This window comes from Vibrio gelatinilyticus (assembly GCF_022836845.1).
Lineage (GTDB): Bacteria > Pseudomonadota > Gammaproteobacteria > Enterobacterales > Vibrionaceae > Vibrio > Vibrio gelatinilyticus.
On the sequence record NZ_JAJNNZ010000003.1, the window covers coordinates 57672 to 115342 of the forward strand.

The 57671-nt window shown below is 45.4% G+C and carries 57 protein-coding genes and 1 tRNA gene (2 of these 58 cut by a window edge); 39 read left to right on the forward strand and 19 right to left on the reverse strand.

Features of this window, described 5'->3' with window-relative positions:
* Positions 1–353, reverse strand: the start of a protein-coding gene (locus LNL84_RS04440) for an isovaleryl-CoA dehydrogenase (protein WP_244355471.1). 817 nt of this gene lie to the left of the window's left edge; 353 of the gene's 1170 nt are visible here — the first part of the coding sequence; it begins with the start codon at positions 351–353; its stop codon lies beyond the left edge, outside the window.
* A 92-nt stretch (positions 354–445) separates the two neighbouring features.
* Entirely contained in the window at positions 446–832 is a 387-nt protein-coding gene (locus LNL84_RS04445; protein ID WP_244355472.1) for a MerR family transcriptional regulator, read from the reverse strand.
* A 227-nt stretch (positions 833–1059) separates the two neighbouring features.
* Between LNL84_RS04445 and LNL84_RS04450 the strand changes: the two genes are divergently transcribed.
* From LNL84_RS04450 to LNL84_RS04525, 16 genes are all read left to right on the forward strand, one after another.
* A complete protein-coding gene (locus LNL84_RS04450; RefSeq protein WP_244355473.1) occupies positions 1060–2289 on the forward strand; it encodes a thiolase family protein in 1230 nt (409 codons plus the stop codon).
* A gap of 16 nt (positions 2290–2305) precedes the next feature.
* The gene (locus LNL84_RS04455; protein WP_244355474.1) at positions 2306–3796 is read left to right on the forward strand and encodes a CoA-acylating methylmalonate-semialdehyde dehydrogenase; all 1491 of its coding nucleotides are present in this window, start codon (positions 2306–2308) and stop codon (positions 3794–3796) included.
* 34 nt (positions 3797–3830) lie between these two features.
* Entirely contained in the window at positions 3831–4985 is a 1155-nt protein-coding gene (locus tag LNL84_RS04460; protein ID WP_244355475.1) for an acyl-CoA dehydrogenase family protein, read from the forward strand.
* A 27-nt stretch (positions 4986–5012) separates the two neighbouring features.
* On the forward strand, positions 5013–5801 hold the full coding sequence (locus tag LNL84_RS04465; protein ID WP_244355476.1) for an enoyl-CoA hydratase: 789 nt from the start codon (positions 5013–5015) through the stop codon (positions 5799–5801).
* 15 nt (positions 5802–5816) lie between these two features.
* The gene (locus LNL84_RS04470; protein WP_244355477.1) at positions 5817–6947 is read left to right on the forward strand and encodes an enoyl-CoA hydratase/isomerase family protein; all 1131 of its coding nucleotides are present in this window, start codon (positions 5817–5819) and stop codon (positions 6945–6947) included.
* A 54-nt stretch (positions 6948–7001) separates the two neighbouring features.
* Positions 7002–7916, forward strand: a complete 915-nt coding sequence (mmsB, locus tag LNL84_RS04475) for a 3-hydroxyisobutyrate dehydrogenase (RefSeq protein ID WP_244355478.1) — start codon at positions 7002–7004, stop codon at positions 7914–7916.
* 40 nt (positions 7917–7956) lie between these two features.
* Complete coding sequence (locus LNL84_RS04480; protein ID WP_244355479.1) at positions 7957–8715, forward strand: SDR family oxidoreductase; 759 nt, start codon at positions 7957–7959, stop codon at positions 8713–8715.
* Positions 8716–8760: 45 nt separating this feature from the next.
* Entirely contained in the window at positions 8761–9195 is a 435-nt protein-coding gene (locus LNL84_RS04485; protein WP_244355480.1) for a hemerythrin domain-containing protein, read from the forward strand.
* A gap of 17 nt (positions 9196–9212) precedes the next feature.
* On the forward strand, positions 9213–9488 hold the full coding sequence (locus LNL84_RS04490; RefSeq protein WP_244355481.1) for a DUF2249 domain-containing protein: 276 nt from the start codon (positions 9213–9215) through the stop codon (positions 9486–9488).
* On the forward strand, positions 9469–10758 hold the full coding sequence (locus LNL84_RS04495; RefSeq protein ID WP_244355482.1) for a hypothetical protein: 1290 nt from the start codon (positions 9469–9471) through the stop codon (positions 10756–10758). The genes LNL84_RS04490 and LNL84_RS04495 overlap by 20 nt, the downstream gene beginning before the upstream one ends.
* 108 nt (positions 10759–10866) lie before the next feature.
* Entirely contained in the window at positions 10867–12579 is a 1713-nt protein-coding gene (locus LNL84_RS04500; RefSeq protein ID WP_244355483.1) for an RluA family pseudouridine synthase, read from the forward strand.
* 21 nt (positions 12580–12600) lie between these two features.
* Positions 12601–13365: a carboxylesterase family protein gene (locus LNL84_RS04505; RefSeq protein WP_244355484.1), complete on the forward strand. Its 765-nt coding sequence runs from the start codon at positions 12601–12603 to the stop codon at positions 13363–13365.
* 221 nt (positions 13366–13586) lie between these two features.
* On the forward strand, positions 13587–14120 hold the full coding sequence (locus LNL84_RS04510; protein ID WP_244355485.1) for an acyl-CoA thioesterase: 534 nt from the start codon (positions 13587–13589) through the stop codon (positions 14118–14120).
* Between the two features lie 201 nt (positions 14121–14321).
* Entirely contained in the window at positions 14322–14579 is a 258-nt protein-coding gene (locus LNL84_RS04515) for a DNA polymerase III subunit epsilon (protein ID WP_244355486.1), read from the forward strand.
* A gap of 272 nt (positions 14580–14851) precedes the next feature.
* Entirely contained in the window at positions 14852–15421 is a 570-nt protein-coding gene (locus tag LNL84_RS04520; protein ID WP_244355487.1) for an NnrU family protein, read from the forward strand.
* Between the two features lie 206 nt (positions 15422–15627).
* A complete protein-coding gene (locus LNL84_RS04525; RefSeq protein ID WP_244355488.1) occupies positions 15628–16623 on the forward strand; it encodes a Gfo/Idh/MocA family protein in 996 nt (331 codons plus the stop codon).
* A gap of 1039 nt (positions 16624–17662) precedes the next feature.
* Here LNL84_RS04525 and LNL84_RS04530 read toward each other — a convergent pair.
* On the reverse strand, positions 17663–19228 hold the full coding sequence (locus LNL84_RS04530; RefSeq protein WP_244355489.1) for a trypsin-like serine protease: 1566 nt from the start codon (positions 19226–19228) through the stop codon (positions 17663–17665).
* A gap of 1026 nt (positions 19229–20254) precedes the next feature.
* Positions 20255–22066, reverse strand: coding sequence for a PLP-dependent transferase (locus LNL84_RS04535; protein ID WP_244355490.1), 1812 nt, complete (start codon positions 22064–22066; stop codon positions 20255–20257).
* A 154-nt stretch (positions 22067–22220) separates the two neighbouring features.
* On the opposite strand from LNL84_RS04535, the gene LNL84_RS04540 reads away from it, so the two are divergent.
* Complete coding sequence (locus tag LNL84_RS04540; RefSeq protein WP_244355491.1) at positions 22221–22676, forward strand: Lrp/AsnC family transcriptional regulator; 456 nt, start codon at positions 22221–22223, stop codon at positions 22674–22676.
* 89 nt (positions 22677–22765) lie between these two features.
* Here LNL84_RS04540 and nagA read toward each other — a convergent pair whose 3' ends face one another.
* A complete protein-coding gene (nagA, locus tag LNL84_RS04545; protein WP_341829449.1) occupies positions 22766–23905 on the reverse strand; it encodes an N-acetylglucosamine-6-phosphate deacetylase in 1140 nt (379 codons plus the stop codon).
* Positions 23906–24017: 112 nt separating this feature from the next.
* Between nagA and LNL84_RS04550 the strand changes: the two genes are divergently transcribed.
* The 3 genes from LNL84_RS04550 (at position 24018) to LNL84_RS04560 (ending at position 25589) form a co-directional block, all read left to right on the forward strand.
* Positions 24018–24335 (forward strand): YciI family protein, encoded by a 318-nt coding sequence (locus tag LNL84_RS04550; protein ID WP_244355492.1) that lies wholly within the window; start codon positions 24018–24020, stop codon positions 24333–24335.
* A 493-nt stretch (positions 24336–24828) separates the two neighbouring features.
* Positions 24829–24912, forward strand: a tRNA-Leu gene (locus LNL84_RS04555).
* Positions 24913–24959: 47 nt separating this feature from the next.
* Positions 24960–25589, forward strand: a complete 630-nt coding sequence (locus LNL84_RS04560) for a DUF2913 family protein (protein WP_244355493.1) — start codon at positions 24960–24962, stop codon at positions 25587–25589.
* A gap of 73 nt (positions 25590–25662) precedes the next feature.
* Here the strand turns inward: LNL84_RS04560 and glgC are convergent, their stop codons facing one another.
* On the reverse strand, positions 25663–26979 hold the full coding sequence (glgC, locus tag LNL84_RS04565) for a glucose-1-phosphate adenylyltransferase (RefSeq protein ID WP_244355494.1): 1317 nt from the start codon (positions 26977–26979) through the stop codon (positions 25663–25665).
* Between the two features lie 716 nt (positions 26980–27695).
* Here glgC and LNL84_RS04570 point away from each other — a divergent pair.
* The 3 genes from LNL84_RS04570 to LNL84_RS04580 all read left to right on the forward strand — a co-directional run bounded on the left by LNL84_RS04570 (position 27696) and on the right by LNL84_RS04580 (position 30218).
* A complete protein-coding gene (locus LNL84_RS04570; protein ID WP_244355495.1) occupies positions 27696–28601 on the forward strand; it encodes a DnaJ C-terminal domain-containing protein in 906 nt (301 codons plus the stop codon).
* A gap of 143 nt (positions 28602–28744) precedes the next feature.
* Positions 28745–29284, forward strand: a complete 540-nt coding sequence (locus LNL84_RS04575) for a glutathione peroxidase (protein WP_244355869.1) — start codon at positions 28745–28747, stop codon at positions 29282–29284.
* A 142-nt stretch (positions 29285–29426) separates the two neighbouring features.
* A complete protein-coding gene (locus tag LNL84_RS04580) occupies positions 29427–30218 on the forward strand; it encodes an alpha/beta fold hydrolase (protein WP_244355496.1) in 792 nt (263 codons plus the stop codon).
* A gap of 55 nt (positions 30219–30273) precedes the next feature.
* Here LNL84_RS04580 and LNL84_RS04585 read toward each other — a convergent pair whose 3' ends face one another.
* From LNL84_RS04585 to LNL84_RS04595, 3 genes are all read right to left on the reverse strand, one after another.
* The gene (locus LNL84_RS04585; RefSeq protein WP_244355497.1) at positions 30274–30630 is read right to left on the reverse strand and encodes a YibL family ribosome-associated protein; all 357 of its coding nucleotides are present in this window, start codon (positions 30628–30630) and stop codon (positions 30274–30276) included.
* Positions 30631–30790: 160 nt separating this feature from the next.
* Positions 30791–32479 (reverse strand): glycoside hydrolase family 13 protein, encoded by a 1689-nt coding sequence (locus LNL84_RS04590; RefSeq protein ID WP_244355498.1) that lies wholly within the window; start codon positions 32477–32479, stop codon positions 30791–30793.
* 33 nt (positions 32480–32512) lie between these two features.
* Positions 32513–33553: a LacI family DNA-binding transcriptional regulator gene (locus LNL84_RS04595; RefSeq protein ID WP_244355499.1), complete on the reverse strand. Its 1041-nt coding sequence runs from the start codon at positions 33551–33553 to the stop codon at positions 32513–32515.
* Between the two features lie 313 nt (positions 33554–33866).
* Between LNL84_RS04595 and LNL84_RS04600 the strand changes: the two genes are divergently transcribed.
* From LNL84_RS04600 to LNL84_RS04615, 4 genes are all read left to right on the forward strand, one after another.
* A complete protein-coding gene (locus tag LNL84_RS04600) occupies positions 33867–35219 on the forward strand; it encodes an ABC transporter substrate-binding protein (protein ID WP_244355500.1) in 1353 nt (450 codons plus the stop codon).
* A 107-nt stretch (positions 35220–35326) separates the two neighbouring features.
* On the forward strand, positions 35327–36337 hold the full coding sequence (locus LNL84_RS04605; RefSeq protein ID WP_244355501.1) for a carbohydrate ABC transporter permease: 1011 nt from the start codon (positions 35327–35329) through the stop codon (positions 36335–36337).
* Positions 36337–37536, forward strand: coding sequence for a carbohydrate ABC transporter permease (locus LNL84_RS04610; protein ID WP_244355502.1), 1200 nt, complete (start codon positions 36337–36339; stop codon positions 37534–37536). Before LNL84_RS04605 ends, LNL84_RS04610 begins: the two co-directional genes overlap by 1 nt.
* 33 nt (positions 37537–37569) lie before the next feature.
* Positions 37570–38661, forward strand: coding sequence for an ABC transporter ATP-binding protein (locus LNL84_RS04615; protein ID WP_244355503.1), 1092 nt, complete (start codon positions 37570–37572; stop codon positions 38659–38661).
* 104 nt (positions 38662–38765) lie between these two features.
* Here the strand turns inward: LNL84_RS04615 and LNL84_RS04620 are convergent, their stop codons facing one another.
* On the reverse strand, positions 38766–39872 hold the full coding sequence (locus LNL84_RS04620) for a DUF3541 domain-containing protein (protein WP_425244288.1): 1107 nt from the start codon (positions 39870–39872) through the stop codon (positions 38766–38768).
* A gap of 254 nt (positions 39873–40126) precedes the next feature.
* Between LNL84_RS04620 and LNL84_RS04625 the strand changes: the two genes are divergently transcribed.
* On the forward strand, positions 40127–40288 hold the full coding sequence (locus tag LNL84_RS04625) for a hypothetical protein (protein ID WP_244355506.1): 162 nt from the start codon (positions 40127–40129) through the stop codon (positions 40286–40288).
* Between the two features lie 56 nt (positions 40289–40344).
* Here LNL84_RS04625 and LNL84_RS04630 read toward each other — a convergent pair whose 3' ends face one another.
* From LNL84_RS04630 to LNL84_RS04645, 4 genes are all read right to left on the reverse strand, one after another.
* On the reverse strand, positions 40345–41079 hold the full coding sequence (locus LNL84_RS04630) for a sulfite exporter TauE/SafE family protein (protein ID WP_244355507.1): 735 nt from the start codon (positions 41077–41079) through the stop codon (positions 40345–40347).
* Between the two features lie 109 nt (positions 41080–41188).
* A complete protein-coding gene (locus LNL84_RS04635; protein ID WP_244355509.1) occupies positions 41189–42400 on the reverse strand; it encodes an MFS transporter in 1212 nt (403 codons plus the stop codon).
* Between the two features lie 423 nt (positions 42401–42823).
* Positions 42824–42964, reverse strand: a complete 141-nt coding sequence (locus LNL84_RS04640; protein WP_244355510.1) for a hypothetical protein — start codon at positions 42962–42964, stop codon at positions 42824–42826.
* A gap of 335 nt (positions 42965–43299) precedes the next feature.
* Positions 43300–44019, reverse strand: a complete 720-nt coding sequence (locus LNL84_RS04645) for an SDR family oxidoreductase (protein WP_244355511.1) — start codon at positions 44017–44019, stop codon at positions 43300–43302.
* 275 nt (positions 44020–44294) lie between these two features.
* On the opposite strand from LNL84_RS04645, the gene LNL84_RS04650 reads away from it, so the two are divergent.
* Positions 44295–44771 carry a L,D-transpeptidase family protein gene (locus LNL84_RS04650; RefSeq protein ID WP_244355871.1) on the forward strand — a complete coding sequence of 159 codons (477 nt, stop codon included), beginning with the start codon at positions 44295–44297 and terminating at the stop codon, positions 44769–44771.
* A 152-nt stretch (positions 44772–44923) separates the two neighbouring features.
* Here the strand turns inward: LNL84_RS04650 and LNL84_RS04655 are convergent, their stop codons facing one another.
* The gene (locus LNL84_RS04655) at positions 44924–45547 is read right to left on the reverse strand and encodes a hypothetical protein (protein ID WP_244355512.1); all 624 of its coding nucleotides are present in this window, start codon (positions 45545–45547) and stop codon (positions 44924–44926) included.
* A 563-nt stretch (positions 45548–46110) separates the two neighbouring features.
* Here LNL84_RS04655 and LNL84_RS04660 point away from each other — a divergent pair.
* The 5 genes from LNL84_RS04660 (at position 46111) to LNL84_RS04680 (ending at position 49537) form a co-directional block, all read left to right on the forward strand.
* Positions 46111–46647: a hypothetical protein gene (locus tag LNL84_RS04660; protein WP_244355513.1), complete on the forward strand. Its 537-nt coding sequence runs from the start codon at positions 46111–46113 to the stop codon at positions 46645–46647.
* A gap of 137 nt (positions 46648–46784) precedes the next feature.
* On the forward strand, positions 46785–47021 hold the full coding sequence (locus LNL84_RS04665; RefSeq protein WP_244355515.1) for a hypothetical protein: 237 nt from the start codon (positions 46785–46787) through the stop codon (positions 47019–47021).
* A 160-nt stretch (positions 47022–47181) separates the two neighbouring features.
* Positions 47182–48099, forward strand: a complete 918-nt coding sequence (gene mak, locus LNL84_RS04670) for a fructokinase (RefSeq protein WP_244355517.1) — start codon at positions 47182–47184, stop codon at positions 48097–48099.
* Positions 48100–48403: 304 nt separating this feature from the next.
* Complete coding sequence (locus tag LNL84_RS04675) at positions 48404–48838, forward strand: hypothetical protein (RefSeq protein WP_244355519.1); 435 nt, start codon at positions 48404–48406, stop codon at positions 48836–48838.
* A gap of 3 nt (positions 48839–48841) precedes the next feature.
* On the forward strand, positions 48842–49537 hold the full coding sequence (locus tag LNL84_RS04680) for a DNA alkylation repair protein (RefSeq protein WP_244355520.1): 696 nt from the start codon (positions 48842–48844) through the stop codon (positions 49535–49537).
* Positions 49538–49599: 62 nt separating this feature from the next.
* Here LNL84_RS04680 and LNL84_RS04685 read toward each other — a convergent pair whose 3' ends face one another.
* Together LNL84_RS04685 and LNL84_RS04690 are read right to left on the reverse strand one after the other, a co-directional pair.
* The gene (locus LNL84_RS04685) at positions 49600–49836 is read right to left on the reverse strand and encodes a YfgJ family double zinc ribbon protein (RefSeq protein ID WP_244355522.1); all 237 of its coding nucleotides are present in this window, start codon (positions 49834–49836) and stop codon (positions 49600–49602) included.
* A gap of 62 nt (positions 49837–49898) precedes the next feature.
* Positions 49899–50669 (reverse strand): SDR family NAD(P)-dependent oxidoreductase, encoded by a 771-nt coding sequence (locus tag LNL84_RS04690; protein ID WP_244355523.1) that lies wholly within the window; start codon positions 50667–50669, stop codon positions 49899–49901.
* Between the two features lie 262 nt (positions 50670–50931).
* Here LNL84_RS04690 and LNL84_RS04695 point away from each other — a divergent pair, with 262 nt between their 5' ends.
* Together LNL84_RS04695 and LNL84_RS04700 are read left to right on the forward strand one after the other, a co-directional pair.
* Positions 50932–51393: an exoribonuclease R gene (locus LNL84_RS04695; protein ID WP_244355524.1), complete on the forward strand. Its 462-nt coding sequence runs from the start codon at positions 50932–50934 to the stop codon at positions 51391–51393.
* A gap of 54 nt (positions 51394–51447) precedes the next feature.
* Positions 51448–52446 carry a succinylglutamate desuccinylase/aspartoacylase family protein gene (locus LNL84_RS04700; RefSeq protein ID WP_244355525.1) on the forward strand — a complete coding sequence of 333 codons (999 nt, stop codon included), beginning with the start codon at positions 51448–51450 and terminating at the stop codon, positions 52444–52446.
* A gap of 40 nt (positions 52447–52486) precedes the next feature.
* On the opposite strand, the gene LNL84_RS04705 is transcribed toward LNL84_RS04700, so the two are convergent.
* Positions 52487–53713 (reverse strand): M28 family peptidase, encoded by a 1227-nt coding sequence (locus tag LNL84_RS04705; protein ID WP_244355526.1) that lies wholly within the window; start codon positions 53711–53713, stop codon positions 52487–52489.
* Between the two features lie 325 nt (positions 53714–54038).
* On the opposite strand from LNL84_RS04705, the gene LNL84_RS04710 reads away from it, so the two are divergent.
* Both LNL84_RS04710 and LNL84_RS04715 read left to right on the forward strand, forming a co-directional pair.
* Positions 54039–54974 (forward strand): LysR family transcriptional regulator, encoded by a 936-nt coding sequence (locus LNL84_RS04710; protein ID WP_244355527.1) that lies wholly within the window; start codon positions 54039–54041, stop codon positions 54972–54974.
* A 300-nt stretch (positions 54975–55274) separates the two neighbouring features.
* Positions 55275–56705 (forward strand): DUF3943 domain-containing protein, encoded by a 1431-nt coding sequence (locus tag LNL84_RS04715; protein ID WP_244355528.1) that lies wholly within the window; start codon positions 55275–55277, stop codon positions 56703–56705.
* A 129-nt stretch (positions 56706–56834) separates the two neighbouring features.
* On the opposite strand, the gene LNL84_RS04720 is transcribed toward LNL84_RS04715, so the two are convergent.
* Entirely contained in the window at positions 56835–57200 is a 366-nt protein-coding gene (locus tag LNL84_RS04720; RefSeq protein WP_244355529.1) for a hypothetical protein, read from the reverse strand.
* A gap of 217 nt (positions 57201–57417) precedes the next feature.
* Here LNL84_RS04720 and LNL84_RS04725 point away from each other — a divergent pair, with 217 nt between their 5' ends.
* On the forward strand, positions 57418–57671 hold the 5' end (the start) of the coding sequence (locus LNL84_RS04725) for an efflux RND transporter periplasmic adaptor subunit (protein WP_244355530.1). Its footprint extends 835 nt past the window's final position; only the first 254 of its 1089 coding nucleotides appear in the window; it begins with the start codon at positions 57418–57420; the stop codon falls past the right edge of the window.

Sequence of the window (57671 nt, forward strand, 5' to 3'; positions counted from 1 at the left end):
AAATACTTTTCGCATTGTTTGGCGGTGCCATTACGATAAATCTGGTTAACACACAGATTGGAATGAGCGCCGTAGCTAAGGGCGACAGAGGCTGAAGCTCGGCTAATTTCTTCCATGGCAATGACGTGGGCTAAATAGCCCATTTCGGCTCCGCCATACTGTTCTGCAGCGGTAATACCCAACAAGCCCATGTCGCCGAATAAACGCCATAACGGATTCGGGAATTGATTATCGATATCGATTTGCGCCGCAATGGGTGCGATGTGCTGGCCAGCAAAGGCATTAACTTGCTCGCGCAACATGGTGATCGTTTCGTCTAAACCAAAATTGAGCGGTTTGTAATCGGTTCTCATAGCGCCTCCGCGATTGGCTAAACCCTGTTTTCGCGGTTAGCGACGCACCGAGTTTAGCATTATTCAAAGAGGGCTATGGTCGGGCTAACCGCTCACTGAATATTGTTAGGGTCAGAGCGCATTAGAGCTGTTTGACAGCGCTCTTTCGCGATATTGAGCTCGTGCATCACAACGCCAATATCGTCGAGTTGTCGTTGCAACGATGCTTGTTTTTCATCGATGATACTAAGCATTTTTTGCAGTTGGATATCACTGTGGTCAGTATCATAAAGTTCAAATAATTCACGAATTTCCGCCAATGAAAAACCAAGTCTTTTGCCTCTTAAAATCAGTCTGAGCCTGACCTTGTCCCGACGTTGATAGACACGAATTTTTCCCTTGCGGGTAGGGTGAATCAGTCCCATATCTTCATAAAATCGAATACTTCTTGTGGTGATATCGAACTCTTTCGCAAGTTCACTGATTTTGAACATTTCCACCTGATCATGTCCTCCAACGGCATAGTGATGAGGAAAGTAATGGTTAGGTTACCAACTTGTTTCTTTACGTTAACGTAAATGTTAGTGCTATGCTTACGTAAACGTCAAGAAAATGACAGCAATCAACAGTGCCTCACAGTAGTAATGCCTTTTGACTACTCAAATACATTCGAAAATCGAGGTCAGTCATTGTCGACACCGAATGGTGTCAAAAAGTGGAGTCAGATATGGAAAAGGCCATTTGGATTGTATCGGCTAAGCGTACCCCATTAGGGAGCTTTCAAGGTGAGCTGCGTGACCATTCAGCGCCCCACTTGGGTGGTTTGGCGATCAAAGGGGTTTTGGAAAAAGTGTTAGGTGCGAGCGACTTGGTCGATGAGGTCTTTATGGGCTGTGTGTTGCCAGCGGGCTGTGGACAAGCGCCTGCTCGTCAAGCTGCTTTGCACGCCGAGCTCCCATACTCTGTCGGGTGTACCACCATTAACAAAGTGTGTGGCTCTGGGATGAAGTCGATTATGCTGGCCTATGACCTTATCCGTGCAGGCTCTGTTCAATGCGTCATTGCTGGTGGGATGGAGAGTATGACGAATGCTCCTTACCTGCTGCAAGACAGTCGCAATGGTATGCGAATGGGTCATAAAACGACTCATGACCACATGTTTTTAGATGGTCTGCAAGATGCCTATGAAGGTGAACTGATGGGCGTGTATGCCCAGCGAATTGCCGATGCCTGTGCTTTTTCACGAGAAGAGATGGACCAATGGGCGATTCAGTCAGTGCAGCGCGCGCGAAAAGCGCAAGATTTAGGGCTATTTGCTGATGAAATGGTGGCCATCGAGCAAGATATGGGAGTGTTTGATCATGACGAGCACCCTCAGGATATCAATCTTGCTAAGATCCCTACGCTTCGCAGTGTCTTTGCCAAAGACGGAACGATCACCGCTGCAAATTCGAGTGCAATCTCCGACGGTGCGGCTGCTCTGTTACTTCTGGAGTCAAAGACCGCTTTACAGCACAACATGCCTCCACTTGCGATTATTAAGGGTCACACCACCCACGCCCGTAAGCCCCATGAATACCCGCTTGCTCCCGTGTACGCCATTCAATCGTTGTTGTCACAACTTGACTGGTCTATTGACGAGGTTAATTTGTGGGAGATCAACGAGGCCTTTGCTGTTGTGACTCAGATTGCGGTTAAGAAATTGGGCTTAGATCCAGACAAGGTCAATGTGAAAGGGGGAGCGTGCGCGCTTGGCCACCCGATTGGTGCGAGCGGGGCGAGAATCGTCGTGACGCTACTTCATAGTTTGCGTCAGCTGCAAGCGGCCGAACTTACTTCGATTCAGCCTTTGTCATCGACAGTTCAATCAACTAAGAAAACGATGCGCGGTATTGCTTGCTTATGCATAGGTGGTGGAGAAGCGACGGCAATAGCGATTGAAATTCCGTCAACCTGACTATGAGGACTACGTAATGAAATCTGTTCCGATATACATTGATGGTGACTTTCGTCAGTCCGCCACTCAGGAGTGGCTAGAGGTGACCAATCCGGCAAGCAACGAAGTTATTGCAGCATTACCCTGCGCCACCGAGCAGGAAATGAGTGAAGCGGTTGAAGGCGCGGCAATGGCGTTTCAAAATTGGAAAGATGTCGCGGTTCCAGAGCGTGCCCGCCTGATGTTGTGCTACCAGCACTTACTCAAAGAACATCATGATGAGCTTGCAACCTTGTTGTCTCAGGAAACCGGTAAAATTTTTGCCGATGCGAAAGGGGATGTATGGCGTGGCATCGAGGTTGTGGAGCAGGCAGCGAACATTGCAAGCAACACGATGGGGGAATGGGTTGAAAATGTGGCGAGTGAAATCGACACCTATTCGATCATTCAACCGCTTGGTGTGTGTTGTGGTATTACGCCGTTTAACTTTCCCGCCATGATCCCATTGTGGATGTTTCCTATCGCCATCGCCTGTGGCAATACGTTTGTCCTGAAACCGTCAGAGCAGGTGCCACTGACCGCGATTCGGTTAGCCGAGTTATTTGAACAAGCTGGAGCGCCTAAAGGCGTACTTCAAATCGTGCATGGTGGTAAAAAACAAGTCGATTACTTGCTGGCGCACTCAAGCATTCGTACAGTCTCTTTTGTTGGCTCGGTGCCAGTGGCTCAATATATATATCAGAAAAGCACTCAGTATTTTAAGCGAGTTCAGGCTCTAGCCGGGGCAAAAAACCATATGGTTGTGATGCCCGATGCCAATAAGGAACAGGTAGTAAATAATTTGGTTGGTGCTTCTGTGGGGGCTGCAGGGCAACGCTGCATGGCAATTTCCGTAGCGGTATTTGTGGGCGATAGCAATGAGTGGATTGGTGATGTGAAAGGTGCCATGTCGGCGATTAAACCTGGGCACTGGGATGATGACAACGCAGGTTTTGGTCCTCTTATCAGTCAACAAGCCAAGTCTCGCGTTTTGGGCTTGATTCAACAAGGTAAAGATCAGGGCGCCGTTTGTGAGTTAGATGGCAGCCAATGTGTGGTCGAAGGTTACCCTGATGGCAACTGGGTTGGACCAACGTTATTTAGTGGCGTAAAGACCAGCATGACCATCTATCAGCAGGAAATCTTTGGCCCCGTTTTGCTGTGTATCGAGGTTGATAGCCTTGAGGATGCGCTGGCGCTGGTCAATGCCAATCCTTATGGCAATGGCACCTCGATTTTTACTTCTAGCGGCGCGGCGGCGAGAAAGTATCAACACGAAATTCAGGTTGGGCAAGTGGGGATCAATGTCCCAATACCAGTGCCTTTGCCATTCTTTTCATTCACCGGCTGGAAAGGCAGTTTTTACGGTGATCTTCATGCTTATGGTAAGCAAGCCGTGCGATTTTATACGGAGACAAAAACCGTTACGGCACGCTGGTTTGAAGAAGATATAGCCGGTGCCCCTAACCTCACCATTCAATTGAAGTAGTCGACCAAAATCAAGCTTTGTAGCGGAGCGATGTATGGACTTTGAATTAAATGAACAGCAACGCGCATTTTCAGATACTGCTTGTCAGTTTGCACGTGACAAACTGAGTCCGAATGCAGCGCAATGGGATGAAGAAAAAATATTTCCTAAAGCGGTCTTAAAGGAAGCCGGTGAGCTTGGTTTTTTGAGCCTGTACGCACCGGAAAAACAGGGTGGACTAGGCTTATCTCGCCTTGATGCCTCTATTGTGTTTGAGCAGCTTGCCAGAGGGTGTACGTCTACAACGGCGTTTATGACGATACACAATATGGTGACATGGATGGTGGCGAGTTTTGCCAGTGATGCAGCCAAAGCAAGTTACTGCCCATACTTAATGTCCGGTGAATGGCTCGGCTCGTATTGCCTGACCGAACCCAATGCTGGATCCGATGCCGCATCCATCACCACCAGCGCAGAAAAAAATGGCGACTATTATTTACTTAATGGCAGTAAGACGTTTATTTCTGGTGCTGGTGAGACTGATGTGCTTTTGGTGATGGCCCGAACAAGTGATGACGGTGCCAATGGGATCTCTGCTCTTATTGTGCCAGCGCAGACCATGGGGATCTCCTTTGGGCGCAAAGAGCCGAAAATGGGCTGGAACAGCCAACCGACTCGTGCAATTACTTTTGAAAACGTCATGGTACCTTCGAATCATATCCTGGGAGAGGAGGGGCAAGGTTTTAAGTTTGCAATGAGAGGGCTTGATGGAGGACGCATTAACATTGCGTCATGCTCAATTGGCACCGCGCAGCAAGCACTTGAGCAAGCCACCTTGTACATGCAAGAGCGTACGCAGTTTGGTCGAGAGTTAGCACAGTTTCAGGGACTGCAATTTAAACTGGCAGACATGGCGACCGAATTGGTCGCGGCACGCCAATTGGTGCGTTATGCCGCTTGCAAGCTCGATAGCCAGGATCCGCAAGCCACAGCGTATTGTGCTATGGCAAAACGATTTGCCACTGACGTTGGTTTTCGAGTATGTGATCAAGCGCTTCAGCTTTATGGCGGCTATGGTTATATCAAAGAGTATCCACTGGAACGCTATTTTCGAGACGTACGAGTTCATCAAATATTGGAAGGCACCAACGAAATTATGCGCGTGATTATCGCTCGTCACTTGTTAAGCGATGCCGGTTCGATGTTGTAATCCCCTAACTATTCAGGAGGTTAACTTATGTCGCAGATAAAAAAGCAAACCATACAGACTAAGATTGACAATCACATCGCGGTCTTGACGATCAATAACCCTCCGGCCAATACCTGGACACAACAAAGCCTGACTGAGCTAAAAGAATGGGTGGAATTGCTCAATCAGGACAAGCAAGTCTATGCTTTGGTGATCACTGGTAGCGGCAGTAAATTTTTTTCTGCGGGCGCAGATTTAAGCTTATTTGCTAGCGGTAATAAGGCGGTGGCCTTTGATATGGCTAACTGTTTTGGTGAAGCATTCGAAACGCTATCGGCGTTTCGGGGAATCTCGATAGCGGCTATCAATGGCTATGCTATGGGAGGGGGACTTGAAGTGGCTCTTGCATGCGATATTCGCATTGCCGAGGAGCACTCGATTATGGCGTTACCCGAAGCCAAAGTGGGTTTACTGCCTTGCGCCGGGGGAACGCAGAACTTAACGGCATTGGTGGGTGAAGGTTGGGCTAAGCGTATTATTTTATGTGGTGAGCAGGTGAATGCTGAGCTGGCACACAGCATACGACTGGTGGAAGAAGTGGTCGCTAAAGGGGCAAGCATGGCCTGTGCAATGTCAATGGCAGAATCGGTCGCACAGCAATCACCACTATCGGTGGCGGCTTGCAAAACCTTGATTCAGGCAGCGCGAAGTACTACTCGTCAGCATGGGTTAATCAAAGAGCGAGAGCTATTTGTTCGTCTATTTGACAGTCAGGATCAAAGCGAAGGGGTCAACGCTTTTTTAGAAAAACGCCGCCCTAACTGGAAAAACCAATAGGTAAAAGGAAGCGCAATGGTACACAGAGTTCGTTTTTCAGAGCTGCCTTGTAATGACGGTCAGCATGCGATTGCCATAGCCACGTTAGACAATCCGGCATCTCTCAATGCGTTAACACTGGATATGATACAGCAGCTCTACCGCCAATTGGTCGAGTGGCAAAGCAACTCGCGAATTGCTTGTGTGGTCTTAGACAGCAAAGGTGAAAAAGCGTTTTGTGCGGGTGGAGACGTACGTGCCATGTATCATGTGATGAAACAAGAAACCGGGCAAGTCGCCCAGAAATACTTGTTAGAGTATTTCGCCTTGGAATATCAGTGTGACTACCTAATTCATACCTACCGTAAGCCTATCATCGTATGGGGAAAGGGCATCGTGATGGGAGGCGGAATGGGATTGTATATGGGAGCCAGTCATAAGGTGGTTACGCCTAAATCAAGACTCGCAATGCCTGAAGTCAGTATCGGCTTATACCCCGATGTAGGGGCAACCTGGTTTCTCAATAAAATCGATCCTAGCGTGGGGCTGTTTCTCGGGCTAACTGGCTCGCTGATTAATGCCAGCGATGCGATAGACATCGGATTTGCAGATCATATCGTACTTGAAGAAAGCCACATGGATGTCATTCAACAGTTGCAAATCAGCGATTGGTTAGAGCAAGAGGACCATGATGAGCTGGTCTCAGAGATACTCGAATCGTTTGCCGATCACAGTACTGGCGAACACCCGAAACGGCAGCTAATGGCGCATCTACCCGCGATTCAACAGGCTTGTATTGGTGACGATCTTGGCCATATTCAACAACGATTATTGGCGATAAAAACAGATGACCCTTGGTTGAAAGCGGCTAAGGCAGCCATGTCTCAAGGAAGCCCAATTTCAGCACATATCTGCTTTAGGCAACTAACCCAGTATCAGGCGTTGTCGTTGGCAGATTGTTTTCGCTTAGAGTTAAGTTTGTCGGTGCGATGTGGTGAGCTTGGTGAATTTCAAGAAGGGGTTAGAGCTCGCCTGATTGATAAAGATGGAGAGCCTAATTGGCTGTTTCGTCGTGTCAACGAGGTCGATATGGCGGTGATCGACAATCTATTTACAACACTGTGGCCGCAAAGCCAACACCCCTTAGGCCAGCTGGGTAACCGTTAGCCACAGATAGGGAACGCGACTGACGGACTTTGAATTAAATGAAGGAGGTAGCAAATGAGCACCATTGCATTTATTGGCTTAGGCAATATGGGTAGCCCCATGGCGCAAAATCTGTTGGCCGCAGGTTTCAACGTACAAGTTTTTGATGTCGATGAATCTGCAACAGCGCAGTTAGTACCGTTTGGAGCGATCGCTGCAGGCTCGTTGCAAGAAGTCGTGAAAGGTGCCGAGACGGTGATCACCATGTTGCCAGCCGGAAAGCACGTGCGGTCGGTGTATCTGGGGGATCTGCACGGTCGTGTTGGGCTGATTAATCTTGTTGAGGATAAGACCTTTATGATTGATTCTTCTACCGTTGATCCAGACTCAGCACGATTAGTTGCTAACGAAGCCGCCAACAAGGGGCTGGAGTTTGTCGACGCACCGGTCTCTGGAGGGGTTGCAGGAGCGCAGGCGGCGACATTGACTTTTATTGTCGGAGGTACAGACGCGGCGTTTTTACGTGCTAAACAGGTGCTGTCACATTTGGGGCGAAATGTTTTCCATGCCGGGCATGCTGGCGATGGGCAAATGGCTAAGATCTGCAACAACCTGATGCTGGGTATATTGATGTCTGGGACATGTGAAGCGTTAAACCTGGGTATCGAACATGGTCTGGATCCTAAGGTGCTGTCGGATATCATGTTGCAAAGCTCAGGCAGAAATTGGGCGTTAGAGCTTTATAACCCTTGCCCCGGAGTTATGCCTAATGCTCCCGCTAGTCATCACTATAGTCCCGGATTTATGAGTAAATTGATGTTAAAGGACTTAGGGTTAGGGGTGGAAACCGCATTGCAAACTCAAACGCCAGTTCCGATGGGGACACTGGCTCGTAATCTCTATGCTTTTCATAACGCCAATGGCAATGAAGCGCTCGATTTTTCAAGCATGTTTGAATTCTATCAACGACAGTCTAAGTCGTCACAATAAGCGATCATTGGATCACCTTTACTCAAGGAGGAGCCGTACTATGAATCTAAAACAAAGCGTGATAGCCATAACCGGAGCAGGGCAAGGATTGGGGCAGATGATGGCGATTACCTTAGCGCACTCAGGGGCTGAATTGGCTTTAATTGATGTCAACGAAGAGGCATTGCGCAAGACTCAAGACCAGTGTCATATGCTCAGTGTCAAGGCATTGACTTACTGTGCCGATGTCACGGATGAGCAGCAAGTCGAGCAAACTTTTTCAAATATCATTCAAGACTTTGGTCAATTAGATGGGCTCATCAACAACGCAGGAATTTTGCGCGATGGATTGTTAGTGAAACTCAAAGATGGCGAGATAAGTAAAATGTCTCTGGCGCAGTTTGATGCGGTGATGAACGTGAATGTCACAGGGACTTTTCTCTGTGCCAGGGAGGCCGCCGCTAAGATGATCGAAACTGAGCGGCAAGGCGTCATCATCAACATTTCCAGTGTCGCTAGGGCGGGCAATATTGGTCAAACTAATTATGCGGCTTCTAAGGCTGCGGTTGCGACTATGGCAACAACCTGGGCCAAAGAGCTGGCGCGCTATGGTATTCGAGCTGCCGCTATCGCTCCCGGTGTAGTGCAAACAGCCATGGCAGACCAGCTCAAACCAGAAGCGATTGAACGTTTGAAAGCCATGGTGCCGATTGGACGCATTGGTGAAAGCAACGAGATCGCTCATGCGGCTAAGTTTATCCTGGAAAACGACTACGTTACAGGAAGAGTGATTGAAGTCGATGGTGGAATGAGAATGTAAGGTGCTATCATGCGTTTACAGTCACCGGACTCAAAGGAAATAACAATGACCTCTATTCAAGAATTTATGACGCAGCACCACAAACAGTGTGATGACCTTCTAGTTGATGCCGAAGGTGCAATAGCCGCTAACGATTGGACCGAATTTGCATTGGGTTGGAATGCATTTGAAAAGGAAACATTGCACCACTTTGAACTTGAAGAGCAGGTTTTATTTCCTGAATTTGAAGCGCAAACGGGCATGGTTGGAGGGCCAACCAACGTAATGCGACAGGAACATAGCCAGATAAGGGCGATGTTTGAGCAGATGCAGCAGGCCATTGCGGAACAGAATCAGGAACGTGCCATTGGTGTGATTGAAAGTACCATGTTGTTTATTCAGCAGCACAACATGAAAGAGGAGCAGATCCTCTATCCAATGTCAGATAATCGCCTGAATAATGGTGAAGAACTGGTGGCCAGAATGAAGAGCCAGAGCTAACTAGGAGCGAGTAAGATATGATCGCGGTGATTGAGCTTGATGTCAGTACACTAGAACCACCCCAGCCAATGCACGAGATCTGTCAGGCATTGGTGGAGCTATCCAATGATCAAATACTCCATGTCACCCACAGGCGCAAACCGATTCCTTTATTTGAAATGCTAGACGACAAGTATTGCTATCTACATAGAGAAATCGAGGAGGGGGACCACCATATCTGGTTTTGGCACCTAGGTGTCAGACAGGCAGAGCAACAAGTAAAGGTGATGATTAATGAGAATGACAGGGCTTAACTTTGAGTCGATCCCTCCTTTAGCCACTCCTTTTCGTTTCTACCTTACTGCACCGATTTTCGCGTTAATTGCTGCAGCTTTGCTGATCGACCAGGGAAGTGCTATTTGGTTGAGCCGCTGGATGCCAGCATCATTGGCCATCACCCATTTATTGGCATTGGGAGTGATGGGATTGATCATGGTTGGTTCGCTGTTTCAAGTCGTGCCAGTGTTGTGCGGTGCGCCTTTGAAAATCGAAAAGTGGTCGTTGTTATTAATGCACGGCGGCCTAATGATTGGCACCCTCGCTTTATCAGCAGCCTTTCTTGGCTGGACAACATTTCTGACTGGGTTTGCTTTACTTGCCCTAAGCCTTGGTTACTTTGTTATCAGACTTGTTCTAGTTTTGGTAAGGCAAGCCCAAGGTGAACAAACGCGACTGCCTATTTTTTTGGCAGCGACTGCGCTTGGTGGTGGGGTGGTCATCGGTCTATTGCTTATCTCAAATGTTCTATGGGGATGGCTACCTACGTTTGGAAAAAGTATCACGAATTTACACGCAGGGTTTGGTGTATTTGGTTGGGTGCTATTACTGGTGATGGCCGTCAGCTTTCAGGTGATCCCCATGTTTCATGTGACGCCAACGTTTCCTGCTCCCTGGCGCATTGGCCTGATTAGTATGACGTTGTTTGGCTTATTTTCGTTATCGATGGTGACGCTGCTGGAACTTGACCAATATTATGCGGGAGTCATTTGCCCGATGGTCGCAGTGGTGTATGCCTTGATGGGGATTGAGCGTTTAAGTAAGCGAAAACGAAAATTACCGGATGCGGTAGTGACATATTGGCTAGTGGGATGGAGCTGTTTGATCTTAGGGTGCGTACTGATCATTGCGATGCCATTAATTGGCGATCAATATCAGGCAAAAGCAGAAGTGTTTGTTGGGCTCATTATTGGTTTGGGCTTTATCCTTGGCATCATCCAAGGCATGCTACTGAAAATCGTGCCGTTTCTCATTACGCTGCATTTGCAAAGGCTAGCGATGCAAAACCCTGCTGGTATGATGCTACTGCCCGATCACTACCAGTTGATCAGTCGCAATCAGGGAAAGTACCAATTTAGGCTGTATCTGTTGGTACTTATGTCTATTTTTGGTGCGTTATTCATGCCATCTTTGACCCCATTACTTGGCGTTTGCATAGCGAGTAATTGGCTTGTTATTGCATACAATATTAGTAAAGCGACATATGTGTATCGTCAGGTTCATAAACAGATGTTGGCTAGCGAGTGATAGTGGTTTTTTCAAACTCATGTGATTTTTCTAACAAACGCCTGACTATGATAAGCTTCGCGGTCAGGTAGGTTTGAGCGTGTTAGCGCTTTTTTAATTTCAGTACTAATGAACTCGTCGTTGAGGCCAAGCATCATCGTGACACATCAAGCATCACCACTGTCTAAATTCAGAACCTTTGCCACCACAGTGGACCATCTCGCACGACCTGAGCGTTTTACCTTCCCGTACTACTATTCGCCTCACCCATTGGCAGTCATTGCAATGCAAGAGTTGCAAGAATACTTGAAGTCTCAGTCAGATCTGAAGAATATGAGCAGGATGTTTGCGGTTTTGGTGGTAGAGAATGCGCAAGGCTCACTAGGCTACTTATGCTCATTTTCTGAAGACGGCACGACAGCAGAAGTCTCTAATTCGGTCACTGAGTTTTTTGTCGATCCCATTGTAAACCCACAGGATCGCATTGCCCAGTTTGGTGAGTTGGAGAATCAGATAGAGCAATTGGCCCAAGAGGTTGAACAGCAGCTAAATGCCTCGGACCTTATTCAGTTAAAACAAAGAATGGCTAACGGGGCCGAACAGTTTGAGCAAAAAATTGCGCAGTTCCAAAAAGAAATTGCCTTAAATAAGAAGCAGCGTAAACAACAACGTCAGCAGGCTGAAAGCGAAGTTGGTAAATCGATAGATGAAGAACAATTAGCTGCAATAATTCGCGATCTTGGTAACAAAAGTAGTGCTGAGAAAAGACAGCTCAAAGCATTAAAACAGGATTGGCAACGCACTCGCGAGGCATTGGATAAAGCACTTCAAAGCAAACAGCACAGTATTGAACTGTTGCAAAAACGCTATCGAAAGCTCGCTGATACACTCTTGCTTGAAACCCGCAGTGCCTGCCAGTTTCTCAATCGAGAAGGTAAGTCAAAAAGCCTACTAGCACTTTTTCCCGATACTGGAAAAAAACAGCCCATTGCTTTTGCCAGCGAACAGAACCTACCTAAGCTGCTGCAAGCCGCATTTAAGATGAGCCTGACGCCCATAGCACTGGGAGAGTTTTGGTGGGGAGACTCACCATATCAACAAATTCGCCAACATAAGAACTTGTATCCGGTGTGCCAAAGTAAGTGCTTTGAGATATTAGAGCACATGTTAGAGGGGATTGAGCTGGACGAAAGCCCACTTGAGCAAACGCCTTCTTACAACAAAGAGCTTGAAATTGTTTACCAGGATGATGCGTTAGTGGTGGTTAACAAACCCGCCGAGTTCTTGTCGGTGTCGGGAAAATACATTCAAGATTCGGTTGAAGCCAGAATTCGAGCAAAATACCCGGACGCTGAAGGTCCGCTAATTGTTCATCGATTAGATATGTCGACATCAGGGCTATTGGTGCTCACATTAACCTCAGAAGCTAACAAACGAGTACAACAACAGTTTATTGAGCGCAGCGTTGTAAAGCGGTATACCGCGTTGTTGGAAGGAAGCATCGAACAAGAGCAAGGCGTCATTGCTCTTCCATTAACGGGTGATATTGAAGATAGACCTCGGCAAAGGGTTTGCCATGATAAAGGTCGCAGCGCCGAGACTTCTTATCAGGTGATTGAAGTGAACAATAACCGCACCACAGTCCATTTGTACCCCAAAACAGGCAGGACTCATCAGCTTCGTGTTCACTGCGCCCATCAAGCTGGCTTGAACACGCCAATTGTCGGGGATGATTTGTATGGCTTTAAAGAAAGCAGGCTGCATCTACATGCTGGATTTTTAAAGCTGCGCCATCCTGTTACCGATCAAATCATTGAATTTGAGGTCCCTGCTGATTTTTGATGCTAAGGAAGGTACATCTGCATGCTTCGTAACGTTCTGCCAATGAAAGCAACAGTGCTAAAGAGTGGCCCAAGTAAAGCCGACTGGCATGCCGATGCCTTTATTCATAAAGGTTTTAATCTTCCCTATCAGCTCTATTCACCGCCACAAAAAGGCGTATGGCCTCTGATTGTTCATCTGCACGGCAGTGGTGAGGCTGGCGTCGACAACCAGACGCAGATGTACAGTAACACCAACACCGGCCCTCAATACTTTGCCAATCATGAAAACCAGACCATTCAACAAGCTTTCGTATTAGCGCCTCAAACGCCAGAATCTATGCGTTGGGCCAGTGATTCAATTGGTCCTTATGATTTTGAATCAACCCCATCAACCCCATCTATGAGCGCCTTGCTGTGTTTGATCGATCACATGATTGCCAGTAACCCAAACATTGATGCTAATCGGATATACCTATGCGGGCTATCACGTGGTGGCCAGGGCGTATGGAATGGCTTATTTCAACGGCCAGACTTGTTTGCCGCAGCGATAGCGATTTGTGGCAGTGCCGATCCAAAGCAAGCGCAAAGAATCAAAGAGACTCCGGTTTGGGTGTTTCATGGGGAGGCCGATGACATCACCGATGTAGGCTACTCACGACAAATGGTTATCGCCCTGCAGAAAAGCGGCAACGGCTTTATCCGGCATACAGAAGTGATCGGCGGAGATCATGGTTCAGCCTGGCTCGCCGCATACAGTACCAGCGAAGCATACACCTGGCTTTGCCAACAGAAAGGTAGTCATTAAGGCCTATGTTGGTGCTCGTTCAGCGCAAGCAACCACCTATACACACTTTGCCTAGGTTGACATCCTGAAACGCAAAAATAGCGGACCAACAGCAAAAGTCTGATGTTAACGGCTTGTTTTTAGAATGTTAGCTCTATAGGGTTATATCGAACCCTGACACTTCATACATTTTGATTTGTTGGGGTGAATAATGTCGATAACAGTTTAAGGACAAACTGACTATGTATCCGTTTTTACGATTAGCCAAAGTGATGTGGCGTGCAAGGAAAAGTGCCGCGATGCACTTTACCGAGAAAAGTGACATCTCATTTCGTTGTCACCCATGGGATCTCGATATTTTCAACGAGATGAACAACGGTCGAGTTCTTACACTTTATGACTTGGGGCGAACGGAACTTGGTATTCGCTGTGGGTTGATGAAAATATTGGCCAAAAAGCGTTGGGCGTTGGTCGTAGCTGGAAGCTCTGTTCGTTATCGTAAACGCGTCCATATGTTCCATAAGGTAAAGATGTACACTCAATGTGTAGGCTGGGATGACAAATGGTTGTACGTAGAGCAGTCCATGTGGGTCGACGGTCAGCCATGCTCCTCGGTATTGATTCGTGCAGGAGTCACTTCTAAGGGTGGTTTGATTGCCCCCGCTCAGGTACTTGAAGCGATGGGGGAGCCCACAGAAACGCCTGCGTTGCCACAATGGGTAGCTGAATGGATTGATTCAGAGCAGCATAGACCTTGGCCACCGTTAGGAAAGTAATGAAGCGAGCAAGAAATGGAATTTGAAGTCGATGTGGATTCTTAATGTCATTCATAGGAGGATCGTTTTAATCACTGCATAGGTCAGCAACGATAGTGTGCTAAAATAGCGTCATCAGCGATATGAATGTGCAATCAATCTCATTTGTGTGACTGAGGGGAAGCGAACCCCGACCATGAGTTACTAATGAGGACAAGTAGAATGAGCAAACTAACAGCACAAGAGCGAAAAGCTCGTGATGACGAGCGTTTTTCACAGCGAGTGAGTGAACGCAGAGAAAAAGGTGAAGACGTTGTAGCTTATGCTCTTACGACGAAAAAAGCGGTAAAATTCCTGACCAAATCAGAGCGACGTAATCTTAACGAAAGAAAAGCTGCGCTTGCGGAAGAAAAGAAGCTCAAAGAGCAGCAAGAACTCGTTAGAATTGAAGCCGCGTTTACTGAACAAGAAAGCGAATAAAAGATAACAATCCCTGCCTTAACTTAACAAAGCAGGGATTGTTTCGTTGTAAATCATCTAAATATCAAAACCACCCATAAGACGCTCTATCTCGGCCATCCACTTTGACCCAAATTTATGGGGTTCAAATGCAAGTTCTCTGCGCACTCTTTGGTGTCGCACCTGATAGGTATCTCAGTTCATCAAAGCATCATTTGACTTACTTTTTCTCCTACCTGTAATGTGAGTTATAGATAGCGGTCTGGTTTTATTTTAAGCAATGGAGCAACGGAATGTTTAGCTTACTACTTGGTTTAATTTTGTTTCTTGGTATTCATTCGATTTCAATTATCGCACCTGCGTATAGGGAGAAGTTAGTTAAAAAAAATGAAAAAGCCTATAAGGCAGTTTATAGCTTGCTTTCTTTTATAGGTCTCTACTTTATTGTTACCGGTCATAGTTCACTCAGGGCTGACCCGAGCCTAGTTTATTTTGGTGATCAGTCTTTAAGGCCGCTAGTTTCTATTTTAATGCTCGTTGGTTTCATCCTATTCTTTGCGCCTTATTTCCCTGGAAAAATAAAGTCAGTCACAAAAAACCCGCAGTTATTGGCAGTCGTACTTTGGGCCTTATCCCACTTGTTAGTTAATGGCAACCTGGCTGACATATTGTTGTTTGGCGCGTTTTTAGTCTGGGCCATAGCCGACCTAATCTCGATGCGAAAACGTCAGCAGAGAGTCGTTTCGCCCTTGAAGGCAACTTGGGTCAATGACGTGATAGTCATCGTGATTGGAACGGTTGTCAGTGCCATATTTGCTATGTATTTGCACGGTTATCTAATCGGAATTCCTTTAATGAGTTAATGGTCACTATGCTGCAGAGGCTTACTTGTGGGTGTCTAACTCTCATGATTCATACACGGTTAACATACTAAGTCAAACGGTGTAATTTCTGACTGAGAGCATCCGCCTTGGCTAGTATCTAAATGCCAGCAATCGTGAAAAAGATTGCAACGCACGTTTATCCGGTCTCGAGTTAGTGTGTTGGAATCAAATAATGAGGAAAGTGTATGGCAGGAAAAACGTTTAAATGGGGTGTTGTTGCCCCTGGCCGAATTGCTCACACCTTTGCAAAAGCACTCAAAGTTGTGCCTAATGCGAGCCTGTATGCGGTGGCCAGTACTCATCTCGACCGAGCGAAGTCTTTCGCACAAGAGTACGAGTGTGTGCGTGCTTACGATGATTACCAAAGCCTAATGGATGACCCACAAGTAGATGCTATCTATATTGCCAACCCACATCGATTTCACTACGAGTGTGCAAAGAAATGCTTGATGGCGGGTAAGCCAGTACTGTGTGAGAAGCCACTTACCGTGAATGAAGCGCAAGCTCGAGAGCTAGTGGATTTAGCTGAAACACACCAAACTTTCTTGATGGAAGCAGTTTGGACGCGCTTCTTGCCAATATGGCAACAAGTTTTGACGTGGCTTGATGAAAAACGCATTGGCGATTTATGTGTGATGAGTTCATCTTTTGCCTTTAACGTGCCACGTGACAGGGATGACCGTTTACTGAACAATGAACTAGCGGGCGGTGCGTTGCTGGATATGGGAATTTACAACCTCACTATGTCTCAGTTTGTGATGCAGTGTGAGCCAAACTTAATCATTGCCAGCGGCATGATTGGTGAAACCAATGTTGATGAGCGAACGAGTGTTATTCTTGATTACGATGGCGTTGGCAGTCAGTTTACTTGCGGGTTGAACACCAGGCTGGATAACGGCTTCACTCTCTATGGTAACAAAGGAAGCATCACTATTGTGTCCATGTTCTGGGCGGCGACGAAAGCCGTACTATGCGTTGAAGGGGAAGAAGAAGTGGCAGTGGAGTTGCCGTTCAGAGCAACAGGCTTTGAATATCAAATTGAAGAGGTAATGAGTTGTATCGCTAAAAACAAACTACAGAGTGATGTAATGAGCTGGCAGGACAGTATTAATACGATGAAAACGATGGATGAAATACGTCGGCAAATTGGGTTGGAATACCCATTCCTAGAAAGCATCTAAACTGTTGGGTTTGTAATGCGCTTTTGCTCGTTGCAGAGTTACTTACCGTAAATACTTAAGCTCAAAATACTCAAGCCAAAAAACAGTCATTCCTGCCAAGGCTGGAATCTACGAACAGCGAGCACAATACTAGTTTGACTATGACCGCGACTATGACTTGGTTTGCTCTAGGTGCATGTTATAACCGAAGGACTAAAACACTTGTGGCTCTTTCTTCTAAACCAAAAATCACCGTCATTCCCTTGAAAAAGGGAATCTTATCGAAGCGCAGTTAGTGGTCAAATTGAAGTACGGGCCTGACGCATCTTTGCCCCATTTCGTGTTTCAAACCATCCCAAAATCACCGTCATTCCCTTGAAAAAGGGAATCTCATTGAAGCGCAGTTAGTGGCTAAATTGGAGTACGGGCCTGACACATCTTTGCCCCTTTTCGTGTTTCAAACCATCCCAAAAATCACCGTCATTCCCTTGAAAAAGGGAATCTTATCGAAGCACAGTTAGTGGCCGAGTTGGAGTACGGGCCTGACGCATCTTTGCCCCATTCGGTGTTTCAAACCATCCAAAATCACCGTCATTCCCTTGAAAAAGGGAATCTTATCGAAGCGCAGTTAGTGGCCAAATTGAAGTGCGGGCCTGACACATCTTTGCCCCATTCGGTGTTTCAAACCATCCCAAAATCACCGTCATTCCCTTGAAAAAGGAGATCTTATCGAAGCGCAGTTAGTGGCCAAATTGGAGTACGGGCCTGACGCATCTTTGCCCCATTCGGTGTTTCAAACCATCCCAAAATCACCGTCATTCCCTTGAAAAAGGGAATCTTATCGAAGCGCAGTCAGTGGCCAAATTGGAGTGCGGGCCTGACACATCTTTGCCCCAAAGCTTGTTATGCCCATCAAAGTCGAAATTATGGCGAAATTATATAGCGATACAAAACCTAATGATTGGAGAGGTACCAAGTGATGTCATCGAGCTCCCTCCAATGTAAAACGCCCAATAATGATTGGGCGTTCTAATGTAGAAGTGTCAACCAAGAGGTATCATCAACGTCTGCGTGCGATCAACAAACCTATCAGGCCAATAAGACCAAAGGAAATTGAACCACCACCGCCGCCGCCATTTCCACTATCAGGCACCGAAGTATCTGGTGTTTCTGGCGCAGGGTCTGTTGGGTCAACTGGATCCGTTGGGTCCGTTGGATCAGGGTCCGTTGGATCGGTTGGGTCAACAGGGTCTGTTGGGTCAACAGGGTCTGTCACGTCAGGTTTAGGCTCCACAATGTTTAATTGTATAGTCTTGTCGTTGTTCACGTGAATTTCAGCACTCGTTGGCAATGAATCACCATTAAAGCTGACTGTCACTGAACACGACTCCATCGGTTGCAGAACGCCTGCTAAGCAGTCATCCGATAGAGTGAACGTATCATGACTCATACTTGGCGTTACCGACTCTGCAAAAGCAGATAGGTTTTGCACTTTAAACGTATGTTCAGTCTGCGTGTAGACCTCAATATCAATCACATCTGGAGCGTTGAGAGCGTTAATCGTCTCTAAAATCCAATCGTGATAAATATCCAGCATGACGAATTCTGTGTAGTTGAGAGCTCCTCGGCTAACTAAACCAAGAGCTTTCCCATCTTTCACTATCGCCGTGCCACTGTCACCAGAGGCAGTACCACCTTCACCGTGCAAACCATCCATTTTGAAGAAGTCATTGTATCTTGCGTAGATTCTCGAGTGACCAAAATTGCCAGGTTGCAACGACGCTTCGTAATGGTATTGATCACAAGGGTAGTAATTATCAATGACGTCATCGACTCGGGCGTACAATTCACAAGTAAACCGCATTGCCGGTTGTGACACCACCAGCTCGGCTTCTTGCATCACTGCAGGAACGTCGCCGTTTTCATCGATGCCCCACCCGCGAAAGATTAATGTTTCTCCTTCATGCAGGTTGTTGTACTCGTTAGTGGCTTCTTGAAGCTCATAAACGAAGTTCGGCGCAGTGGCCGATGGATTCAGTACACTTCCGATTTCCAACGTGGTTTTGTAAGCGATGGGTTCTGGCAGCTTAATGAGCGCGATGTCGGCATACACTGAACCTATGCCTCCAGAGTCATATACTCGACCAGATCCATCGGTTGAGTAGCTTGCGTTATCAAGCCACGCGCCAAACTCCAGACCTAACGCGTCTGTGATTGGGTTTGAGTCAAGCTCGTTCCCAAACGTCCAGACACGGGCATCACCAGACCACACGATGTTGTCCCAGTTCTCGCCCCCTTCAAGGCCTTGGTAAACTGCTAAGGCGATCAGCGCGTCACTGACGGCTTCGTTCCCTGCGTATTTACTTTGGCCTTTTTCGGTAAAGTACTCAGTGCAATGTCTGGCTGTTAATATCCACTGGCCAGCAATGAGCTGACCGCCACACATGGCGCCATAGCCATCGTTGAGCTCGGGATTGTAGATGGACACGAAATAGTTTTCGTAGTCCTCGATGGCTACATCGGTTCCGTTTTTTACTGCAAAAGCAGCAGTTGAAACAATAAGTAGCCCTGACATCAAAAGAGATTGAATTTTCCTTGTGGTTAGGAACGCTTTACACTGATTCATAAAAATCCATTTTATTCATAAAAAGCAATCTGTTAACGCTATCATATGCAACTGATTCTTGTAGACTTAAAACACTAATATGTGCGTTGTTTTTGACCATTTCTTAATTTATATGACGAGGTTCAATTTATAGCGACAGTTTTGACAGTCATTACATTTACGTTATTCAACGTCTCTGGAGGATTGGGAGGATTGGGAGGATTGGTGATGTACAAAAATACTGGGAATCTATCAAAGCTACTTTGCAATACCTAAGTTTATTCTTGAATGGCTAATGTTCGATTTCCCGAAACTCATTTCTGTCCAAAAGCTTGTTACAAAGTGAACAGGGCATCTTGTGTTCTTTTGTGTTTGTGTTTGTGTTGGCATTAGATTCCGCAACAGGTGCGGAATGACGGATGTCTGGGGCAAGCAATTCGGTGAGCTGTGAAAATCATCACTCTAAGACACATTACATCGTTTAGAACTATCCAATAAACCTATGAGAAGATTTTTTGGTCATAGCGATTCGTCTTAGCAGCCAAACGTTCACTTAGTCGGAGTGGAAACAGTTGAGGATCTAGTTTTGCAATTAGAGCCGTGGTTGCTTTGGTAAATAAAATCATCCGTCTCGCATGGTCAATGTTAAAGCACAATATGAATATTCGGTATCGCTCTCTATCTAAAAATAATGAGGGTCATGGGGCATAAAAATTAATTACATTCTAAAGTAAAGAACGAAAGACAGGTAAGACCAACCTTAAAGAGCCAGTTCATTCCACAGGAAATAAATATTGTGGGTGCGATGTGGAATTAAGGTGCGACTACACATAGTGGCAGGATCTCGCTACTTCACTCAAGCTCCCGAATATACGAAAGCATCTCACTTTTATTTGATTATCCTGATTTAGGTATTAATTATCAGTGAGTTCATATGCGGAATGACGAAAATATAAGTTAAGTGCTGTAAAACAAAAGCAGTCTGTCAGCTCTGAGTAATTGAAAACGTGAGAACTGACAGGCTGTTACTAGATCAATGTCTTCTACTTATTCACTCAATTGGTCGAATGTTGGTAAACTTCGCACGAACTTTTGATGCACTTCCAGATAGGTCTCTTGATAGATCTTGTCGATGGTCGCGCTGCTAGGAAAGAGTGTCGAGAAATCGGCGTGTTCACTATCAATGGATAGCTTAGCAGCCTGCATTATGTGCGCGATGAACATTCGGGGATCTTCTAAGCCGATAGAGATCCGCATCGTAGTGGGTTGGATCCCCGCTTGCGCTAATGCTTCGCGAGATAACTCAGAGTGAGTCGTAAGGGCAGGACAAAGGGCAACGGTGTTGGTTTGCCCAAGACTTACCTGCATGCCAATGGCCGGTTCGAGCATATCAAAAAACTGCTTAAAGACTTCTCGCCCGATGGCACTTCGTGATGCATTTCCTTCCATATCGATAGTAAACAGAGCGGCTGGAAGCCCAAGTCGCATATTGTTAAGTAGCTGTGGGTGATTTTCACTATTGGGCAGTGCAGGGCACGAAACGTTGATATCAGGGTGAGCATCAAAAATGCGAGCTAAAGCCAGTGTATTTATGGTTTTTTGAATGACGCGCAATTCGTAGGTTTTCATTCCATTTAATACTTCGAAAGCTTTGTCAGCATCTAGGAATGCACCCTTGATGTAGTAAACGTTCCAAAATAGGGTTTCGTTCCACGGAATTGTTTGTTTAACACCATTAGCTTTCACATATTCTGCCGTGTCGCCTTTTGGGATAAACATGGTTTCGTTTTTCCCGATCACCACCCCAGCGGTTGTTGTGCCCGAACCTGCAAGTTCTTTGGTGTACGAATGAACCACAAAGTCTGGGCGCTCCATTGGGTCATCGCGTTTTAATACCGGATGTAAAAATGGTGTCCCAACCGTTGAATCGACGATGACCGTCCAGTCGCGCTGGTGGCTTTCATGACAAATTGATGCGACATCGAGAACATAACCGTGTGGATTGCATGGCGATTCCAAATAGACGTAAATACGTTTCCCCTGGGCGAGGCGACCGGCGTATTTGTTTGCTACCTCATCCAGGCTCGCGGCAAAATCGTTTCCTTGATAACCGTCAACCCACTCGACGGCAATATTTAAATTGGATGACTTTCCGAACCAATCTTCAATTAATTGATAGGAACCACCATAGATATTACGCGATGCCACCACGATATCCTCATATCCTAAGAGATGACTAAGCAGGCCATCAATGGCTGCCATACCCGAGTTGAAATTCCACGCTAAGTATTGGTTGGCGCGCTCGCCAGCCTCGATATCGACCATATGGTTAGCAAGGGCAATAGAGGTTGGGTTGAGCAATCGAGAGTAAATATCATGGAGTGGTTCTTTTCCGTTAAATGCATCTTCAATCCACTCGGTACAAGCAAACAAATAGGTAGCAGTTCGCGTGATTACGGGGCTTGCGGAAAATATCGCGGCAACATTGTCGAAGATCGGGTAAGCCCCTTTAGAAGCAAAGTGTTCATTGTTAGTCGTAATCGATTGATATGTCGCCCGCATAGGGTTTTGAAGGTTGTCGAGGATCTTGGCTATTTGGAACGAGAGAAAACGCTTGGCATTGAACCATGCAATGCGATCACTTTTATCTAATTCAGATAAGCCTTCCATGGTAATGGCCCACAGATCGTGAGTGCGATTATTAGCCTGGTAGAGCGATGTAGCAAGTTCTACCAATGCTGCGCCGTATTGGCTGTTTGGATCGATACCGAAATGTTGCGCCTGCTCAATGGCCAGAGCTTGAGCCTCTTCATGCTTGGTGGTTTTTCTTAGTGGGCTCAATTGTGTTGAGGTGTTCATCTGCAATTCCTGCCGCTGTCTTTTTTAGTAGGGTTAACTAAAGCCTAGTTAAGATAGTGTGCGGATGATTGCGAAATGAACTGTATGGCGCTCTTTTTTGGCAATTTTATGCTAAGTTTTATTGGAAAATTAATGAATTATTGCGGAGCGAATCGTGGATGAAATAGATAAGAGAATACTGGTTGAGTTGCAACGCAATGCAAGGTTAAGCAATCAAGAGCTGGCCGACCGAGTGTCATTGTCGCCATCGCCATGTTTACGGCGGGTAAGAGCTCTGGAAAAAAGCGGGGTGATCAGAGGTTATCATGCAAGTATTGATCGTGAGCAATATGGATTGCCGATCAATGTTTTTGTGTTGGTTAAACTCGAAAAGCCGACAGAAGACAACATGAGGGAATTTGAAACACAGATCGAATCGTTAGACGAAGTCATCGAGTGTTTCCTCATGACAGGGAATCATGACTATTTGCTCCATGTCGTTAGTGCCTCCCTCAAAAGTTATGAGCAGTTTATTCGAAAGCAGCTAACACGTTTACCAAACATCGCATCAATAGAATCGAGTTTTGCCTTTGGGCAGGTGAAACGTCGCACCCAGTTACCAAGGTTGTAATTCGAGTCGAAACATCGTCAAACTTATGCTTAAAAAAGAAAGGAGACAAAACAAAGGGGAGAACGTTTTGTCTCTAGGGGCACAGTTATTTAGCTGTTGTAGATCACGCCTTCTAGCAAGATAGCCTGACAATGAGTATCTTGATCAAGAATCGTTGCCGATGCTCGATATCCGGGCTTTAGGTATCCAAGCTCGTCTCCTAGATTCAGCGCTAGGGCGGCATTTGTACTGGCCATTTGAAAGGCATGTGACTTTTCAATTCCCCACTCTAGGAGATTAGCCACTGACTGTGTCATGGTTATGTGAGCACCCGCCAAGTCACCGTTTTTGTTGATTAAAACTCCATCGACCTCACATATTTTCTCGCCATCGAGTACAAAGCAGCCATCCTGACTTCCTACAGAGCCCATCGCATCGGTCACTAGCACCATCTTATTTTTAGGTTTTAGTTGTGCGGCCATTACGATGTTACTGGGATGTACATGATGTCCGTCAGCGATAAATGACACCCACTTATCGTTATGGCGTAACGCCATCCCGACGACCCCTAACTCACGCCCCGTTTGTGGAGACATAGCGTTGTATAAATGAGTAAAGCCGCTGATATGGTCAAGTTTGTTGGTAAAGTCCTTTTCACTGGCATTACTGTGCCCTGCAAAAAGAATGATTTCGTGTTCATTCAACCACTCTAACGCACTTTGGTTGACCTGCTCAGGTGCCAGTGTCACAAGGGTTTTACCTTGCACTAACCAAGGATAGTGAATGAGCTCGTCTAGTGAAGGATCAAAAAAAGTGTTGGGGTCGTGCGCGCCTTTTTTCTCAGGGCTTAGCCAGGGGCCCTCTAGATGGATGCCAAGCAATCCGGGTGAATGTTCGGCTAATGCTTGATGAACGCCCTGTAAAGCGGAGAACATTTTTTCGGGAACAGAACTAATGAGGGTAGGCAGTACATAGCCAGTCCCATTCTTACGATGGGCCCGTAAGATGGTTTCAATAGCGCTAGGGGATTGGTTATCATTAAACATCACGCCCCCCCCACCATTAACCTGAATGTCAATAAACGCTGGTGTAATGATTGCATCATTGAAATACGTCACCTCGATGTTTTCATCCGTTAAGTCTATTTGTCTGACCAAGTCGATGATGGTTCCATTTTCAAACACCAGCATTGAATCTTGGTGGAATCTCTCACCATCGAAGATCTGCTGTGCAGCAATTGCTTTTCTCACTGAGTATTCTCCCAATATTGAATCACCGTTTACCTAGTGATCAGCTTTGATAATTTTAGTAAAAAAGGGTCTATACGCTACAGTTTAGATTAAAGTTGCAAGGAGACACGTTATGGCTAAGTTTTTGATTGTGTATTTGGGAGGCAATCCACCGCAAACGCAGGAAGAAGGGCAGCGCCACTTTAAGCGTTATAAAGAGTGGATACACGGATTAGGCTCTGCGATGGTCAGTCCCGCAAACCCGCTAAAGAACACTCATTCGATTAGCCAGGCTGAAGGTATTGTGGTGGGCAGTCAAACGGCCATGTCGGGCTTCACCATCATTGAGTGTAATTCGATAGAAGACGCAAAAAAAGTCAGCCAGTCATGTCCGTTTTTGGAAACGGGCGGCACTCTGGAAGTCTCTGAAATGGTCGAGATGAAACTGTGACACCCAGTTAAGCGCGTTTAATAAGGGCCTTTCGGCCCATATTACGCAGAGGTTACGTTGCGTTCGCGCTCCAAGGTGAATAGATAAAAGTACCGATTAGCACTGCGCAAATAATGTGAGTCCAGCGAAGAATTAGTCGAGTTTGTAAGCCTGTCATTTGTTTATCTCCCTTGTGAATTAAGACAACTTTAGTGGCTTTCAAAGGAGAGTATTGAGCAATGCGATAGACGGTAGCTTGAGGGTATGAACGGTTGTTTACAATGATAAAAATGAGTAATGGGCACCTCGAATCATTGGTATACAGGTAGCAATGTTCAAACATGAAGGATTGATGAAAGATAATTGGTCAATAGTTGGGCAAACAGTTGCTAAATAAGGGATATCTGCACGCAAACTGTATACATGACAAAAAAGCTCGGTTAAGATTCTGGTATTGAGTCAGATAATTGATTCAGCTCTGCGAAAGCAAACACGGAGTTTGTTTTCCTATGATGCCGAGATGGTGAAATTGGTAGACACGCTAGCATGAGGTGCTAGTGCCTTTGGTGTGAGGGTTCGAGTCCCTCTCTCGGCACCATTCCTCCTTTCTTCGAAACAAAACAAAGCATAAAGACGACAAATACGATGCCGAACATAGATTCTAGTTCCAAGCACATCAGTACGTCTAACTCGGAATCCACGCGATTACTGACCGAGCTGTCTTTGCACGCCTTGCTTCATCTGGAATTTAAAAAATTAACCGACAGTAAATCTCATTACTCGACAGAGAAGTGCAATGAACTCCTGGTAAAGTGGCTCAAACCTAAGCTGAAAAGTAATAAGTACAAGCTTATCCGCAAACAGATCAAGGCTATGAGTCTACAAGCCAAAAAATCTCAGGTCGACCTTCAAGAAGTTTTATTGATTGGCGTTCATGCAAAGCCTGAAGAAAAGCAACCTCATTTAGATAGCTATCTATTACTCATTCGAGAAATAGAGAAAACCTTGGGTACAACAGCATTGTTGTCACGTCCTGAAGAGGTGGATTTATCGTATGACGAAAGTGGCTGTTTACTTTGTGTGCTTTCAAATGATTTGAATGGCCACTTTGGCAGTAAAAATCAATTGTTGCAGGGTATCTCTATTCTTTTCCGCGGTACGGTTCGTCAAAAACATCAGTTCTTGAAAGCCATATACGCGAGCGATATTTTTAGCTATCAAATTCAATACGAAGACGACAACTTTGTCCGTATCCTATTAGAGTTAGACAAGTAGCATACGCTGTTGCCTGTCGCTCAGTGAGACAGTTGGGGAAAAGCGGCAGAAGCACAGGCTTCTGCCAATAGAGTTACGCGGTTTCAGCAGCCCTTGGATTGTTTTCAAGTGGTGTCACGTGTTGGTTAACCACATCGAACATATCTTGGGTGACGAGAATGACATTTTGTTCACTCACCGTATAGCGCAGCTTGTCTTGCTCAAGATCATAACCAATGATGGTTCCGTCAGGGATGTGACAGTTTTCACCAACGATGACTTTGTTTAATTTACAGTTTTTACCAATGACCGCGCTTGGTAAAATGATGCTGTCCTTCACCTCTGAGAAATCCTCAACTCGCACGTCCGAAGAAATTAAGCTGTGAATCACTTGCCCGCCAGAGATAATTGCGCCGGCACACAATACGGAATCAACAGCAAAGCCGCGGCGATTAGGATCATTAAATAGAAATTTCACCCCTGGTCGCTGAACCTGGTTAGTCATAATTGGCCAACTCTTGTCATAAAGATCCAGTTCAGGTGTTGGAGCCAGAATGTCCATGGTTGCCGCATAGTATTCGTCAATGTGGCCCACATCGCGCCAATAACCATTACCACCTGGGTGGCCTCGCTCTGTGAATACGTAACCTTTGACGTTCTTTCGGCCAATAAGATTTGGAATAATATTGTGCCCAAAGTCGTGCTTATAGTCTGGCTTATCAATGGCCTGGCGCAGTTCTGAATCAAGGACATCGACATTGAAGATATAGATACCCATAGATATTAGCGCTTTGCTGTCATCATTTGGCATTGGTGCTGGCTTTGTTGGTTTTTCTACAAAGTTGATGATGTCGCCTTGATCGTTCACACCCATCACACCAAACTCGGACGCTTGTTCAATTGGCATTTGAATACATGCGACCGTTACATCCGCGCCACTTTCCACATGAAAGTTGATCATGCGCGAGTAGTCCATTTTGTAGATATGGTCACCGCCCAAAATAAGAATACGTTCAGTCTGATCGTGACGTTTAATGAGGTCTAAATTTTGATAGAGAGCATCTGCGGTACCGCGATACCAATTCTCGTCAATACGTTGCTGAGCAGGAACAATGTGTACCCCCTCTCCTAGTGCAGAGTATGATGACTGCCAGCCCGACTGAATGTGACTAATCAGATCTTGAGCCATATATTGAGTAAGAACACCGACTCGTCTTATACCTGAGTTGATGCAGTTTGATAGTGCAAAATCTATGATTCTGAACTTACCGCCAAACGAAACCGCTGGTTTAGCGATTTTCGAAGTCAACTCTTTAAGCCTAGTACCTTTACCTCCCGCTAGAATCATTGCCGTGGTGTTGCGTAGTCGAGCATTACTCGAGATATGGGAATACTGATTTTCTTTTGGCATAACGTAACTCCTTATATTATAAGCACAAATGACGTTTATAGGCGGAGATAGTCACGCTCTTTTCTTGGGAAGAGCTTTATCTGCAACTATTTCACTTGCCACGCCGTTGGGTTTACATCCTTACTTGACAACACCTTTATAAGAGCAGAACTTAGTTATGCAATCCATACCATAAATTGTAAGTAACTATCAAAATATGTAATTTAAACCTTCGATCACATTTGCTAAGCCGCGAGGTGATAATTAACAAATTAGCCATCCGCAACAGGATGAAATGGTACTCACCTACTGGCATAAAAATATAGGCGGTTTATGACATAGAGATGACAGCGCTTACCGTGCTGTAAGAGTCGCCAGTCGCAGTAATTCTGTTGGCGTCATCTGATTATAAAAGTGGCTCAAGAAGCCAAGTTATGTGTATTAGTTTCACGCTGATTTCTAATTGGAGACATATCTTGGGTCTCAATGATTTCCACTAGTATTGTTTAGCAACGCAAAAGCTAAAGTACGCTAAGATCAAAAGAGAGGATATGTCCGAAGGGCGCCCGCTATGGGAAGTATCGGGTTTGTTTTTGAATGCTTCTCTAGCGGTAGCACATCCTGTGTAATAAATGGTTGAGTTATGTTTATAAATACATAAACTTGTCGGTATTCAGGGCGTAAGAGGGAACTCATACGCCCTTTCTACTGTAGAGACATAGAGATGAGGTTTTAGCATGTCGAAGCGAGATTATTACAACGTGCTAGGTGTATCCAAGGGTGCCTCAGAGAGAGAGATCAAAAAAGCCTACAAGCGTCTGGCGATGAAGTATCATCCGGACAAAAACCCAGATAATGCAGCCGCAGAAGCCAATTTTAAAGAAGTGAAAGAAGCTTACGAAGTGCTTACTGACACCGAAAAACGTCGTCAGTACGACCAATTTGGTCACGCTGCATTTGAAGGAAGTGGCGGGTTTGGTGGACAAGGGCGTCAACACGGCTTTGGCGGTGGAGGCTTTGAAGACATTTTTGGTGATGCGTTTAGACATCGTGGTCAAGGATTTGGCGGTGGATTTGGCGGTTTCGATGATATGTTTTCGCAAGGTAGAGGTCGTCAATCGCGAGCTCAGCGTGGTCAAGACAGAGAATTTACTTTAACGGTTGATTTCGTTGACGCGATTCAAGGTGCAGAAAAAGTCGTTGAACTGCCAATTAACGGTGAACAGAAAAAAATCAACGTTAAGATCCCCGCCGGCATTAAAGATGGCGAAAAGATCCGTTTTTCTGGTAAAGGTTCAGCGGGTGTTCATGGTGGGACTGCAGGCGATCTGTTATTGATTATTGCCACTCGCAGCCATAGCTACCTAGAGCGTGATGAGAACAATTTGATCTGCAACACCACAATCGACATGGTAACCGCAGCGCTTGGTGGTGAGGTCGAGATCAATGTTTTTGATAGTCGTTTTAAACTAAAAATCCCAGCGGGAACTCAACATGGACGAAAGTTCAAAGTGAAAGGCAAAGGGGTGACCAGTCGCAAAGGTGAAACCGGTGATCTGTTGGTGAAAATTGTAGTTAAAACGCCAACAAACCTAACGCCAGAACAAACTGAGTTACTCGAAAAGTTGCGCGCCACGTTTTAAATCGTCTTAGCGAGATGGTTCACAGTACATATTACTTGCAGCGCTCCCTTTACAGGAAGCGCTGTTTTTTTGCGCCTAGCGCAATCCTTTTGGACTAGCCTTCGTATTAAAGAAAAGGAAAATGGGAGGTGTGTATGTGGCGAATGATTAATAGTGTTTTAATGCTGCTAATAGCAAGTGCGCTTAGTAGCTCAGCGTTGGCAAAAAGTTGCCCTGAAGTTCTGGATTCAACTCAAAGAAAACTGAATGCAGTTGAACAGGTTAATTTGTGTGACGAATTTCAAGGCAAAGTCTTGCTGGTGGTCAACACCGCGAGTCAGTGCGGTTTTACGGGTCAGTTTGAGCAGTTAGAACAGCTGCACAAAAAATATCAGGACCAGGGGTTCGCTGTGGTTGGCTTTCCATCAAATGACTTTAATCAAGACCGAGGAAGTGAAGAAAAGACCGCGAAAGTTTGTTACCTCGACTTTGGCGTGACTTTTCCGATGATGGCAAGAAGTTCTATCAAAGGCGCTAAAGCTAACCCCGTCTTTACAGAGATTGCTCGCCAATCGGGCGTGGTTCCAAGATGGAATTTCTATAAATACGTGATTGATAGAGAGGGCAATGTGGTGGGTACATTCGCCAGCAGTACGTCGCCAGTTTCGCAAGATATTACCTCGGTCATAGAAAACAATCTGTAATAAGTTGAGTCAAAAAGAGCATGTTTTCTGTAACTGAGCTTTAATAGAAAGCCATTACCAAAGAATTATATGTCGCACTGGTTGGTCCTGTTTGGTAATCTTATGGTATGCCGTTTATATCGAAGTGCCAAAGGAGTCACAAATGAAGTGGATCTCAGTGATTCTGCTGCCACTGCTGCTTTCTGTGAGTGGTTGCAGTAAACCCGAATCCGAGCAAGTCGTTACCTTCAACTCATCGGCCACTGATGAGCAAGTGATCATCATTCATGGACTCGGCCGCAGTTCGTGGTCGATGAAAACCATGTCTGAACTCATTGAAGAACGAGGCTATCAGGTGTGCGTCGTAGATTATCCCACGATACGACAGTCACTCGATCACACGCTCGATTCTAGTACTCAAGAAATAGAACGCTGTCTTGCGAAACTCGCTAGCAACCCAGAACAATCCACGAATCGTCAGAAAGTACACTTTGTTGGCCACTCTCTTGGTGGTTTAGTGATTCGTTCTTATTTAGCCAGCCATCCGCGCCTGGTCAATTCAGATAAAATGGGAGAAGTGGTGTTTGTTGGCACTCCAAATCAAGGTAGTGATGTTGCTGACTTCTTTGCGCGATCCTGGTTGTTGTCCACATTAGGAGAGACGGCAGAATCTTTGACAACCCATAATGATAGTTTTCCGAATCAATTACCCCAACCTAACTACGATTTTGGCGTAATAGCAGGCACCGCAAGTTATCCATTATTTAATGGTTTATTTGATGAACCTAATGACGGTTTAGTATCGGTCAATTCGACAAAGCTTACCGGAATGAAAGATTTTGCTTTGGTCGATCGAAAGCACGATCGTTTACGTCGCGACCCGCATGTGACGGAATTAATTGTGAACTATATTTCGACAGGGACATTTGCCAGTCATTCTCTTAAAGAGATGTAGCCAATATGGTGGAGTTGGAGCTGAGCCCCAATCTTGAGGCTCTCAGGCAGAATTCTTAGAATTCTTTTGGTGCGAATCCGGTCACCACATCAAGTTTTAGCGCTTTGCCGACCTTAGTCATTGGGTGGACTACCACCAGACCTTTAACGCGCTTTTTCAGTTTGCCCATATCAGCCTGTTCAAGCTTCGTGATTTCACGTTGAAATGGCATTGCCAATAGCGCTTTGCGCTCTTTGTTAAGATCGAAACTTTGCTTGTGATTGACCTGAGCAATCCGCTTATTTAATTTATTAATTTCGTCTTCAAATTGGCGAATAACAGATGCATCGCCACGAGTTTTAGCTGCAGCGAGTTTGTTTTTGCACTTGTCTAGGCGATTCTTCATTTGCTGAAGTTCGTTCTTACCACTCATATTCTTTTCCTAATTTCGACCAAGCCAACGTGGATTGGGGCGCGGAGTATACCACAACAATAATAGCACTGAAATCCGAGTGTTAATCGAGAGAAACGTCATTTGACGTGGCAAATCTGAAAGCGCCCCTGGGCTCAGGGAGGTAGGGGCACAGTTGAACTTATAGCGTGATCTCGGCAATAAACGCTTGATAGGGTAATAAAGTCAGGCGGCTGAGGTCGGTGACCTTATCTGGTAAGTTACCGAGCACGTGGTAGTTAAGCTGGCCCGAGTAATGTCTTTTTTGTATCTGATCGCTGAAGTTGGCGACAATCAGTAGTGTTTTTTCCCCGAAAGAACGTAAATAGGCGTAGACATCTTTATCTTGTGGATCAAGCAAGGTGTGTTTACCGTACACGATGATCTCGCCATATTCTTCACCTTTTCTTAGTTCCGCAAGTTGGCGGTAATAGTGATAGACAGAATCATGGTCAAGTAGCGCTTGGCTAGCATTGATATCAGTGTAGTTCGGGTTGAGCGGCAACCAAGGCTTTCCGGTCGTGAATCCGCCGTTATCGCTGCCATCCCAGTGCATCGGAACGCGTGCATGATCTCGAGAAAAATCGTTGAGAAAATCGATGGCCGTTTGTTCGCTAACACCCTTGTTGATCATTTTCTGATAGTGGAACTTTGCCATCAGGTCATTAAATTCATCAATGTGCGAAAAGTGCTTGTTAGTCATACCTAGCTCTTCTCCTTGATAAATATAAGGTGTGCCGCTCATCATGTGGAGTACGGTAGCCAACATTTTGGCGCTGATGATTCTGTTTGGACCTGAGTCGCAACCGTAGCGAGAAACCGCTCTTGGTTGGTCATGATTACTCCAGTAAACACTGTTCCAGCCCTTTTGATATAAGTCTTCTTGCCATCGCGACATGATCTCTTTGTACTGCACAAGGTCGAAATCTTTTTTGACGGCATTATGCTCTTCTCGGTCAATGCTGACGTGTTCAAATTGAAAGATCATGCTGATCTCATTTCTATCGGGATGCGAGTAGAAGCGACCATCTAGCGTGTTGGTGAAAGGTGTCTCGCCAACGGTTAATACATCATAGTGTTTGAGTACTTTATCGTGCATTTCGCGCAGATACTGATGACAGAGCAGGTTATTAGCCCAGTGCTCCCAACCCGCGACACCGGAGTCAAAAATAGTGGCATCTGGGAAGTCCGATGGCTTGCCAATCATGTTGATAACATCCATGCGGAAACCACCTAAACCTTTTTTCAACCAAAAATGCATCATGTCATAAACCGCTTCTCTGACTTCTGGGTTGGCCCAGTTGAGATCCGGTTGCTTGTGACTAAAGATGTGCAAATAGTATTGATTGCTTGGCTCGTCGAAGGTCCAAGCTTTAGGTTCAAAAAAAGACTCCCAGTTATTGGGCTCGCTGCCACCTTGCTTTGCGTCTTTCCAGATATACCAATCTCGTTTTGGATTATCGAGACTGCTTTTTGACTCGATGAACCACGGATGTTGGTCTGAAGTGTGATTTACAACCAAATCCATGACGATTTTAATGCCGCGCAGATCCGCTTCGTACAGAAGCTTTTCCATGTCGGTCATTGTGCCAAATTCGGGTGCTATCGAACGATAGTCGGAGATGTCGTATCCATTATCATCCATCGGAGACTTATACACTGGGCTGAGCCAAATGACGTTAGCGCCAAGCTCTTGTATATAATCAAGCTTTTCGATGATTCCGGGAATATCACCGATCCCATCACCATTTGAGTCATTAAAACTTCGCGGATAGATTTGGTAAACCACAGCGTCATGCCACCAACGCTTTTCCAGATGCTTCGTACTCATGAATGAAATTCTCCTTAGCAAGTGAGATCACGATTAACTGCTGGATCGAATTATAAGTTGAGTGTCCAGCTCGATAGATTCGTAGGGAATTTGACCAAGCGCCATGCGAGCGGCAACCTGGCCTTTTTGGAAAATAGGCTGTTCGACAGTGGTCAACCCGGCTTCCTGAGATTTGGGGATACCGTCGAAACCGACAATCTTGAGTGAATTCGACAGTTCGATATTAAGCTCGTGAGCGACCTCCATCGCGGCTAACGCTATTTTGTCACTCATGCACAATAGTACATCGACTTTTTTAGGGGCTGTTAAAGCCCCACGCAACATGGTTTTTAATGTACTGACATCAAGGTCATGTATTTGCCACACATTGTCTGGGTTAAGGGGAATATCACGTTCCTTTAGAGCTTGCACGTAGCCATCAAAACGACAACGAGAAATCGACTCGTTGCAGTTGTATAAGTTATCCATGTTGGCGAGGGACAAAGACGCAGAAGGCTCTAACCTTAGACCAAGAATCAGTACGTTATCGTGTTTTGATTCAATTGCGTGCATCGCGATGTCGTAACTGGCTCGTTGATTATCAATGTTGATCGATGGGCAGTCATCGAGTAGGAAATCGACGGTAACAATCGGTTTATGCTGACGTTGAATAAATTCGATGACACTGGAATCTGCGGGCTTACCGTAGACAATAAAACTGTCTGGAATACTTTCAACCTGAGTGTTTTGGTAGTTCTCTTTATTAGAGGGAAGCAGCAACATATTGACGTGCGCTTCATCTAGGGTATCTGAAATGCCACCCAAAAATAGAGTCGCAACCGGGTCGGTAAAACTGTAGGCAAGGCAATCTGCCAATAAAACGCCAATAACACCTGTTTTTCCTGTACGTAAACTGCGCGCGGTGATGCTCGGTCCACTATAACCAAGCATTTCACATTCAGCTAAGATCTTTTCCCTGAGTGATTTTGATAGTTGAGTAGGGCGATTAAAGGCGTTAGAAACGGTGGCCGTTGAGACACCAAGGTGTGCGGCAACGGTCTTAAGTGTTGGCTTTTTACGCACTTGAATCACCATGGTTTACTCCCTTAGAGAACGACAATATCGATCAGCGTAAGCAATATATCCAATAGAGTCTAAATCGTTTAAGTAAAAACGCGAATGGTTGTTTAATGTACATATGTATTGTTTGATGACGGTCACTTTGTTGTTAATGAAAATGGGGAAAATTTGATCTAAAACACAAGGGTTGGATGAAATTTGAGCGAAATTTCATTTTTCAATTAAGGTGGTTATAAGGGCTTAACCGTTTAAGTGTGGTTCATAATACGCAAGCCTTGAACACAATAATAAATGACACAAAGTATCTAAATACATGGAGTCTATACCGATGAAAACCTCCCTACTTTCTGGTGCTGTTGCGCTGGCTATATCCACATCTACTGCTTTTGCTGCTGATTTGAAATACACCCCCGGTGATGATGACCGGTTCAATTGGCAAAGCTATGAAGAACTAAAGAACATGGATCTTAAAGGTGAAACTGTCACGATCTTTGGTCCCTGGTTAACCGAAGATAAAGAGCTGATTGAAAGCGTTATCGCTTACTTCGAAGCTGCGACAGGAGCGACCGTGAACTATTCTGGCTCAGACTCCTTCGAGCAGCAAATTGCGATTGATGTCCAAGCTGGTAGTGCACCAAACATTGCTATCTTCCCACAACCGGGTCTTGCTGCTGATCTCGCATCAAAAGGTTTCCTAACCCCGTTAGATCCAAAGATGGGTGAATGGGTAAATGACAACTACGCTGCTGGTTCATCTTGGGTGGATTTAGGGACTTTTGCTGGTAAAGATGGCAAAGATGCACTTTATGGTTTCTTCTATAAAGTCGATTTGAAGTCGTTGGTTTGGTATATACCAGAAAACTTCGAAGATGCAGGTTATGAAGTGCCAGAATCGATGGAAGAGCTTAAAGCTCTGACAGAACAAATCGTCAAAGACGGCGAAACACCTTGGTGTGTTGGCCTGGGTTCGGGCGGAGCAACGGGCTGGCCTGCGACCGACTGGGTTGAAGATATGATGTTGCGAACACAGTCTCCAGCAGACTACGATAAGTGGACGACCAACGAGCTTAAATTTAACGATCCGAAAGTGGTTGGAGCCATCGATGAGTTTGGTTGGTTTGTCGGTAACGACAAATTTGTAGATGGCGGTTCGCGCGCGGTTGCCGCGACGGATTTCCGTGATTCGCCAAAAGGTATGTTTACATCGCCAGTGAAGTGTTACATGCATCGACAAGCGTCGTTTATTCCAAGCTTCTTTCCTGATGGCACTGAACTAGGTGAAGATGTCGACTTTTTCTACTTCCCAGCTTACGAGTCTAAAGATTTAGGTAAACCCGTTCTGGGTGCGGGCACCATGTGGAGCATTACTAAAGACTCTGAGGCCGCACGCGCATTTATGGAGTTCCTTCAGTCACCGATTGCTCACGAAATTTGGATGGCGCAATCAGGCTTCTTGACGCCACACAAAGGTGCAAATGTGGCTGCGTACGGTAATGATACACTGAAGAAACAAGGAGAAATCTTGCTTCAAGCAACAACATTCCGTTTTGATGGTTCTGATTTAATGCCGGGTAAAATTGGCGCAGGCGCATTTTGGACAGGAATGGTTGACTACAGTGGTGGAAAACCGGCTCAAGATGTCGCAGATGACATTCAAAAAACTTGGGACGCTCTAAAGTAACAAGTAAGTAGTACCTATGCTGGTGTCGTGATTGGTTATACTGATTACGATACCAGTAGTGCGCTCAGCCTACTTTTGTTGAGCGCTTGTTCTTGAGCGAGGTAGTCATGGAACAACTTTATTCCTCTTTATTTATTATGGTGTTAGGTGTAGCAGGTTGTGTGTTGTATTTCGTCGGCACTAATTGGTTACTGACCGTCATATTCCCAACTCGCAATGTCTCGAATATGAAGATGGCGCAAAACCTGCGTCGTGCCGCTTCAATTCGCCCCTGGCTGTTTTTAGGCCCGGCACTGACTTTTCTTGGTCTGTATTTGGTCTATCCAGTATTCGAATCCTTTATGCTCTCTTTACATGATCGCAACGGCGATAAATTTGTCGGTCTTAGCAACTATCTATGGTTGTTTAACGATCCAGAATTCAGAGAGTCTCTATTTAACAACCTATTGTGGCTGTTGGTTGTTCCTGCGGCGTCAACGTTTTTTGGACTTGTGATAGCAGCGATTACCGACAAGGTGAGCTGGGGAAATATCGCCAAAAGTCTCATCTTCATGCCAATGGCCATCTCGTTTATCGGTGCCTCTATCATTTGGAAGTTTGTTTACGATTATCGCGCTCCGGGCTCGGAGCAGATTGGGTTACTTAATGCGGTAGTTGAATACTTTGGTGGTAGTGCACAAGCCTGGATCACCATCCCATTTTGGAACAACTTCTTTTTGATGGTCATCCTAATTTGGATTCAGACGGGTTTTGCGATGGTGATCCTTTCTGCCGCACTTCGTGGTATTCCTGAAGAAACTGTCGAAGCGGCGGTACTCGACGGTGCAAGCGGTGTGCAAATCTTCTTTAAGATATTGATCCCTCAAATATGGGGCACTATCGCTGTGGTTTGGACCACGATAACCATTTTGGTTCTCAAGGTATTCGATATCGTATTGGCGATGACGAACGGTCAGTGGAGCTCGCAAGTGCTTGCCAATATGATGTTCGATTGGATGTTCCGTGGTGGTGGTGATTTTGGTCGAGGGGCGGCAATTGCCGTCATTATCATGGTTGCGGTTATTCCCGTGATGGTTTGGAACATGCGCCAAGCTAGCGCTCAGATGGAAGATCGATAATGGCGACGACACAGCATAATAACTCAGTTTCAGATGAGCGCAGCGCCAAGTTTAGTATGAGCAAACTTCGTCGCTCGCCACTCACTATATTGGTACACCTCTCTGTGCTTTTGATTGTCATTCTTTGGACCCTACCAACTGCGGGCTTGTTTATCTCTTCATTTAGAGATAAAGACCAGTTGGCCTTATCGGGATGGTGGACATCTTTGACCGCGTCAGAGCAAAACCTTGTTGCTAGAACCGAGGGTCCGGATAAACAGAAGCAAGAGGGTGATGTTTATGTGTTATCGGGAAAACTGCTTGTCGATGGTAAACCGGCCGATGTTAAAGCGTTTGGATTCTCATCACGAGAACCCACTCAATATGAGCCGGGTGAAAAGGCGAAAATGAAAGAAGGTACGACGTTAACCGTCACAGAGACGGGTGAATATCGCATGGCCTCAACAGAGCCATTTACCGGTAAGCGTGGAAAGCGTGTGTTTTATACCGCGGTGGTGCCGCCAAAGTTTGGTTTAGATAATTATAAAGAAGTGTTAACCGCGGAGGGCATCGGTCGCTCGTTCATCAACTCACTGACAGTAACTATACCAGCGACCGTGATCCCTATATTAATTGCGGCCTATGCGGCTTACGCATTGTCATGGATGAAAATGCCGGGAAGAAATTTGCTGATCGCCATGGTCGTCGGTTTGCTGGTTGTTCCTTTGCAAATGTCACTGATTCCATTGTTAAGGCTATACAACGATATTGGCGCTTTCTTTGGGGTGGGAGCGAAAACCTATCTGGGGATCTGGCTTGCGCATACAGGCTTTGGATTGCCCCTCGCGATTTATCTGTTACGAAACTATATCTCAAGTCTACCAAGAGAAATCATTGAATCGGCAAAAGTAGATGGCGCGACAGACTTCGAGGTATTCATGCGTATTGTATTGCCATTATCTTTCCCAGCGTTGGCATCATTTGGCATCTTCCAATTCCTTTGGGTGTGGAACGATCTACTCGTGGCGACGGTATTTTTGGGTACAGGAGAAGAGCACATGGTATTGACTGCACGTCTTCGTGAAATGCTAGGTTCAAGAGGGGGGAACTGGGAGATTTTGACCGCGTCGGCCTTTGTTTCGATTGCAGTACCATTGATGGTGTTCTTTACCTTACAACGCTATTTAGTGCGTGGGCTTCTTTCTGGTTCTGTGAAATAGCAGCGACTGGTTCAACGGTGAGATTGATTGAAAATGACAGGATTATCTTTAACAAATGTAAAAAAATCATACGGTGACACTCAGGTACTGCACGGCATTGATCTGGATATCGATCAGGGTGAATTTATCGTATTCGTTGGCCCATCAGGCTGTGGTAAATCAACACTACTGCGTATGATCGCGGGCCTTGAAGATATATCTTCTGGTGAATTGCGAATTGAAGATGCGCGCGTCAATGAACTGCCAGCGGCGATGCGTGGGATTGCGATGGTGTTTCAAACTTACGCTTTATACCCGCATATGACGGTGTACGACAATATGGCATTTGCCATGCGGATCGCGAAAGAATCCAAAGAAGCAATCCACAGTCGAGTCATGGAAGCGGCACAAATGCTTCAGTTAGAACCGTACCTTGATCGATTACCAAAGGCGCTTTCTGGAGGACAAAGGCAGCGCGTTGCGATTGGTCGTGCCATTGTCAGACAGCCTAAAGTGTTCTTGTTTGATGAACCATTATCAAATCTGGATGCTGCGCTTAGGGTACAAACTCGAATAGAAATCGCCAATCTAAAAGAAGAATTGACGCAAACCACCATGATCTATGTGACGCATGATCAGGTTGAGGCGATGACGTTAGCCGATCGGATCGTGGTGTTATCGGCAGGGCGCATTGAGCAAGTCGGCACGCCCCTAGAATTGTATACCAATCCAGCTAATGTGTTTGTGGCTCAGTTTATTGGATCTCCAGCTATGAACCTTAGCAGTGCGATCTTAGATACTGCGGGTGAAACAACTCGTGTACGAGCTGAGAGTGGTCAAGAAGTTGATCTGCCAATCGTCTCATCAAGTGCTCTGCAAGGAAGTGCGTTGCAGCTAGGTGTTCGCCCAGAGGACTACTTGATTGCAGAGGCGCAAGAGGCACTGTTGTCGGGTAAAGTTCAATTCGTTGAATCGCTAGGCGAAGTGACGTTATTGCATATTGAAGTAGAGGGACACAAAGATCCCGTGGTTGCAAAGCTGCCAGGGATTATCGATTTACACAAAGGTGAGGAAATTCATCTCAAAGCCGAGCCTGAAAAAATTCATCTCTTTGATGAAGAAGGGGTCTCTCTCAAGTACTTATAGTGTGTTGATGCCTATGAGCTAGGAAGCTCATTAGAAAATCCTCTAAAACCCTCTTTATATTGGATAATGTAAGAGGGTTTCTTTTTGCCCGAAAAGATAACGGGTTAGGATTGCGTAGGGGCTTGTGTTTCTAGCCCGAAAGGTAACCTTCGATACAGTGCGGGTGTTTTGGCTACATTTGGGCCTTGATTTGGCTGCTTCCAATCGAGCAACATGATCGCTAACACGTTGCGATGTTCACCATAAGCAAAATCAAAATCACCAGATACTGAAGGGATCATGCCGTATTTGCGGTCTATAGCATTTCTAATCACCTCCTGACTGCGCTTGACCACAGGGTCATCTTCCAGCCCGGCGAGTAGAAAAGTTAAGCCAACCTCAGCAATCACGTCTTCTTTGGTGTACTTAACAATGTCGTCAATGTGTGTGCGAAAGTAGTCGTAGATCCATTGATGATCGCTTTCTTTTATCGTTTTTTGATAGTAACCAGAATCAGCCAGTATGATATGAGTCATACCGTATAACTTGTTCGAGAACTGCTGGGTGGAAAGTCGGTAATCTTCGCGTTCGGGGTATGCCTCTTGAAAGGCTTGCGTAAATTCTGAGACTAAATCTTCCTCACCAATTTGTTTTAGCCAATACGCCTGGTTTGCCAGTTGGGCTGCCCAAGCTTTGATCATAGTTTTATCGGTAAGCACAGTTTTGAAGTCGTAAGTGTTTAACACTTCGCGTAAAGCAGCATCTTTTTTATGTTTTAGGCCGTATTCATTCAGTCTGGCTACATAGCGCAGTAGATCAAGTCCCATAAAGAAGTATTTAGGGTCGTGTTTGGTAGCGGCATGGCGTCGCCGGCTGCGCTCGTCTCGCGCTTTACTATATCCATCTAGGCGCTTCATTGAGTAGGCCAAAATTGCTTTTTCATCGTCTATTAATGACGATAGGTGATTGAGTTGGCTGGCGATATACGCCATGTCTGTCCAGATAGCGAAATGATATTTTGGATCTTGGGTTTGGCGAAACATGCGAAGACCAAAGTGGCCCGTCTTATACGGCGACAATGTGTAAAGACGAGACTCATACGTTTCTTTTACCGTCTCTGCTGCGACGTAGTTTTGAGGTGTGGATTTTGAGCGGGTTAACTCAACCACACCAGCACCAGTTATTAGCAATATACTTGCAGCTATGCCTATCATTCCCTTGCGGACACGCATGTCTATACCTTGATGATTATTTAGAAAATAATCCATTATTAATTATTATTGATGGGTGTTTGTTATGCGTGAGTAAACTTTATTGATGAGTGTTATGGTTGTGTTAGGTGTTTATATCCTGGATGAGAACTGGGGCATAATATTAACATAAACCGCCTTGATAATAGTGAGTAAACTGGCTAGTTTTTAATTGTGCTAGGTTATTAAATGAAAGCCAAGCATAGTAGGAAAGTATAGTTATATGGAGATAAACTGTGAGAAAAATATTATCAATTATGTCATTGCTTACTCTGTCTTTTTCTATCAATGCGGAAGAGGGAGGTGCTCCAGGCACTATATGTTTAAATGACTCAGGGCTGGTTGTTACGACTCACCTGCAAGTTTGTCCATCGGGAATGACAAAGCTCGGTGGTTAAGTAAATAAATTTATAAATCCATGAAAATAAAGTCAGCCTTATAAGGCTGATTTTATTTATATGCTGGATAACCCCTGCCACATTGCCGTTATGCCACTAAGTGAGCACAAGATTAATGCACCCATTCGAATTACATTTTTTGGTAAAGATTGAGTCGTAACTCTAGCAACTTTATAACCCAAATAAGCTGCCGGTATCAATGGAACGGTTATCCATAGATGATGTGTATTTAGAAAGCCAACAGGGATTTGCATCATTAACGAAATCAAAGAGCTGAACACAAAGAATGCCGATAAGTTGCCCCTTAATTGATTGGCTTCCTGGTGTTGTAGAAGTAGTGCCATAGGCGGCCCGCCTATTCCGGAACTCGTGCCGAAAAACCCCGAAAAAAATCCAGCGACGCACATGCGCCGGGCTGTAGGCTCTACTCGAAAGGGCAATAGGCTAACGGTGACAGCAAACAGAACCAATATACCTAACCACAATGACAGTAACTGAGTCGACACATATACAAGCAATGCAGCACCGGCTATAGAACCAGGAATTCGGCCTATCATCGCCATTTTAAGACCACCAAGAGCAATGCTACTGCGATGCTTTAATGCATTAAGTATCGAGATAAATAAGGCAACAAGGCATATGGGAGCGGGGACGTAATCAGGGGATATAAGGAAGAGCAGAGGCGCCGCTACGATGGCGAGCCCGAAACCAATGGCAGTTTGAACAAATGAACCGATAAAAATAAGGAGCATTGCAATCAATGCTGTTTCGCTAAACCACTGTGAAATCATGTTTCTTCCTTAAAACAAAAGGTGGGAGCAACCCACCTTTGCTATTTTACTGAGTTTCAATTGATTGGCTAGATATTACCTATTAATTCACTAAGTTATTAAATAGGTGTCAAGCCAGCGCAGGCGTGGGCCTAACCACAGGTTTATCGTTGATTGGCAGATGAATTAATGCGGCAATAAAGGCCAGAGCAACAGTCGACCACCAAATAGGATCGTACGATCCATAGTGATCGTAGATCCGTCCGCCAACCCATGCCCCAAGGAAGCTACCCAACTGATGGGTAAAAAACACCAGGCCATACAGAGTCGAGAGGTATTTTGCTCCAAAAATCTGTCTGACTAGCCCTGATGTCAATGGTACGGTTCCCAGCCAGCAAAAGCCGATTGCTGCGCCAAATAGAGAGGCTGTACCTTCAGTAATGGGAAGCGTCACAAAACCAGCAATGACGATTGTTCTCACCAAATACAATGCAGACATGACGTGTCTTTTATTGAATTTGTCTCCCATTACTCCCCAGAAGTACGATCCAAAAATATTAAAGATCCCAACGTAGGCCAGTGCCATCGCGGCAACTTGTGCAGATAAGTGTTTGTCCGCTAGGTAACTTGGCAGGTGTGTGGCAATGAACATTACATGGAAGCCACAAACAAAGAATCCAGCGTGGATTAGCCAGTACCCTTTATGCCTAAAGGCTTCTGCGAGTGCTTGCTTTAAAGTGAAATCATCGTTGTTTTCCTGAGCCTGTGGCGAGTTTGAAGGCGTGTTTCTGGTAAACGACGCAAAGGCAATCATTAAGGTACAGAGCAGCGCAAAGACTTGCAGTGCTTGTTGCCAGTTAAACTCTGCCAATAGCCATTGTGCACCAGGGATGACAGCAAACATACCAAAAGAGCCTGCAGCTGTGGTCAGTCCAAAGGCTTTAGCGGCGTGCTGAGCAGGAACCACCTTAGCAACAGAGCCTAAAATGATCACGTAACTAGTGGCGCTAAGCCCCAACCCGACCAATGCGCCCAATGAGAAATACAGTGTACTTGGCAGCGTTGCAATAGAAGTTAGGTAGAGCCCTAACGCATAGGCTACGGCCCCAATGGAAATGATTCGCTTTGCGCCCCATTTATCCGCGGCCATTCCAACAAACGGTTGATAAACACCAAATAAAAGGTTTTGCAGCGCGATTGCTAAGCTAAAAAATTCGCGCCCAGTACCAAAATGATCAGAAATGGGCATCATGAAGATACCAAAAGATTGGCGTACACCTAGGCTAATGATAAGGATAGCGATTCCTATCCATACAAGCGGTGGAAAACGAAAAATACTCATAAAATTCTTAGTGGTTATGGTTATGGTTATGGTTATGGTTATGGTTATGGTTATGAGACGCCTGGCCATCACTATTTTGTTGATGGCAACCAGCGCTAACCGCATGGCTAGATAAAAGCGCCACAAGGCGGCTGTTATTATTGACCAGCGTTAGTGTCAGTATCAGCAGTAACGACATTCGTAGTAGCTGACATGGCAAGTTTTGGGAGGTAAACAAAAACATACGAGTTTGGGGGATAAAAAAGGAGCGCCGATAATAAAGAGGGATGGGCTGTGCAACAAATGAATTTTACGACAGTATATCTATGCATTTTACGCATAGATTTGGCTAGGATGGCTCTGAAAAAAATAGGGAGTGTTACCACTCCCAAAAGTCAGCAACAAATTGGAGTATAAAAGAAGGTGTTGCTGTCCCTACAAAACTTACTCTGTTCCCTCCATCCCAATAAGCAGCATGTCTGCGGCTACCGCACCTGTACTAATTGCAATTCCGGCAACGAGAAGTACAGCCGCGTATTTGCAGGCAATAATGAGAAGTCCTAAAGTATTAATAACTTTTTCCATGGTACACCTCTATTCATTGCAGATTAATGTTAAATCTCAGACCATTTTAACCGGATGGTTATTTAAATTTGCGACCCGATAGGCTCTATTCAAATCGAGTTTATTTGATTGTCGAAAAAAGCGACGGTGACGATTTCTTACAAAGTTTTACAAGTTTTCTGGTGACTCAGGTCAAAGGTGATATGTTGTTTAGTAGGGGCGGGGTGTATGTAATATAAATTGGGTGAAAATTCGCCTCAGGGGATTGTTTTTACCTGTTTAGAGAGCGTAAGTAGCAGGGTCATCGCTCAATGAGATCACCCTGCTACTTACTTATGACTGAAGGTTATTGCGTTTTAAGGTTGTTGGCGCGTTGGCGCGAGAACAATCTCTCGAATACAAACATCTTGTGGCTGCTGATAAGCGAACTCAACGGCTCTTGCAACGTCGTCTGCGGCTAATACTCCACCCATCTCTTGTTTCCAGTCTTGATAGCTGTCTTTGATCTCTTGTGATGTGGTGTGAGAAAGTAATTCAGTCTCAACCGCACCCGGTGCGATGGTCACAACACGTACATTACTGGCGGCAACTTCCTCTCTGACATTTTCAGAAATCGCATGTACCGCAAATTTGGTCCCGCAGTACGCAGCATGATTACCAAAAGTTTTACGCCCGGCGATGGAACTAATGTTGATAATCGTACCGTGGTTACGTGCTTTCATTGGGGCAAGGACAGCTTGCATACCATTAAGCAGTCCTATGACGTTAACATCGAACATCGATTGCCATTCACTAGAATTTTGCTGATCGATTTGACCTAACAACATGACCCCTGCGTTGTTGATGATTGCATCTGCTGGGCCGTACATCGATTCAGCTTTGTTGATTGCGGCTGTAAATGACGCTTTGTCGGTGATATCAACATGCTCACACAGCGTATTGGGAAGGTTGAGGGCCGTGAGCTTTTCTACGCGTCTCGCAATTAATAATAATGGATGTCCAGCTTCACTAAGTCGACGTGCAATCGCTTCGCCAATGCCAGAACTTGCACCTGTAATAACGATTAGGGATTTCATGTTTTCTACCTCTTAATGATATCGAGTCAGGATGACTGTTTGATGAAACCATTATAGTTTGCGCTGTATTGTTGATATATATCGTTCTAATTGATTCAGTGTTGCCATATAACAACAATAAATTGAGAGATTTATCATTTTCTATACTGTCAGAATAGATTCAGGATAATGTCGTTGGCAGGTGAGAAATTAGTGTCTACACTGCTTGCCATTGTCAGAGAGGTGGTTGGTTGATGTACAGGTTTCTTTTGTTGATTATTTCAACATTGTTGTTGATGACTTATAGCGCGGTGAGTCGAGGCGAGATGATGAGCATTGTCCCACAGGCCCATATCGATCGCGTAGAAGTTAAGAAATCGTCACGTCGAATGTACTTAATGGATGGCAACGAAGTTATACGCGAGTATCGAATCGCATTGGGTAAAAATCCGAAAGGGCATAAGGTTCAGGAAGGCGACAACCGCACTCCAGAAGGGAAGTATTATTTAGATTTTGTGATGGACGATTCTAGTTTTTATCGTTCTATGCACGTCAGCTATCCTAATCTTCGAGATAGAAAACGAGCCGAAGTGCTCGAGGTCAACCCGGGTGGCAACATCAAAATTCATGGCCTGAAGAATGGTAATGTCAAAGACCCTCGCTTTGTGCAAAGCTTCGATTGGACCAATGGCTGCATAGCCATCACAAATGATGAGATGGATGAATTCATCTCACTGGTTAGAATCGGTACTCCCATTTATATTCGTTGGTAAGGCTCGTCTGAAAATGACATAACCCCTTCGTTATCTTTACCGACGACACAGTTACTGTCACCTAGAGCAATATGATCTGATGAGCAACACACTGACCCACCATGGTGGGTCAGTGTGTTTGCAGGGTGTTGAGGTCACAAGTTGCCGCTGAGTTAACCTCTGGACGTTTTGCCTACAGATTTAGCGCTGTCCGAACCTTCAAGCCTAGCGGTGAGAATCTTTTGATTCTCAGTGGTGGTTTCTAATGATTCAGCCGTTTTATTTATCGCTGTCGCCATCTTTGACACGTTTCGGGTCGCAGAAAGAATAGTCCCTTGCATTGGACGCAAAATCAGCCAGTACGCACAGATTAAGGCGATGATAATCGCGACTACAATTACTCCCAACAACAACAGTACGTTTATTCGAACGTCGTCTGCAAACCGCTTGGTGCTGCTGGCAATGCTGTTTTGTGACTGCTCTAAAGCCCCTGGCAATGCTTGTAATGATTGCTTGGATAGCTCGGTTAGTTCATTGATATTGACAATCGTGTCCACCAACACCTGCTTTTGTTCATCATTGAGACTTTGGTTGTTGGATAACAACGTTAAAGAATGCGCCAGTTTCTCAATTGACTCGCTTGATTGATTAATCGATTGTTCAACCCCTTTTAGATCGAGTGACATATTGATGCGTATTAGCGGTTGCTCTGTTGGCTCAGGCCCTTGTGTTTCTGCCAGGGTAGGAAAAGAGATACAATAGATGATCGCCAATAAAAGAGTTGATAAACGTAGCATTTGGAGCCTTTTCAAAGTGTTAAGAGACTCTATTAAATTAGTTCAAACAGCCTCAACATACCAATAGTGTTTTTGTATGATTGCGGTGTTTAGAAAGCGGTACGGTGACGTTTCTTAATTTCCCACATTGTCGGGTTTGCTCGCTTCCAATCATTGACAAACCGATGACTTCCCTGGGTAAGAGGGCATCAAGGTAAAGCTGCTCAATCACCCACAAAGCAAGGTGATATTGGGAGGTGAAATTGTCGGTAAAAAGGAGCTTGGTACACCTCTTTTTGTGTGACAAAAGATTGACGCAATACAGTGGCTGTTCGCACACTTCAATGTATGGGAACACAAAATAATGAGACCCTTATTCCACCAATCAATTCCCTGTGACGAGAAAATGTATAACAAATGGTCAACAAAATGACTTTTCATATGGATTAAATCATATATATTAATAGTTCACCATGTTGTAACCAATTGTTTCTCTGCAAATTATTATCGTGGTATTCGCAGCTGACATGGACGATTAAAAACGCGCTTTTTGTTATACAAAAAGTGGGTAAAATGGAGTGGCCATGGTTTCAAAAACGCCCGCAATATTGGCGATATTACTGATAAGCTTGTCAACCATAGTGATGGCGGAAGGCATTACTGTCCAAGATAAACCTGCGCAAGACCGTACTGCTGAAGAGCAACAGACCGTTAACGATACGTCTGCCCAACAAGTTCAAACCAAGAAGCACCCACTAGAAGGTAACTTTGATATTACCTTTGCAGGCTGGTCTGAACATCTCACTTCAACCGGGCGAAACCAGGATAACTATATATTCGGACTTCGCTACAAGAACTTAGAAGCTTTTACGTTGCACAATAGCTTCGAAACTCGTTCGTATATTCTTGCTTATCATGCTCAGTTGGATTGGAAATCATGGGTAAAAGTTGGTGTGCGTGTTGGCGGCATAACTGGCTATACCAAAGAAGAAAATGCCGTCCAAGCAGGTGGTGTGACTCCTTTGTTTGCGCCTACACTCACACTGCATTACCAAAAGTTGGGCTTTGAAACCGCGCTGTTTACTGATGTGATTATTTTTTCAATGAAATTAATGCTTTAGTAAACTAAGGTGAATTTAAATAACCCAACTAATTCTATGGTTGTTGGGGTGACCTCTCATTCCACAGTTTTGTGTGGCGACAATGTGAGTAATTACTGATAGTTTGCTTGAAATATTTGAATGTGATTGGATAAAACATGAGAAGCTGGATCTTTTTATTTGCGTGTATCGCAGTGACCGTTTGGATGGCATTTGATTCCGGAAAAGTGGAGCAATGGTCACAAGGCGACTGGCAGGTAACTTTACCGACTCTTGAAGATCTTGGCATTTTTGCAAGTCAGGGTTTTTACTACCTGGCCATTTTAATCGGTCTGGTATACGTAGGCCGAAAATTCAGAGCAAAGAAAAAAGCAGAGTTCAAATTGTTCAAATAGTTAATGATGACATTAAGAGGCGAGTGATTTTTATCACTCGCTTTTTTTATGCCCCTAGAAATCGTCAGTTGAACAGTAAATAACCAGCGGGTGAATGGCGTCACAGATGCAATAGCAGTGTTTGGTTAGTATTAAAGAAATCATCAAAAAGGATTTCGGCATGCAAATAGGTATCGATCTAGGCGGCACAAAAATAGAAGTCATTGCGTTAAGTGATGCTGGTGAGGAATTGTTTCGCAAACGAGTGGCGACTCCCCAAGGCAGCTACTCTGACACGGTAGATGCAATTGTTACTTTGGTGCTGGATGCCGAAGAAGCGACGAACTCAACGGGGTCGGTTGGTGTTGGGATCCCTGGAACCATTTCTCCCAAAAAGGGGGTTGTCAAGAATGCCAATTCTACCTGGTTAAATGGCAAACCCATTGACAAGGATCTTTGCGCCAAGCTCGATCGTCATGTTGCAGTCGCGAATGATGCCAACTGCATGGCCTTATCAGAAGCAGTTGATGGTTCTGGCAAAGGTTATCAGTCAGTGTTTGCCATTATCATTGGAACCGGCTGTGGCGCTGGTATTGCCATCAATAGTCAGGTACACAGTGGTGGCAATGGTATAGGCGGCGAGTGGGGACATAACCCTTTACCGTGGCAGGATCAAAAAGATCGTGAACATATTGAGGCAGTGCCTTGTTATTGCGGACAAAAAGGCTGCATTGAAACGTTTGTGTCAGGCACAGGCTTATGCCATACCTATCGACTCATGTCGGGAGAGCATCGCAAAGGCCATGAAATCGTCACGCTGGCAGAGCAAGGTGATGAAGCGGCTTTGGCCGCTTTGCAGTTATTTGAACAAAGACTGGGCAAAGCAATAGCAAGTATCGTCAATGTGCTGGATCCTGATGTAATCGTGCTTGCTGGCGGTGCATCAAATATTGACCGTATTTACAAAGCCCTGCCAAAGGCGATAGAAGCCTACACATTTGGCGGCGAGTTTGATACTCCTGTTGTAAAAGCAATACATGGTGATTCTAGTGGCGTGCGAGGTGCCGCTTGGCTTGGTGCTGGTTTAAAAGAAATCTAATGGACAGAAATAAGTGAAGATATGTTGTGGTAGCTGTCGGCAATTTGTTCGACAACCTGCGCAAGAAAAGGATTTGTGCAGTGCCTGGGGCAATCCCACATCGATGGAACGTCAAGCCTGCGACTATTGGATGCCGAAGGGGCGACTATATAAAGAGTCTGCTCCATCTAAATCCACAAAGCCTTGATAAAAGCATGATGACGTAGATCTGTTCGCAAAAATAAGGCTGAGCTAGGAATAGTGGCTGTGACCTGTCTTACCATAGCCACCATCTTTATGGATGTCTTTGAAGGTACACTCCGCAATGAGTAATGATGACGCAATACGATTACAACTTTTCCACCGCGAGCATGGCTCCAAATCTCTTTATCCCATCTTTCAACTCAGTCCCAATGAGCTGCACAGCAATGACTACCAACACTGGCTTAGTGAAAAGCGTGCATTGGTGTTGGGCGATATTGAAGATTGCCATTGGATCAAAAGCTGCAGCGGGGGTTACGTTACCGAGGTGATCTTCCATCGTGACGGGCGACTGACTGAATACCGACTGTTCGACCGTTTTGAAACACAGGGCAATTGGAAGCTCGACAATGGGATCCTCAAAGCTGAAATTATCAAAGCGGAAAACCGCTACACGTTCAATGTTATTGGCAATGCCAATATCAACATTCATTCAGCCGTCGAGTTGAAAAATAATGAACTACATTCGTATCTGAAGCTGGCTCAGGTGAAGGGGTAGATGATGCATCAATGGGTAGTCGAGACACAGAAGGCTCTCGCTCCGTTAGCGAACGCCGAAAACGCCAGCTTTATGAAATCGTACATGCGAGGTCAGTTTGAGTTCTATGGCATTCAGTCGGGGCCAAGACGAGAAGCCATGAAGCACTTATTTACTCACGCTCAGTTACCAGAAGTGGATGAACTGTCATTAGTGATTGATGAGCTGTGGTCTTTGCCACAGCGTGAGTTTCAAATGGTTGCTGTCGATCTGCTTATTAAGATGAAGAAAAAGTTGCCAGTCACTATGTTGGCAGATCTGCAAGGCTGGATCACCACTAAATCGTGGTGGGATACCGTGGATATGTTGGCCACTCATATTGCCGGTGGTTTCTATCTCAGATACCCGAATGAGACGATGAAATACATCGCATTATGGCGTGTTAAAGACAATATTTGGTTGCGACGAACGACCTTGCTATATCAATTAAAGTACAAAGAAAATACCGACGTGCCTTTGCTATTTTCTCTCATTAAAGATAACAAAAGTGATAGTGAGTTTTTCATTCAGAAAGCGATTGGCTGGGTGCTCAGAGAATATTCCAAAACCGACGCAGAGGCGGTCATTGCGTTTATCGAAACCGAGAAACTGCAAGGCTTAGCCAAGCGAGAAGGGTTAAAGTGGCTAAAAAGCCAAGGTCATATCCCTTCATCGCCTTAACAATCATAGCGAAGCTAACTGGCACTATCGATTACGTATCAGATAGCGCCAGAAAAGTGAGGTCAGTGTGTCGAAACGGTGAGCAAACGCCAATCGATGGTGGCACGTGACTTTTGCATTCTACAACCATTACAGTAATAGCTGACATTGCCACACGCTTTCAAAGATTCAAGCTGCTCTCCACAATCAGAACAAAAAGGCGTTTTGCGAAATTTTGTGTTGCATTGATTACAGGTATTGCCTGTTTCTTGCGGAATTTCAACGTTGCAGTCAGGGCAGATTAGAGCTGCATTATTCATATTGCCTCCTTTGATTGTCAGGGCTCATGCCCTGGTGATTGGATTAATATTTCTGGATCACTTTAAAGTGAGCGTAATAGGTGTCCGCCGTCTACTGGCGTACAAGTTCCTGTGATAAAACTTGATGCATCGCTCGCTAGAAACATGAACATCCCATCGAGATCTGAGAGCTTACCTTCCCGGCCCAGGGGCGGTAGGTCGGTAAACACGTTGTTGCCATTATCATCATATTCAGCCTCCGTCATCTCGGTGTGGAATGTGCCCGGGCTGATGGCATTCACTCGAATACCGTGCTCTGCTACTTCAAGTGCCAGGTTTTTGGTTAATGAAAGTAATGCGGTTTTTGACATCGCGTAGCTTGAAATGCCAGCAGCATGGCCATGAGCCGCAATAGAGATTAGGTTGATAATGCTGCCTTGCTTACCTTGTGCAATCAGTCGATCGCATGCGGTTTTGGAAACGCGCCATGCGCCTTTGAAGTTCACGTCAAAAACGCGGTCCATGTCTTCTTCACATGTATCGCTCACCGCCTGAAACTCACCACTGATGCCAGCGTTGTTGATGATAATATCGGGTGTACCGAATTGAGAGTGGGCAAGTTCAAAAGCACTGTGCACTGATGCTGCGTCGCGAACATCCATTTCAACGGCATAGGCTTTTGCGCCTTGCTGATGAAGTTCTGTTACCAAAGCATCAAGTCGCTCGATTCTTCGCGCGGCCACAATCACATTGCACCCAGCTAAGGCGAATGTTTTCGCGATATGAGCGCCAATACCACTCGATGCTCCGGTTATTAGTGCCGTCTTTCCTTTCAGACTAAATAGATTTTGCATGTTGTTTTCACTTTCCTTAGTGACTGATTGCAAAAAGTCACGGATATTGATTGTGTATCACCTGGCATGAAACGCTTGGCAATACGCAGCTTTTCAATTTACTGTTGGTGGAATACCACATTATTTTCTCAATACGTAGGCTGAACAAGTAACATACTGTATCGGCCTATCTCACTAATCTTTCTCTCTTCTGTGCTGGTAAAATTGGCTACAGCGCTTAAAATGCAGATTCAATTTAAAAGCTAACTAGAGCGACCTTCCTATGCTTCGTGATTACACTTTCAACTGTCTTGTTACAATGCCACGCCAAGAACTCGAAGAGTTTAGCGTTCGAATGATCAGTAAAATGGTGCCAGAAGATGTGATGAGCGAACTGTTCACTTTTGAGCATGAGGAAGTAGATAGCGAAGAACGTATGATGTCGGCAAGGCTGGATGCGAGTTTGCGTATGACGGCGATTGCCTTAAGCGAAATCCAACAAGCATTCGATGAATCTGAGAATGCGAAACAAAACAGTGAAAGAATGACACGACTTGTGCTTTGGCACTTTTATGCCATTTCTTTTAATCTGGAGCAGGCGATCACCCTAGAAACGCATTGTGAGCAGGTAGAAAAGTTGTTGGTCAACCCTCCGGCCGATGCCTTTGGCTGGGTGAAAATACTCACCGATTTATTGCACACTTACGCGAGCATTAACGCAAAGCAAAACTCACAAGAATCGTAAACTCGAATGCTACTTAAGGCTATGATAGCCTGATATTTTTCACACGGAGAAGTCATGTCTAAACCACTCAATGAATGTATCGTTCCTATGTATCCCACTATACAAGCGCTGGATGTTGATGGTTTAGATGCAGGAGAGCATAAGTTTTGGTTTGCAGTGGCTACTGATGCGATTGGTCATCCACAAACATTACCTGTACGCGTTTTTAAAGGGGCGCGACCCGGAAAGAAAATCATGATTACTGCTGGTATTCATGGCGATGAGCAAAACGGCATTTTGACCGCGCAGCAATTGGCGCGAGAACTGATTGGTAGAGTGAACGCAGGTGTCGTGATCATTGTACCTACAGTCAATTTGTCGGGGATCGCGCGTCACAGTCGTGATTTTCATTCAGCGGCGCCTGACAGTTCCACATCAAATCTAAATCGAGTGTTTCCGGGAAACCCAACAGGGGATGAAGCGAGCCGTTTTGCACACAGTTTGTGGAAAAACCTCTTGCAGCCCAACGCAGATTTAGCGATAGACCTACACTCGCAAACCTCAGGTGCGGCTTATCCGCTCTACGCTTTTGCTGATTATCGTCTTGAAGACGCGATTTGCATGGCGAGATTACTCAACCCTGATGTCATTCTTAATGATCCCGGTGATCCAGGTATTTTGGAAACGGTTTATAACCGTGCTGAAATCCCTTCTATCACTATTGAAGTTGGTATTGGCCGATATTCCGATTTATCGATGGTAGAGCGAGCGGTGCAGGGGCTGCTTAATATCTTGCGTTCCTATGACTTGATAGATGGTGAGGTTGTTTCTCAAGCTCAACCTTGTAAAGAAGGGGAGCAGATCATGAGTATTCGTGCAAGCCAGGGCGGGTTCGTGATTAGCCATGTTCAGTTACTTGAAGAAGTAAGCGAAGGGCAGAGAGTTGCGACACAATACAACAGCTTTGGGGATGAAATTGAGCACTATTACGCGCCGTCAGAGGGCGTAGTGATCAGTCATAATGTTGAATCGGTAAGGGCGCCGGGTTCCCTAATCGTCAGGCTGATCAAATAACAAAAGCGGGAGCCAGTGGCTCCCGTGTTGGTCTTAAAGATTAGATGTGATCAAGTCGAATATGGCTGTTTTTCAGGTCATCGTGAGTGATGCCTTGGCCATCATTAAATTTATTAAAGTGGCGCAGTAGACCGGCGATGGCATGAATCGAGCCAAGTAAGTCCCCAGTATGAGCAGACTCAGAACCGGTGTGCATGTTACGGATCGGGTAGCCAATGCTGATCGCTGCGCTGTCCACACCCGCGAGTGCCGCAGCCATGCCGTCAGTACCCATATCACGACCAGAGAAGTCGAGTTGATATGGGATGTTTTTCTCGCGACAGACTTCTTCGATGACTTTCACTAAAAACTCAGAGGTCACTGAACCACGGCCGATGGTAAAACCGTCTCCCATTTTCAGAGGGTTCATATTGCGACTGCCAATCCCAGGTGCCGCTTCATAATCGTGGTTTACATCTGTTGCAATCAGTACGTCTGGCTTAAGCTCGCCTACTAACTGAGTCGAACCGAAGCGACCGATCTCTTCATGAGTTGCTACTGTGTAGAGCACGCGAACATTATCCAGCCCTTCTTTAGCGATCAGTCGTGCTATTTCTACAACAGAGAAACAACCTAAACCGTTGTCCAGATACGCACCGTAGAATGTGTCTGGTGACACTCCACGTTTAATAGGGCGATCGAGTAAGATTGGGTCGCCAACGCGCAGCCCTAATGCTTCTACCTGTGCTTTTCTGTTATCACCGTGGGTGTGCAATTCTAGATAAATCGACTCTGGCTTAATGCCTTGTTCCCCAGAGCGTTGTGCTGGCGTTGAGAAATGAATAGCGCCTAACGCTTCAACCGTGCAATTGCTGATCACTTTGTAAGTCGACGGTTTATCTGGGTGCTGACAGAAGACTTGCACTTCATGGCCTATCAGCGTCGTTGGAAGGAACGAATCTGTATTGATCCAAACCTTACCATCTTTGTCGATTTTGCGAACCTGCATGCGAATTTTATCAGCGTGACCAACAATCATAACGCTAACAAGATCATCTCGTCCTGGATGAGAATCAAAGACGAGACCAGCGTTACCTTTAAACTGGTGTATTCCCCAGCCTTCAGGCATAAAAGACTCAAACTCTGGCTTAATAACGCCGTAAGTCATGGCGGCTTCAAATCCAATTGGTGAAGGGGAAGCAAGAACTTTCTTCATGAATTCAAATTGCTCATTTGGCATCTCGGTCTGCCAAGATTGTTTTTGCTCTATTTCGATTTTAGTTGTCATGTTTGTTCTCTTATCTATGTGTACCACTGCCTCACTCGCCGATGAAGCTCACTTTTTGATGACTCAAACTTCTATTGGCGGTAAGAGAAGCACACACGCTATCGCTTGTGGCTTTTGGCTGCAAGTCCAAAGTGGATTAAATTGGAGCCGTTTCGGTTAATAAACCTGTTCTTAATGTGGAGAACGAGGGGGAGGAGGGAGTAGCAAGGCGTATTGTTGATCTTGGATAGGAAAATAGTAGGTCGCCTGTACTTAAGGACGTCATTCCTGTTTCTTTTACTGTACTATCATAATGATAATGAAGACTTATGAGGAAATGTTTTGTATGCAATCAAAGTTGGAAGAACTTGACCTAAACCTACTCAAGCTACTTCGTGTCGTCGTAGAAACTCGCAATACCTCGCAAGCTGCGGAAATTCTGGGGATCTCTCAAACCAGCGTCAGCCGCGGTATGGCAAAGTTACGAGAAACCTTTGGCGATCAGCTGTTCATCCGTAAAGCGCATGGCGTAGAGCCATCGGAACTGGCTGAAAAACTGGCTGAAGCTGCGGATAATATGCTAAAGCCGTTCAGTCAGGTACTGGAAGCCTATCAGACGTTTGACCCGCAAGAGTTCGAGGGCAGCGTGTCTATAGCGGTGGAACTCAGTCTGTTAGAAGTATTCGGTCCGGGATTATACCGAGCACTCAACAACGCCCTGCCGAAGGCCAAAATAAAGTTGGTCTACTGGAGAGAGGAGTCATTGCATCATCTGTTCGACAGGCAACTGGACTACATGATTCACTACTCAATCCTCCCGTTGCCTCAAGATATTTATGTCCACCACTTATCTGAAATCGCCGTCAGTCTGGTGGCCCGAAAAGATCACCCTGTCCTGAGTCAATCCAGTGATTGGGAAGATATTCACCATCTTCCTTTGATTAAATTGGTCGCGGAAGCGATGAAGAGTAAACACGACCCTTTCGATGAGCTATACATCAGCAGAGGGTACGAGCCTAACATTTGCTTAGTGACACACAGTATCCCGATTGTTGTCGAGAAACTCGTCAACTCAGATGCAATTAAATTCAATAGCAGCTATCTGCTTTCTCATAGTGATCAACTTGAATGTTATCCGTTACCGAAACTTCCACGAGAACTAAGGAAATTCAGTGTTTCCGGTTGTTATCTCCAGTCAAAACGTGGTTACCCTATTAATCAGTTCTTACATCAAACACTGCAAAGCTTTTTTAACTCTATCGTGCAGCCTGTCGTCAGCTAATTTGACATTTCGCGAGGGTTTAACCTTTAGATTCTCGCGTTTGCCTTTATTGGCAGCTACCTCTCTTTCTGCGAACAGTTCACATTATATTTAGTGAATTGTCTTCTTGATAAATCATTTATGAATATCTGATATACGTTCATTTGTTTCTGTCACAACTCTACACTCTCACCGCACTAAACAATACATAGATTTTCATTGGCCAAGTGCCCATTAATGATAGCCGGAATTTAAGGAATAGAAATTTCGTCATGAGCAAAGGATGGGCATAAATCCAAATATATCAGAAGCAGAAACACTATGATGAATACACTGACCATATCGATGCTCACTGCGTCCGTTTTTTTAAGCGCTCCTGTTCTATCCGATTCACTCCCATTATATATCGACCACCAGCACTCCGATCTGGCTGACCATTGGAGAACGTCACTCACCGATTTCACCCAGCTCTCGGAACCGAACACTACAGATTTTACAATCAGAACCAGCCCAGAAAAGTCCAACACGGCATGGGAAGAACTTCCAGACACCAGCCCCCTTTATAGGAACCCTTATCGAGTGTCACTGTTCTCCCCTCAACATGGTGAAGATAGCGCCCGACTCTGGTCGCAAACAAAGTCCATTGCCGCATACGGAGTGGGCGTAGCAGGTGTGCTTGCACTGATGCCGGAATCAATCACAAACTGGGAAAAAGGCGGGGACGATCTTTTTAGCAAATGGGTTGATAACGTTAGCAGTGGTCCAACTTGGGATCGAGATGACTGGGCTATCAATTATCTCGGCCACCCTTATTTTGGCGGTGTGTACTATCAAGCGGCACGTAAATCCGGTTACCGTCAATGGGACTCATTTATTTATTCCGCTATGATGTCGACGTTCTACTGGGAGTACGGTATCGAAGCCTTTGCGGAGGTGCCGTCTATTCAGGATCTGTTCGTTACCCCTATTCTTGGATGGGTATACGGAGAGTGGGCCTACAATAAAGAACAGGAGATCCGACTGACAGGCGGTACAGTCTGGGGCTCAAAGTCACTGGGTAATGTGTCTCTGTTCTTGCTAGACCCAGTAGACAGTCTGGGCAACGGCGTTAACCATATAGCAGGAAGAGAAATCGTTAGAGCTGGTACCGGATTTGTCGGCGTGCAAAACGTAAATACTCCCAATGGCGTTTCAGAGCGTCAGTTCAGGTTTGAAGTGCAGTACTCGCTTGATGCGACTCCGGGTTCTTCACGTACCAGAAAGAGTTACCACTCTCAAAATAGCGAGGATCCCGTTACCTATAGCATCGTGGGAGTCTCGGCGGGTGCCAGTTATGTTGAGCCATCGGACTATTGGGAGCTAGACCCTGGTGCAGGCGTATCGTTCACTGTTGGCTTGCACTTCAGCCCTGCATTTTCTGGCCACCTAACTTACACCCGAGCGTCGCTGAATGACCGAGAAACACATCAATCGGTAACGTATGAAAGCTACAGTGCAAATGGACTTTACTACTTTAATACTGATTCAAAACTGCGCCCATTTGTTACCGCAGGTTTTGGTGAAAGTCTGAAAAATGAAGATACCAAAACCAAGCAGTTCCAGTTAAATGCCGGTGCAGGTCTACACTATGCGCTTCACCCGAATTGGGCGCTTCAGGCAGAGTGGCGACACGCGGGCCGACCATCCGCTAAAGCAAGCGAAAATATTGCAACGGGTCGATTGGTTTACCGATTTGGTAAAGGGGAAATATAGACCAAGTCAAATCAAAAACGCACCAGAATACTTTGCTTATTCTGGTGCGTTTTTTTTGTGGTCGCGATAAAAAAAGCTGAACCTTAAATAAAGGCTCAGCTTTTGGTGTGGAAACATTGCTAACTCTACTCAGACTTCATTGCACTGACGAACGGCCAGTCGACTTTCTATAAAAGAAAGATCCAGGCCATCAAGTGTCGTATCAAATACCACACAATCTAGCCAAAACACGTCTAATAACAGGTGGATATCATCAGTTAACTGTTCCAAGCCCTGCTTAGTCATGGCTTGGGCATCATGCCCCCAAGTCTTTGAAATATCAATTATAATTCGTCTACCAAGTTCAGTATTTGTTCCGTACTCAACCTCATTTATTCCTGCTACAAGAATCACTTTACATGGTCCATCACCAATATCCAGTAAACCATAAGGCCGGTCATTGAGATGGATGGATTCTTGATAGTAGGTTTGCCGTAGCGTGTGCCTACTGCTCATTTGTACCTCTTAATACATTCAAATTTTCACTATTAGCCTACTTATCAACTGCTACAAATTGAACGAATAGGAGTTATTCATTATTGCAAAAAGCCAAATAGCAAATATGAATAACTGCTAAACGTGGCGTGATGAGGCAAATTCTTTAAACTGCCAGCCAACAGACACAACCTGTCTAAATTAATTTAAATATTTTAAAGAAACCTTGGAGAAAACCGTGAATCGCCCAATGTTGTCAGCTCTTTTAAACACCAAACCCCTTCTTGTGACAGTTGGACTTTCTGCTTCGGTACTACTCACCGGATGCAAAAGCGAACAGAACGCTGAACAGACTGCCCCTGTCGTTCGCCCAGCTTTTACTGAAACTGTTACCTCTCAGGCAGTGGCAGACCTGTACTTCAATGGTGTGGTTCAGTCTTCTAACCGTGCAGATCTCTCATTCCGTACCTCTGGTCGTCTGGATGAACTTCT

Excerpts from the sequence above, each read along its gene's own strand:
- LNL84_RS04695 (WP_244355524.1), top strand. The coding sequence starts at position 50,932 with ATGCTTCGTGATTACACTTTCAACTGTCTTGTTACAATGCCACGCCAA.
- LNL84_RS04485 (WP_244355480.1), top strand. The coding sequence starts at position 8,761 with ATGACCTCTATTCAAGAATTTATGACGCAGCACCACAAACAGTGTGAT.
- LNL84_RS04675 (WP_244355519.1), top strand. The coding sequence starts at position 48,404 with ATGAGTAATGATGACGCAATACGATTACAACTTTTCCACCGCGAGCAT.
- LNL84_RS04620 (WP_425244288.1), bottom strand. The coding sequence starts at position 39,872 with ATGCGTGTCCGCAAGGGAATGATAGGCATAGCTGCAAGTATATTGCTA.
- LNL84_RS04655 (WP_244355512.1), bottom strand. The coding sequence starts at position 45,547 with ATGCTACGTTTATCAACTCTTTTATTGGCGATCATCTATTGTATCTCT.
- LNL84_RS04630 (WP_244355507.1), bottom strand. The coding sequence starts at position 41,079 with ATGATTTCACAGTGGTTTAGCGAAACAGCATTGATTGCAATGCTCCTT.
- LNL84_RS04615 (WP_244355503.1), top strand. The coding sequence starts at position 37,570 with ATGACAGGATTATCTTTAACAAATGTAAAAAAATCATACGGTGACACT.
- LNL84_RS04550 (WP_244355492.1), top strand. The coding sequence starts at position 24,018 with ATGGCTAAGTTTTTGATTGTGTATTTGGGAGGCAATCCACCGCAAACG.
- LNL84_RS04450 (WP_244355473.1), top strand. The coding sequence starts at position 1,060 with ATGGAAAAGGCCATTTGGATTGTATCGGCTAAGCGTACCCCATTAGGG.
- LNL84_RS04600 (WP_244355500.1), top strand. The coding sequence starts at position 33,867 with ATGAAAACCTCCCTACTTTCTGGTGCTGTTGCGCTGGCTATATCCACA.
- LNL84_RS04680 (WP_244355520.1), top strand. The coding sequence starts at position 48,842 with ATGCATCAATGGGTAGTCGAGACACAGAAGGCTCTCGCTCCGTTAGCG.
- LNL84_RS04605 (WP_244355501.1), top strand. The coding sequence starts at position 35,327 with ATGGAACAACTTTATTCCTCTTTATTTATTATGGTGTTAGGTGTAGCA.
- glgC (WP_244355494.1), bottom strand. The coding sequence starts at position 26,979 with ATGCCAAAAGAAAATCAGTATTCCCATATCTCGAGTAATGCTCGACTA.
- LNL84_RS04665 (WP_244355515.1), top strand. The coding sequence starts at position 46,785 with ATGAGAAGCTGGATCTTTTTATTTGCGTGTATCGCAGTGACCGTTTGG.
- LNL84_RS04505 (WP_244355484.1), top strand. The coding sequence starts at position 12,601 with ATGCTTCGTAACGTTCTGCCAATGAAAGCAACAGTGCTAAAGAGTGGC.
- LNL84_RS04585 (WP_244355497.1), bottom strand. The coding sequence starts at position 30,630 with ATGAGTGGTAAGAACGAACTTCAGCAAATGAAGAATCGCCTAGACAAG.
- LNL84_RS04595 (WP_244355499.1), bottom strand. The coding sequence starts at position 33,553 with ATGGTGATTCAAGTGCGTAAAAAGCCAACACTTAAGACCGTTGCCGCA.
- LNL84_RS04700 (WP_244355525.1), top strand. The coding sequence starts at position 51,448 with ATGTCTAAACCACTCAATGAATGTATCGTTCCTATGTATCCCACTATA.
- mak (WP_244355517.1), top strand. The coding sequence starts at position 47,182 with ATGCAAATAGGTATCGATCTAGGCGGCACAAAAATAGAAGTCATTGCG.
- LNL84_RS04570 (WP_244355495.1), top strand. The coding sequence starts at position 27,696 with ATGTCGAAGCGAGATTATTACAACGTGCTAGGTGTATCCAAGGGTGCC.
- LNL84_RS04460 (WP_244355475.1), top strand. The coding sequence starts at position 3,831 with ATGGACTTTGAATTAAATGAACAGCAACGCGCATTTTCAGATACTGCT.
- LNL84_RS04720 (WP_244355529.1), bottom strand. The coding sequence starts at position 57,200 with ATGAGCAGTAGGCACACGCTACGGCAAACCTACTATCAAGAATCCATC.
- LNL84_RS04535 (WP_244355490.1), bottom strand. The coding sequence starts at position 22,066 with ATGAACACCTCAACACAATTGAGCCCACTAAGAAAAACCACCAAGCAT.
- LNL84_RS04705 (WP_244355526.1), bottom strand. The coding sequence starts at position 53,713 with ATGACAACTAAAATCGAAATAGAGCAAAAACAATCTTGGCAGACCGAG.
- LNL84_RS04490 (WP_244355481.1), top strand. The coding sequence starts at position 9,213 with ATGATCGCGGTGATTGAGCTTGATGTCAGTACACTAGAACCACCCCAG.
- LNL84_RS04465 (WP_244355476.1), top strand. The coding sequence starts at position 5,013 with ATGTCGCAGATAAAAAAGCAAACCATACAGACTAAGATTGACAATCAC.
- LNL84_RS04685 (WP_244355522.1), bottom strand. The coding sequence starts at position 49,836 with ATGAATAATGCAGCTCTAATCTGCCCTGACTGCAACGTTGAAATTCCG.
- LNL84_RS04510 (WP_244355485.1), top strand. The coding sequence starts at position 13,587 with ATGTATCCGTTTTTACGATTAGCCAAAGTGATGTGGCGTGCAAGGAAA.
- LNL84_RS04530 (WP_244355489.1), bottom strand. The coding sequence starts at position 19,228 with ATGAATCAGTGTAAAGCGTTCCTAACCACAAGGAAAATTCAATCTCTT.
- LNL84_RS04580 (WP_244355496.1), top strand. The coding sequence starts at position 29,427 with ATGAAGTGGATCTCAGTGATTCTGCTGCCACTGCTGCTTTCTGTGAGT.
- LNL84_RS04500 (WP_244355483.1), top strand. The coding sequence starts at position 10,867 with ATGAACTCGTCGTTGAGGCCAAGCATCATCGTGACACATCAAGCATCA.
- LNL84_RS04710 (WP_244355527.1), top strand. The coding sequence starts at position 54,039 with ATGCAATCAAAGTTGGAAGAACTTGACCTAAACCTACTCAAGCTACTT.
- LNL84_RS04455 (WP_244355474.1), top strand. The coding sequence starts at position 2,306 with ATGAAATCTGTTCCGATATACATTGATGGTGACTTTCGTCAGTCCGCC.
- LNL84_RS04590 (WP_244355498.1), bottom strand. The coding sequence starts at position 32,479 with ATGAGTACGAAGCATCTGGAAAAGCGTTGGTGGCATGACGCTGTGGTT.
- LNL84_RS04470 (WP_244355477.1), top strand. The coding sequence starts at position 5,817 with ATGGTACACAGAGTTCGTTTTTCAGAGCTGCCTTGTAATGACGGTCAG.
- LNL84_RS04495 (WP_244355482.1), top strand. The coding sequence starts at position 9,469 with ATGAGAATGACAGGGCTTAACTTTGAGTCGATCCCTCCTTTAGCCACT.
- LNL84_RS04575 (WP_244355869.1), top strand. The coding sequence starts at position 28,745 with ATGATTAATAGTGTTTTAATGCTGCTAATAGCAAGTGCGCTTAGTAGC.
- LNL84_RS04525 (WP_244355488.1), top strand. The coding sequence starts at position 15,628 with ATGGCAGGAAAAACGTTTAAATGGGGTGTTGTTGCCCCTGGCCGAATT.
- LNL84_RS04690 (WP_244355523.1), bottom strand. The coding sequence starts at position 50,669 with ATGCAAAATCTATTTAGTCTGAAAGGAAAGACGGCACTAATAACCGGA.
- LNL84_RS04645 (WP_244355511.1), bottom strand. The coding sequence starts at position 44,019 with ATGAAATCCCTAATCGTTATTACAGGTGCAAGTTCTGGCATTGGCGAA.
- LNL84_RS04610 (WP_244355502.1), top strand. The coding sequence starts at position 36,337 with ATGGCGACGACACAGCATAATAACTCAGTTTCAGATGAGCGCAGCGCC.
- LNL84_RS04660 (WP_244355513.1), top strand. The coding sequence starts at position 46,111 with ATGGTTTCAAAAACGCCCGCAATATTGGCGATATTACTGATAAGCTTG.
- LNL84_RS04515 (WP_244355486.1), top strand. The coding sequence starts at position 14,322 with ATGAGCAAACTAACAGCACAAGAGCGAAAAGCTCGTGATGACGAGCGT.
- LNL84_RS04480 (WP_244355479.1), top strand. The coding sequence starts at position 7,957 with ATGAATCTAAAACAAAGCGTGATAGCCATAACCGGAGCAGGGCAAGGA.
- mmsB (WP_244355478.1), top strand. The coding sequence starts at position 7,002 with ATGAGCACCATTGCATTTATTGGCTTAGGCAATATGGGTAGCCCCATG.
- LNL84_RS04715 (WP_244355528.1), top strand. The coding sequence starts at position 55,275 with ATGATGAATACACTGACCATATCGATGCTCACTGCGTCCGTTTTTTTA.
- LNL84_RS04650 (WP_244355871.1), top strand. The coding sequence starts at position 44,295 with ATGACTTATAGCGCGGTGAGTCGAGGCGAGATGATGAGCATTGTCCCA.
- LNL84_RS04520 (WP_244355487.1), top strand. The coding sequence starts at position 14,852 with ATGTTTAGCTTACTACTTGGTTTAATTTTGTTTCTTGGTATTCATTCG.
- LNL84_RS04560 (WP_244355493.1), top strand. The coding sequence starts at position 24,960 with ATGCCGAACATAGATTCTAGTTCCAAGCACATCAGTACGTCTAACTCG.
- LNL84_RS04635 (WP_244355509.1), bottom strand. The coding sequence starts at position 42,400 with ATGAGTATTTTTCGTTTTCCACCGCTTGTATGGATAGGAATCGCTATC.
- LNL84_RS04640 (WP_244355510.1), bottom strand. The coding sequence starts at position 42,964 with ATGGAAAAAGTTATTAATACTTTAGGACTTCTCATTATTGCCTGCAAA.